The organism is Nocardiopsis kunsanensis DSM 44524, from assembly GCF_000340965.1.
In the GTDB taxonomy this organism is placed as follows: domain Bacteria; phylum Actinomycetota; class Actinomycetes; order Streptosporangiales; family Streptosporangiaceae; genus Nocardiopsis; species Nocardiopsis kunsanensis.
The window spans coordinates 1-57671 of sequence record NZ_ANAY01000001.1 but is presented as its reverse complement, the minus strand read 5'-3'; the positions used below and the strand labels follow the sequence as shown (position 1 = coordinate 57671).

Below are 57671 nucleotides of genomic sequence, written 5' to 3'. Positions count from 1 at the left end.
TCAGGCGTCGGGCCTGGAACATGGACAGCCCCACCGCGACGCCGATCGCCAGCAGCGACAGCGATGCGATGCCCAACCAGGCACGGACCACACTGGTGCGGTAGTGGCTGGAAGAGGCCCAGACCTCGACCCGGGTGTCGAGTTCCGTCGACGTGCTCCCGTGCAACGTCTCGGTGCTCTCGGGCGATTCGGGGCTCAGGGCGGGGTCGCCGGCCGTCACGGGTTCCGAGCCGTCCGACGGATTCACCCGGATGTACCGCTGCGGGTATTCCTGATCGAGTTTGGTCGTGTCGATGGTGCCTTCCGACCCGAGCATCGCGTCGCTCTCGGCACCGATCAATTCCGCCTCGCCCTGCAGCTGGCGAGCGGCCTCCTCATGGATCAGCTGATAAGTCAGCGCGCCCAGGGGCAGCCCGAGCAGCATGACGGCGATGACGGTCACCAACAGGGTGGAGAAAACCATCCGCCTGCGCATGTCACCTCATGTCCGTCCCACCCCGGAAACGGTCGACCGGCGCCGAGCGCGTCACATCCGGAGGTCGTGTCAGTCTCGCTCGAACCGGAAGCCGACCCCCCGCACGGTCGTGATGAACGACGGCTGGTTGGCGTCGTCACCGAGCTTGCGGCGCAGCCACGAGATGTGCATGTCCAGGGTCTTGGTCGACCCCCACCAGTTGGTGTCCCACACTTCCCGCATGATCTGCTCCCGGGTGACCACCTTTCCGGCATCGCGTACGAGCACGCGCAGCAGGTCGAACTCCTTCGTGGTCAGTTGGAGTTCGTCGTCTCCCAACCACACGCGGCGCGAGTCGTTGTCGATCCGCACACCGTGCACCACCGGTACCTCGGCACCTCCCCGGCGCAGCAGAGCCCTGACACGGGCCAGGAGCTCGGCGAGCCGGAACGGTTTGGTGACGTAGTCGTCGGCGCCGGCGTCCAGGCCGACCACGGTGTCGACCTCGTCGGCGCGGGCGGTCAGGATGAGGATCGGCGTTCCGTGACCTTCGGCGCGCAGCCGTCGTGCCACTTCGAGGCCGTCCATTTCCGGAAGCCCGAGGTCCAGCACCATGAGGTCGATGTCTCCCGCACGGGCACGGTCGAGTGTCTCAATGCCGTTGACGGTCACATCCACCGTATAGCCCTCGCGGCGAAGTGCGCGCGCGAGGGGTTCGGAGATCGAGACATCGTCTTCGGCCAGCAAAACGCAGGTCATGGTGCCGATCGTAGATCTGGGGTGACGCATTTCCCTATTATGCGCGCCGGATGCCCCAAGCTTGGCCGAAAATGCGCTAATCACATACCCAGCGAAAGGGATAATTGGTGGATATGTGTATTTTCTTTGCGCTTTATTGGTGAAACTGGGAAACTAGGGGGAGCGTTGGGGCGGAACCGCCCATCCGGAACGTCTCACCCCCACGTCGTCCCTGACTGAACGCACCACGAGGAGCCTGCCCAGTGAACCCCCACAACATGCCCGGACCGGACGGGGGCGAACACGCTCCCTCCGCCCACGGAACCCCGGAGGACCCGGGCGCCCCCTCCCCGTACACACCGCAGGGACACCCGCAGCAACCCGGTGGGGGAGCCCGGCAGCAGCCGCCCCAGGGCCCGCCGCCCGGGGGCGGAGGAGCTCTGCCCCCGCAAGGGCCGCCTCCGCACGGCCCCTACGGCCCCTACGGCCCCTACGGCCCCTACGGCCCCCAGGGCCCCTACGGTCCCCAGGGCCCGCCCCCGCAGGGGCCCGGCGGGCCGGGCGGCCCCGGCCGCTACGGCACGGGCATGATCGCGGTCCTCGCGGTGATCGCAGTCCTCGCCGGTGCGTCCGTGGTCGGCGGCACCCTGCTGGCCGGCAACGCGGTCACCACCGCCGTCTCCGGCGAGGACGGGACGGCCGAGCCCACAGAGGAGCTCTCCGCGACCCCTTCGGCCTCGCAGAGCCCCGCTCCGCCCCCCACGCCCACCGAGGAACCTTCCCCCACCGAGGAGCCTTTCCCGACCGAGGAACCCTCGATGCCGGACTTCACCCCTCCGGACGAACTGCTCACCGCCGAGGAGGTCGTCAACGAGCTGCGCAGCGACCACGACATCCAGCAGCGGATCGACACCACCGAGGAACAGTGCGAGGAACAGGAGGAGAACCCGCTGGGCGACTTCTTCAACTGCTCGAGCGCGGTGGACACCGACCTCGTCCGGGTCATCGCCTTCGACAACGCCGTCGTCGCCGACACCATCTCGGAGAGCATGCGCGAGAGCCTCGACGAGGGCGACGCGATCGACGTACAGGAAGCGTGCCACGTGGTGCTGGTGTGGTTCGAGGAGAACGGCACGGACCAGGACCAGCGCGACACCATGGCCGACGACGCCGTCGAGGCCATCGGCTGCACCTGAACCCGGGAGACGGAGAGCGCCGGGAGACCGCACGGCGACGGGCCCGCCCAACCGGAGCACCCGCCGGAAGGGCCGGGCCCGGCCGTACAGCTCCGACGAGCAGGCCCCGCGATCGACGCGTCCGTTCCCGGCCCCGTCCGATGCCGGTCGCGCTGTAGGACAGGGAACGGCACGCCTACCATGGAGGCGAAAGCTCGAGCCGAACACCCTCGGAGGAACCGTGTTTCCCTCTGGCCACGACCCGAACGACCACGACGGGGCCCGGGGCGGAGGCGAAGTGCCGCCGCAAGGAGGTTTCTCCGACTTCGAGGGGCATCTGAACGCCATGCGGCCCGACGCCCCCACCCCGAAGAAGGTCATGATCGTGCGCACGCTCATGATCATCGGTGGCACCTGCGGCCTCGGTCTGGCACTCATGCTGCTGCTGTCGGTGAGCGTGCCCGAGGACGCCATGCGGGAGGCACTCGCCGAGCAGGAACGGGCCATCGCCGAGCAGCAGGGCGTCGAGGTCGACATCGACGTCGACGTGATGCGCTCCCTCACGATCAACATGCTCGCCATCACCGGCGTCTACGGTGCGCTGTCGCTGTTCCTCGCGAGCCGGATCCGCAACCGCACCGTCGGTGTGTTCTGGGGCGTCGTCCTCTTCCAGGGGCTGGCCGCCGCGGTGCTCGCCTTCGCCCTGGTGTCAGGGGACTTCCTCATGCTCGTCCCGCTGGGCTTCACCGTGACGATGATCGCCTTCATGCTCTCCAAGGAGGGACGGGCCCACTACGGGCTGTTCTGACCACGGTGCCCCTCCCGGGAGGCGGCGCGGGCCCCTCCTCCTCCCACGGAGGACCTCCGCAGGTGGCGGTGTGTCGTACCGTCGGGGCAGGATCGGTCTCCTCGGCGGGTGAAGGGGTGAGCTGGGTGTCGGAGCAGGGGCCCCGCGGGTCCGTCGTCCAAGGGGTACTCGAACGGGTCACCTACGCCAACGAGGAGAACGGTTTCACCGTCGCCCGCGTCGACACCGGTCGCGGTGGCGACCTGCTCACCGTCGTCGGCTCCCTGCTGGGCGTGCAGCCGGGGGAGTCCCTGCGCATGCGCGGCCGTTGGGGGTCCCACCACCAGTACGGGCGCCAGTTCCACGTCGACGACTACACCACTGTGCTGCCCGCCACCGTCCAGGGCATCCGGCGCTACCTCGGGTCCGGCCTCATCAAGGGCATCGGCCCGAAGATGGCCGAACGCATCGTGGGGCACTTCGGCACCGACGCCCTGGAGGTCATCGAGGACGAGCCCGACCGACTGATCGAAGTGCCGGGCCTGGGCCCCAAACGCACCGCGGCGATCGCCGACGCCTGGGAGGAACAGAAGGCCATCAAGGAGGTCATGGTCTTCCTCCAGGGTGTGGAGGTCAGTACCTCACTGGCCGTGCGCATCTACAAGAAGTACGGGGATGCCTCGATCGAGGTGGTGCAGAAGGAGCCCTACCGGCTCGCCACCGACGTGTGGGGCATCGGGTTCAAGACCGCCGACACCATCGCCCGGGCGGTCGGCATCCCGCACGACAGCCCCCAGCGCGTCATGGCCGGGATCCAGTTCACCCTCTCGGAATCCACCGGGGACGGGCACTGCTACCTGCCCGAGGAAAAACTCATCGCGCAGGCCGTCAAGATCCTCTCGGTCGACTCCTCCCTGGTCATCGACTGTGTCGGCGAACTCGTGGAGACCGAGGGCATCGCGGCGGAGACGGTGCCCGGGCCCGACGGACTACCCGTACGCGCCCTTTACCTTCTCCCGTTCCACCGGGCGGAACTGGGGCTGGCCGTCGGGCTGCGCACGCTGCTGGACGAGCCGTCCGACCGCATGTCCTCCTTCGCCGGCGTCGACTGGGACGTGGCCCTGGACTGGCTGCGCGGGCGCACCGGAGCCGACCTGGCCGGGGAGCAGGAACGCGCGGTGCGCCTGGCCCTGACCGAACGCGTGTGCGTACTCACCGGCGGTCCCGGGGTCGGCAAGTCCTTCACCGTCTCCTCGATCGTCACCATGGCCCTGGCCAAACGGCACACGGTGATGCTCGCCGCCCCCACCGGCCGGGCCGCCAAACGCCTCACCGAACTCACCGGGTTGGAGGCCTCCACGGTCCACCGGCTCCTGGAACTGCGCCCCGGCGGGGAGGCCTCCCACGACCGCGACCACCCTCTCGACTGCGACCTGCTGGTCGTGGACGAGGCCTCCATGCTCGACCTGATCCTGGCCAACAAGCTGGTCAAGGCCGTTCCGCCGGGAGCGCACCTGGTCATGGTCGGCGACGTCGACCAGCTCCCCTCGGTCGGGGCCGGGCAGGTCCTGCGGGACCTCCTCGACGACGGGGTGCCCATCCCCAGCGTGCGCCTGACCCACGTCTTCCGACAAGCCCAGCAGTCCGGCGTCGTGACCAACGCCCACCGCATCAACGCCGGCGAACCGCCCTACGTGCGGGGCCTGGACGACTTCTTCCTGTTCCCGTGCGAGGACGCCGCCGAGGCCGCCGCGATGACCGTGGACGTGGTCGCGCACCGCATCCCCCGCCGGTTCGGGCTCGACCCGCGCCGCGACGTCCAGGTCCTGGCTCCGATGAAGGGCGGGCCGGCCGGGGCGGGCAACCTCAACGCCGCTCTGCAGGAGGTGCTCACACCCGCCGCCGACCACGTACCCGAACGCCGGGCCGGAGGGCGGATCCTCCGCGTGGGCGACAAGGTCACCCAGATCCGCAACAACTACGAGAAGGGCCGCAACGGTGTCTTCAACGGCACGCTCGGGGTGATCACCGGCGTCGACCAGGTGGCGCAGGAGATCACCGTGCGCACGGACGAGGACGAGGAGGTCGGCTACGACTACGCCGAACTCGACGAGCTCTCCCACGCCTACGCGGTCACCGTCCACCGCTCCCAGGGCAGCGAGTACCCGGCCGTGGTCGTGCCCGTGACCACCAGCGCGTGGATGATGTTGCAGCGAAACCTGCTCTACACAGCGGTCACCCGCGCCAAGGCACTCGTGGTCCTGGTGGGATCGCGCCGTGCGCTCGCCCAGGCGGTGCGCAACGCCTCCTCCGGGCGCCGCCACACCGCGCTGGCCCACCGGTTGCGCAGTACCGTACCGGGGGGCGGCTGAACCGGCCGGGGTCCCGAAGCTCTGCTTCCTTCCCCTACGCTGGAAGACTGTGCAAGAGACTCTCGTCGTGGTCGGCGCCGCCGTCCTCCGGAACGGCCGTGTGCTGGCGGCCCAACGTGCCCGGCCCGAGGCCCTGCGAGGCCTCTGGGAGTTCCCGGGTGGGAAGACGGATCCCGGGGAGATCCCGGAGGCAGCGCTGGTCAGGGAGTGCCGCGAGGAATTGGGCGCACACGTGCGGCCGCTGGAACGGGTGGGACCCGACGTCCCCCTGCCGGTGGAGGGTCGGCGGGCCGTCCTGCGTCTGTGGACGGCAGAGATCGTCGAGGGCGACCCCCGCCCTCTGGAGCATCTGGCACTGAGGTGGCTGTCGGCCGGAGAACTACGCACGGTCGACTGGCTGTCCGCCGATCTGCCCTTCCTCGAAGCGGTCGGGGCGCACTTGACGCACCGGCCGGCACGGTCGGAGTGATGACCAGCACACACGCCGACCAGATACCACATTGACCACTTAAACTGGCGAGTGGGCCGTGGCACCCTGCGGTCTCTTCCCAGTATCAGGAGATCGAGACTTACCCATGTCCAGCGCTACGCCCGTCGAGGGCTCCGCCCGCCGAACAGACATCCGCAACGTGGCCATCGTGGCCCACGTGGACCACGGCAAGACGACCCTCGTTGACGCCATGCTCTGGCAGTCCGGTGTGTTCCGCGAGAACGAGGACGTCGACGTACGAGTCATGGACTCCGACGACCTGGAACGCGAGAAGGGCATCACCATTCTCGCCAAGAACACCTCGGTGCACTACACCACGCCCGAGGGCGAGGACGTGAGCATCAACATCATCGACACCCCCGGCCACGCCGACTTCGGTGGTGAGGTCGAGCGCGGCCTGTCGATGGTCGACGGTGTCGTCCTGCTGGTCGACGCCAGTGAGGGCCCGCTGCCCCAGACCCGTTTCGTCCTGCGCAAGGCGCTCGAGGCCAAGCTCCCCGTCATCCTCGCGATCAACAAGGTCGACCGCCCCGACGCCCGTATCTCCGAGGTCGTGGACGAGGTCTACGAACTGTTCATGGACCTGGACGCCGACGAGTCGCAGATCGAGTTCCCGATCGTCTACGCCTGCGCCCGCGACGGCAAGGCCTCCCTGGAACGTCCCGCAGACGGCTCGGTGCCCGACAACGACAACCTCGTGCCCTTCTTCAGCACCCTGCTGGAGACCATCCCGGCCCCCGAGTACGTTCCGGACTCGCCGCTGCAGGCGCACGTGACCAACCTCGACGCCTCCCCGTTCCTGGGCCGCCTCGCGTTGTGCCGCATCCAGCAGGGCGAGATCCACAAGGGCCAGCAGGTGGCGTGGATCCGCACCGACAGGTCCGTGCAGCAGGTCAAGATCACCGAACTGCTCAAGACCGACGGTCTGGAGCGCAAGTCCGCCGAGAGCGCCGGCGCCGGTGACATCATCGCGATCGCCGGGATCAGCGACATCATGATCGGTGAGACCCTCGCCGACCTCAACGACCCGCGTCCGCTGCCGCTCATCCAGATCGACGAGCCGGCCATCTCGATGACCATCGGCACCAACACCTCGCCCCTGGTCGGCAGGGTCAAGGGCGCCAAGGTCACCGCGCGCCTGGTCAAGGACCGCCTCGACAAGGAACTCGTGGGCAACGTGTCGCTGCGTGTGCTGCCCACCGAGCGCCCCGACAGCTGGGAGGTGCAGGGCCGCGGCGAACTGGCCCTGGCGATCCTGGTCGAGCAGATGCGCCGCGAGGGTTACGAGATCACCGTCGGCAAGCCGCAGGTGGTTTCGCGCACCATCGACGGCAAGGTCCACGAGCCCGTCGAACGACTGACCGTCGACGCGCCGGAGGACTACCTCGGCGCCATCACCCAGCTGCTCAGTGTCCGCAAGGGCCGCATGGAGAACATGGTCAACCACGGCACCGGCTGGGTGCGCATGGACTGGCTGGTGCCCTCCCGCGGCCTCATCGGCTTCCGTACCGAGTTCCTCACCGAGACCCGCGGCACCGGCATCGCCCACCACGTCTTCGAGAAGTTCGAGCCGTGGTTCGGCGACCTGCGTACCCGCCCCAACGGTTCCCTGGTGGCCGACCGTTCCGGGCAGGCCATGACGTTCGCGATGTTCAACCTTCAGGAGCGCGGCACCCTCTTCGTCGACCCGGGCACCGAGGTCTACGAGGGCATGATCATCGGGGAGAACTCCCGCTCCGACGACATGGACGTCAACATCACCAAGGAGAAGAAGCTCACCAACATGCGCTCGGCCACCGGTGACGAGCTCGAGCGCCTGGTACCCCCGCGCCGGCTCTCCCTGGAGCAGGCCCTGGAGTACTGCAGCGAGGACGAGTGCGTGGAGGTCACCCCGGAGGCCGTACGCATCCGCAAGGTGGTCCTGGACCAGAAGGAGCGCGGCCGGATGAGCGCCGGCAGGAAGCGCCAGTCCTAGAAGAGGACTGACCGGCCCTGAGGGCCGACACACCGTGGGGGCGGACCGCACGCGCGGTCCGCCCCCACTGTTTCGTCGCAGGTCGGACGGGTAGGGCCCCTGTCAACATGAAGTCCGAACCCTCGTGCCCCAGATGCGGGCGCATGGTCCGGCCCCCGGGGTTGTGGACCAGCGCCTGGCAGTGTGACGCGCACGGCCCCGTCGCCCCGCTCCAGCCGGTGCGGGAACCCAGGACTGCCACCTTGGAGACGCTTCTTCCGCAGGCCCAGGTCCCGGTGTGGGTCCCTTGGCCGTTGCCGACCGGGTGGGTGGTCACCGGTTTCGCGGACGCCGGCGACGAGCGTTCGGGTGCCGTCGCGACCGCCGTGGCTCTGTCCGGTCCCGGCCCCCTGGGCGGGATCGGCGAGTGCGTGGTGGTCGCAGAGGACCCGGGGGTGGGCCTGGGGGCACGCCTGGCAGGGTTGGCCGGGACCGACCCCGGTGCAGGTTTCGACCGCGATGCCCCCGACGACAAACTCCGCTTCGACGGCCACGACATCGCTCTGTGGAACCTCGACCTGGGGCGCGGGCGCGCCGTCTACACCGGTGAGGCGCTCGCCCACTGGCTGTGGATCGTCTTTGCCGAAGCCGACACCGGCATGCTCATGGGTGAGGTCCACGCCCTCAGGGACCTGCGCGGCATCAACGACGGAGGCGTGGCACTGGAGCCCCCGTTCGGGGCCCTGAGCCCCTTCCTGGCCGAGGAGCTCGCGGCCCGCGAGGAGACCGACTGATCCCGCCTGCGGCGGTGGCAGACCCCCTTCTTGCGTACAATCGCCCGGTGACACGTATCGACCTGCACTCCCACAGCTCCGTCTCCGACGGGACCGACACGCCCGCAGAGGTCGTCGATCAGGCGGTCGCCGCCGGTCTGGACGTGCTCGCCCTGACCGACCACGACACCGTCGGCGGGATCGAGGAGGCCGCGGAGCACCTGCCCCCCGGACTCACCCTCGTTCCCGGCATGGAGCTGTCGTGCGCCCACGCCGGGTCGAGCGTGCACCTGGTCTCCTACCTGTTCGACCCCGAGGACCCCGAGCTGCTCGCCGAGCTGCGCAGGGTGCGTTCCGACCGTGCCTCCCGTGCACGGGAGATGGTCGGGAAGCTTCAGGCACACGGGGTCGATGTGGCTTGGGAGCGGGTCCTGGAGATCGCCGGCGCCGGCAAGGACGAGTACGCCGACGCCAACACCATCGGACGTCCCCACCTGGCGCGCGCCGTCGTCGAGGCCGGGGCCGCGCACGATGTGCAGGACGCCTTCGACCGTTGGATCGGGTCGGGCGGGCCCGCCTACGTCTCGCGTTACGCGATCGACCCTGTGCGGGCGGTCGAGCTCGTCCGCGGGGCCGGAGGGGTGTGCTCCCTGGCCCATCCCGGACGTGCGGAGGGCGCGCTCAACGGGGCGGTCCCCCTGGACCTGGTCGAGCGCATGGCCGAGGCCGGGCTCGGCGGGATCGAGGCCGATCACCCCTCGCACAAACCCCGGGAGGCCCGGTTCTGGCGGGGGATCGCCGGCGACCTGGGCGTGGTGGTCACCGGCTCCAGCGACGACCACGGCGCCCTGTCCGGGCGCCGCCTCGGCCGTTGCACGACCGCTCCCGAGGCCTTCGAACGCCTCGTCGCCCCCGCGACCGGGGCCTCCCTCCTCCAGCGGTGAGTGTCGCTCCCCGAGCGGTTCGGTACGGTACGGACCACTGCGCGGGGGCCGCCACAATGGGTCGCAGCGCGAAAACCCGTACCCGGACGATGCGAGAGGTCTGAGCCGTGTTCTGGAAGCGGAAGTCGAAGAAGAAGGACGGCCAGGAGGCCCCCGGTTCCGCTGCGGAGGCGGCGGGGACGGCCGAGGAGATCGAGGGGACCGGGGAATCCGGGGGATCCGAGGAAGCCGGCGACAAGGCCGACGGCACGGCCGGGGACGTGTCGGGGACGCCGGAGAAGGCCGCGGTCGCCGGTGACGGCGAGGACCCCGAGAAGGCGGACGGTACGTCCGAGGAAGAGCCCGGGACAGAGGACGGGCAAGAGCCCGCCTCCACCGATGTCTTCGCCGACGAGGGTGAGGAGACCGGTGTGACCGGCCCCGACGACGAGGGCATCACCCGCGTCCGTACCGCCGGGACCTTCGAGTTCGACGGTGAGAGGTACGAGGTCGTCAGCAACACCTGGATCGTCGACGCCGACAAGGACGGTGTCGTCGTCATCGACCCCGGACACGACTCCGAGGCGATCCTCGAGGCCATCGGCGAACGCGACATCTACCTCGTGGCCTGCACCAACGGCTACGCTCCGCACATCGAGTCGGCCATCGCCGTCGCAGAGGAGGCCGAGGCACCCATCGCTCTCCACCCCCGCGAGATGCGTGTCTGGCGGCGCTTCCACGGTGCCGAGCACCGCCCCGAGATCGAGGTCGAGGGAGAAGGTGTCCTGGACGTGGGGGACCTGCACATCGACGTCCTGGCCCTGCCCGGAACCTCCCCTGGGACCGTCGGTTACTACATCAGCCAGAAGGGTGTGGTCTTCAGCGGAGACACCGTCCGCGCCGGCGAGCCCGGCATGGTCGGTGACATCTACATCGACTACACCACGCAGCTCGCCTCCATCGGCGAGAAGCTGCTCTCCCTCCCCCCGGAGACCCGCCTGCTCCCCGACCGCGGGCCGGCGAGCACCTCGGCCGCCGAGAACAGCAACTTCGACGCCTGGGTCTGACCCTTCCGACCCGGACACGGACGCCGTGCCACTGCCCGGGCGACGGGCGGGACACGGCGTCCTCGTGTGTGGGCGGGGTCAGCGCTGCCCGACGGACTCGCAGTCGTTCCAGAACGAGGTCAGGGCGGTGGAGGTGGTCTCGGGGGCCTCGACGTTGGGGGAATGCCCCGCGGCCGGGACCACGACCCGCCTGGCACCGAGCCGGTCGGCCATCTCCGCCTGCTCCGCCGGGGACCAGGCATCGTCGTTCTCGCCGTACAGCACCATCGTGGGCACGTCCGCGTCGGCCAGCTCCCCGGTACGGTTCGTCGCGCTCAGCAGGTCCTCGGCGGTGCGCAGCAGCCCCTCGGGGCTGCTGGAGAGCAGGCGGTCGCGCAGGAAGGCGCGGACCTGTGCGTCCGGGACCCGCGTCTCGAGCCCGTCGGCCATGTGTTCCTCCCACAGTCCCCGCAACCGATCGGGGGTGGGGTCGGCTGCCGAGAGCGCCGCGACGAGCATCCGTACCCTGGCAGCGCCCTGCCCGCCGAGCGCGCCCGGCCCCGAGCAGAGCAGGGTCAGCGAGGCCAGTTCCGTGCTATGGGTCAGGACGGTCTCCCGTGCGATCAGACCGCCCATGGAGTGGCCGACCAGGTGGGTGGGGCGGCCCGCGCCGACGGTGTCACAGACCTCGGCGACCACCATGCCCAGGGACGGCAACCGGTAGTCGGGGAGCGGCGTCCCGGGGGTGGGTGCGAAGGTCTCGAAACCGGGGGAGCGGTAGGTGCCGGGCAGGTCGATCGTGACCACTTCCCGGCCGACCTGCGCCAGACTCTGCAGGAGCGCGATGAAGTCCTCCTTGCTCCCGGTGTAACCGTGCACCAGCACGGCTGGGCAGAGCTCGGGGTTGCTCCCCGAAGGAGGTGTCGCGCGCAGTGCCGCCACCGGTCCGTGGGACAGCGGCAGCTCCACGGGGAAGACGCCCGGCGGCAGGGTCAGGAACTGGGGTGTACTCACGTGGGGACACCCTAGACGATCAGGAGCACTGGCGGAGTGAGGCCGTGACCACGGGTGACCGAGGAGTTCCCGGCGTCTTCGGTGTCCTCGACCGGCAGAGCCGAGGACGTTCGTGGCGGGTGTGGTCCGCGGAACGGGGCCTCGCCCCTGGACATGGCCGCGGACGACACGTTCGTGTCAGCCGTGGCGCCCGCGGCGAGCGGGCGCGGCACGGCCCTGATCAGGTGTTCTCGGGATCCCGGCGGGCAGCGCGCACACCACCGCGGGTCCGACGGCGGCGGATGCGGCGCTCGCCGCCTTCGCCGGAGGAGCCCTTCTCGGCCTTGTCGTTCTTGGCGGTACGGCTCTCGCCCGAGCGCTCCGCGGAGGCCTCGGCGGACGCCCCGCTGCGGGTGCGCTTGCGCGAACGGTTGCGGCCACCGCGGCGGCGGTTGCCGTCACCGCGGTCGTTGCGCCGTTCCTTGCGCTCGGACCGCTGCCCGGTGTCACCGATGTCCTCGACCTTCTCGGCCTCCAGACCGGCGTGTTCACCACGTTTCTCGGCGGAGAGCCGTCCCTTGGTCCCCGCCGGGATCCGCAGGGCCTCGAAGAGGTGCTTCGAGGTGGAGTAGGTCTCCTCGGGTTCGGCCTGGTCCAGGTCGAGGGCCGCGTTGATGAGCTTCCACCGCGGCATCTCCTGCCAGTCCACGAACGTGACGGCGGTCCCGCTGCGGCCGGCCCGGCCCGTACGGCCGATGCGGTGGGTGTAGGTCTTCTCGTCCTCGGGTGTCTCGTAGTTGACCACGTGCGTGACGTCGTCCACGTCCAGACCCCGGGCGGCCACGTCGGTGGCGACCAGAATGTTGATCTTGCCGTTGCGGAAGGCGCGCAGGGCCCGCTCGCGCTGGCTCTGTCCCAGGTCGCCGTGGACGGCCGCAGCGGCGAAACCGCGCGATTTCAGATCGCCGGCGACCCTGTCGCAGGCGCGCTTGGTCTGGCAGAAGACCATGCTCTGGCCATGGTCCTCGGCCTGCACCAGACGGGCCAGCACCTCCGGCTTGTCCATCTGGTGCGTACGGAACGCGTGCTGGGTGATGCCCCCCGGCATGCTGTTGCCGTCGATCTCGTCGTCGTCGCCCACACGCACGTGCGTGGGGCGCGTGAGGTAGTTGCGGGAGAGCGTGACGATCTCGCTCGGCATCGTGGCCGAGAACAGCATCGTCTGGCGCTGCTCGGGGATCTTGGTGAGGATGCGCTCGATGTCGGGGAGGAAACCCAGGTCGAGCATCTTGTCGGCCTCGTCCAGGACCACGGCCGAGACCGCGTCCAGCCGCAGGTGTTTCTGGTTCTCCAGGTCCAGCAGGCGCCCCGGGGTACCGACGACGACGTCGGTGCCTTCCTTGAGGCCGTTGATCTGCGGCTCGTAGGAGCGGCCGCCGTAGACGGTGAGGATGCGGCTGCCACTGCGCTTACCGGCCGTGGTGAGGTCGGCGGCGACCTGGATGGCGAGTTCACGGGTGGGGACCACGATCAGCGCGCGCGGACGCTTGGCGGTACCCGGCTCCGCCTGTGCCGACTGGAGAAGGGGAAGCCCGAAGGCCAGGGTCTTGCCGGTGCCCGTACGCGCCTGCCCGATGATGTCGCTCCCGTTGAGCGCGATGGGCAGGGCCTGTTCCTGGATGGGGAAGGGCTCGACGATCCCCTCGGCCTCCAGGGCATCGGCGATCTCGGTGTGCACGCCCAGACCACGGAAAGTGGTCCTGGGTTTGTTGGTCTCGTCTGTACTGCTCAGGGTTCAAGCCTCCATCTTGGCGGGCCGCAACACGGCGTGGCCGCGGCGTGCGGTCGCGGGCGGCGTCTGCTGCCGCGGGGGCGCAGCTCACCGGTGTCACGACGTAGTGACGTCGCACGAGCACGGTGGCGCTGCCTCCTGGTCCCGGCCGGCTCGGGGGTGCCCGGCCGCGGATATCCGGAAACCATCCGCAGATCTGTCGTGTGTGGTCGGGGTCGACCGACCCCGCGTGGGCGGGACCGTCCCGGGCCGTCGTGGGCCGGTCGCGCGTGGCGCCGTGACCGGAGCCCGGATGCCGCCGTCCATCGGCGGAGCAGGTGGCCTCGTCCTCTGCACACGCTCGTCATCACGCAGAGTCTAGCCGCAGACCCCACCGGCCGACATGCCGGTCAACCGGACCGTGGACGGCAGGGACCGTACCCTCTTCCACGCCGTGCAACCGTGTCGGGCGCCCGTTTAGTCCCCGATACCGGTGTGAAGGGTGCGGACGATACTCTGACGGGCATGAATCCAGGCCCCTCCGACAACCCGGCCGTGACCGATCTGCTCGGCCTGCTCGCCTACGCCGAACTCGGCTCCTTCTTCCGGCTGGCCGACGACGCGGCGCTGGCGCCCACCTTGCGCGACAAGGGGCGGCTCGCCTCGCTCGCTGCCGAGGAGGAGAGCCGCTACGAACGCCTGCGCGAGCGGCTCCTCGAGCGCGGGACCGATCCGGAGGAGGCCATGGCGCCCTTCGTGGCACCGCTGGACGCCTGGCACGCGCGCACCGAGCCGCAGAGCTGGGTGGAGAGTCTGGTCAAGACCTACGTCGGCGACGGTATCGCTGGTGATTTCTATCGCAAGGTCGCCGAGCTCGCCGACGCCGGGACCAGTGAGCTGGTGGAAGCCGTGCTCGTGGAGGAGGGCCGTGGTGCACTCATCTCCGAAGTGGTGCGCGCGGCCGTGGAGGAGGACCCCGCACTGGCCGGGCGCCTGTCCCTGTGGGCCCGCCGCCTGGTCGGCGAGGCCCTGAGCCAGGCCCAGCAGGTGGCCATGGCCCGCCCGCGGCTGGCCGCGTTGCTGGCCGAGGGCCGTGCCGACGACGATGCGGGCGGGAGCGCCGAGGACGGTGCGGGGATCGGTGACCTCGCCTCGGTCACCCGTCTGTTCGGTTCCATCGCGGACCGGCACGCGGAGCGCCTGGAGGCCATGGGGCTGAGCGACTGACGGAGGCCGGTCCGCGGCCCGAACGGTGATGGCCCGGGGGTCGGAATTGACTCACCGTTGGGGAAAGCTTGGTCAAATACGGGTAATTTCCGACACTTTCGTGACGAGCGGTTGGTGACCAGACATACAGTAGAGGGCGCTCGTCCCCTCCCGACCAATCACTAGTAGGTACCTCCATGTCCATCGGCACCTCCGTGCGCCACCCGCTGGCCGGGCTCACCAGAGACTTCCACCGGATCGGTCCGTTGGACGCGCCGCTCGAACCCTGGATGGGCGCTGAGCTGGACCAGCACGCCGCCGAGGTGAGTGACGGCATCACCGGAGCCGGCAGTGAGATCAACGCCAGGACGCTCGGTACCTACCTCCACGGTTTCCTCGACGGGTGCCTCGAACGCGGCTGGGATTCCGAGACCGCCGACTACGATTGGGAGACCTTGCGCATCCTCGCGATCTGCCGACTGGCGAAGGAGCGCGGCTTCGTCCGCTAAGGTCGTGACTTCCGCAGGCCGGTGCGTTTCCCGATCCGCAACGCCCATCGGCGCTTTCGTGTCCCCCACGGCCCGGGCCTTTTCCCGTTCCCCGGCGAAATCCCGGTGTCGGGCGTAAGCTGAGAATCGGGCGGTCGCCCGGTCCACCCTGTTCGCTGAACGGGCTCTGCGGAATGCAACGTGTGACCCTCGGTGTTGTGCCGGTCCGGGAGGCGGGCCGAGCACCGCCGAACGGCGGAGCGGCTCGGAGGCCGCGAGAAAGGAATGCGAATGGGGAGCGGTCGGCACGGGGCGGCGCGCCCACCGGTCGGCGTCCTGATCCAACGGGACCGCATCGACTTCGCGCTTTTCGTACTCATTTTCGTCATCGCGCTGATCTCGATGGTCTTCAGCGGTCCCGGGAGCATCGTGTTCTGGCTGGGGCTGCTGACCATCGCTGCGAGCGTGGTGCTGACCTTCCGCAGGATGGAAAAGCTGTCCAAGACGGAGCTGGGCGACTCGGAGTTCCTGTAGGCAGAGCTCACCGGACCGGACGGGTGCGGAGACGACACGAGGGCGGAACCGGATGGTTCCGCCCTCGTCATGTGCGGCCGCCGTGCGTGCTCGGCCACGGTCGGAGACGGGTCACGGGGTGGACTCGTGGCCGGGGGCCGATGCCCCTTCCCGGTTCTCCGCCTCGGACCCGGAGCGCTCCGTGCCCGGACGGCTCATCGCGGCCTCCCGGCCGGCACGGTAACTGGACTCCTCGCCGAACCGTCCGGTCTCGCGCTCGGCGACGTCCAGCCATCGGGCCCAGCGCTCCTGCATGGGCCTGATGAGTCCGCCGCCGGCACCGACCACGAGGATGCCGCCGATCGTGGCGAGGACCGCCACCAGTACCGGAACGGTCACGGCCTGGGCCACACCGGCCTGGTTCAGCGCGGCGATGATGCCGAGGCCGAGGATGAAGACGGCCGCCGCGTTGGCGAGGAACCGGCCGTAGGAGAGCCCGCCGAGGGCACCGGAGACGACGTTCCGGACGGCCTTGGCGATCATCGCGGTCACCACCACGATGACCAGTGCGACGATGCCCTGCGGGATCCAGGCGATGACCTGGTTGAGCAGGGTGCTGACCGGGTTCGAGCCGAACACGTTGAACGCGAACGAGAACGTGAACAAGAGCCCGACGTAGTAGATGATCTTGCCGCACAGCTCACTGGCGCCCCAGCGGCTGCGTTCGAAGTATTCGCCCACACCACCGCGGTGCAGAGCACGGTCCAGACCGACCCCGTGCAGACCCTTGCCGACGGCCTTGCCGACGAGCCACGAGATCAGCCAGCCCAGTGCCAGGACGACCAGGAAGCCGATGAGCAACGGCACGAAGGAGGCGATCGCCTCCCAGGCCGACATCAGGCCCTGACCCATGTCCATACGTGTTCACCCCCGATTCGCTTGCTCCGCCGAGGCTCTGAAGCCGGAGCGGATACGTCGCGGAGAAGTCGGTACTTCTCATTCCGGCGATACCCGTCGAAAGAGAATTGAACCCAAGCACGGGGGAGCCTTACGGGTGATTCTCTTTCTTGATGCATTCTTGGCCGCCCGTTGACCGTTCTCAGGGGCGCGGGAGGGAAGGGTGAGAAGTGCGGATACGCGTCGTTTTCGGTGTGCCCTGGAAAAGCGGCGGCGGTGGCCCCGGCCGGTACCGGCCGGGGCCACCGCCGCCGAAGTCCGTTCAGGAGCTGGAGGGCTCGCCCCGGAGACCCTCCCCGGCCTCGCGCTGCAGGCCCCATCCGCTGATACCGCGCCAGGCCAGGCGTGCCACCAGCTCCTCGGCGGCCTCCTTCGGCACGGTGCCGTGGTTGTTGAGCCAGTACCGGGCGCTGGTCTCGGCCATGCCGACCAGCCCGATGCTCAACAGGTGCGCCTCCTCGTCGGAGATACTGGTGTCCTGGCGGATCACCTCGCCGATGAGCTCGGCGCAGCGCTGCATGGTCTGCTCGCTCTTCTCCCGGACCGCAGGCAGGTTGCGCAGGTCGGACTCGAAGACCAGACGGAAGGCCTCACCGTCGCCCGCGACGAAGTCGAAGTAGGCCTGGAAGCTCGCAGCGACGCGCTGGGCGTTGTCCTCGGTCCCTTCCAGGGCCTCGCGCTGCTTCTCGACCAGGGACTCGGAGTGTTCCTCCAACAGCGCCAGGTAGAGCTCCAGCTTCCCTGGGAAGTGCTGGTACAGCACTGGTTTGCTGACCCCGGCGCGGTCGGCGATCTCGTCCATGGCCGCGGCGTGGTATCCGCGGGCGACGAAGATCTCCTGAGCCGCGGCCAGGAGCTGGCGGCGGCGCCTGACCCGGGGCAAGCGGGTGCCCCGGGAACGGGCGTCTGAAGGAGCTGTCACACCCACACCCTCCGAACTCGGCATGGCAGATGCAGGACGTCACCGAACATCTGCTTGGCTGGTCCTGTACACCGCGCCGTGTCTCGGTGACGCGCCGCACAGTTTCCTCTCATCCTACTCCGGCGTAGGTTCCCCGCGTGTGGTCGCCCGGGTGCGGGCGGGCGGAGGAAGTGGCCGGGACCGGCCCCTACAGGAGCGATGCGCGCCGGAACGGGCGGTGTGCTCCGGTCCGCAGCTGAGGGCGAGTTCACACACGCACCCGTCTCAGCGGTACTCCTCCTCCCCCTCGTCGTCGCCGACCTCCATGGCCTGATCGACGACGTCGCCTTCCGAGCCCTCGGCGAAGGGGAGTTCGGCAGCGCGTTCCACCCAGTCCTCCCGATCGGCCTCCTCGGCGGCGTCTGCGTACTGCTCGGCGGAGTCGGCCTCGGGGACGGCTTCGGCGGGGTCCACCTCGTCCGGCTCCTGGCGCTGGTCGTCGGTCGCGTCGTGGGTGCTCACGAGTCCTCCCTACTGTCGCGGGCCTCGCGGACACTACTCTTCCCGTCCTCCGCAGGGGACAACACCCCGGAATGAAGCCGGGGGGACGATGGTTGTCGAGGAGCGGGACGGGCCGCAGCGCAGCTGTGTGATCCAGGCCTCCGCGGGCTGGGAATGGAATACCCCACCCGATAGGTTGGGTATAAGTGCAAGCACGCTTAGCGCCCCGCCCCTTCGCCCGGTGGTCCTCCCGGATGCGGGCGGTGTGAAGCAACCAACAGACTTTGAGGAGTCACCGTGTCGCTGCCGCCGCTGGTCGAACCAGCCGACGAGCTGACCGTGGACGAGGTGCGCCGCTACTCGCGCCACCTCATCATCCCCGAGGTGGGGATGGACGGGCAGAAGCGCCTCAAGAACGCCAAGGTCCTGGTCGTCGGTGCGGGCGGCCTGGGCTCCCCGGCGCTGCTCTACCTCGCGGCCGCGGGTGTGGGCACGCTCGGCATCATCGACTTCGACGTCGTGGACGAGTCCAACCTCCAGCGCCAGGTCATCCACGGCCAGAGCGACGTGGACCGTCCCAAGGCCGAGTCGGCGCGGGACAGCATCAAGGACGTCAACCCCAACGTCGAGGTCGTCCTCCACCAGGACCGTCTGGAGTCGGACAACGCCCTGGAGATCTTCCGCGGATACGACCTGGTGCTGGACGGGACCGACAACTTCGCGACCCGCTACCTGGTCAACGACGCGTGCGTCATCCTGAACATCCCCTACGTCTGGGGCTCGATCTTCCGCTTCGACGGCCAGGTCAGCGTGTTCTGGAACGAGCACGGTCCCCAGTACCGCGACCTCTACCCCGAGCCGCCGCCGCCCGGCATGGTCCCTTCCTGCGCCGAAGGCGGTGTCCTCGGTGTGCTCTGCGCCTCCGTCGGCTCGGTCATGGTCAACGAGGCCGTCAAGCTCATCACCGGCATCGGTGAGCCGCTGGTCGGCCGGCTGCTGATCTTCGACGCCCTGGAGATGACCTGGCGCGAGGTCAAGGTCCGCAAGGACCCCGACACCGAGCCGGTCACCGAGCTCATCGACTACGAGGCCTTCTGCGGTGTGGTCTCGGACGAGGCCACCGAGGCGGCGGCCGATTCCACCATCACGGCACCCGAGCTCAAGGAGCTCCTCGACAACAAGCCGGACGAGATCTACCTCGTGGACGTGCGCGAGCCCCACGAGTACGACATCGTCAACATTCCCGGCGCCACACTCATCCCCAAGGGCGACTTCCTCAGCGGGAAGGCACTCGAGCAGCTCCCGCAGGACAAGCGCCTGGTCCTGCACTGCAAGTCCGGTGGCCGTTCGGCAGAGGCCCTGGCGGCGGTCAAGTCCGCCGGCTTCGCCGACGCCGTGCACGTCGGCGGCGGTGTCCTGGCCTGGGCCAACCAGGTCGACACGAGCCTGCCGACCTACTGAGGGGCTGCTGAGGGGCCCGCGCGAGACCGTCTCCGGCGATGCGCGGGCCGTATCGGTACCCTCCGGCGCGGCAACCACGTGCAGCGGCGCCCGGACCCCGGTCCGGGCGCCGTCGTACGTCGTGTGAAATGCGGCGAATGGGTACGAACCCTTCCAAGGCCACCAGGCCGACCGGCGGTGGCCCGCTGCTGGGAGGTGGCGCGATGAGAAGAGGACGTTGGGACAACTGGGTGGCGATCGCAGCAGGGCTCGCCCTCGCACTGAGCTGGACCTGGCACTACGTGCTGGGATTTCCCGGCGGGCTCATGATGGTGCTGGGCCTCATCACGATCATGGCCTCCACCATCTCCATCACCCGCCCGGGGGCGGTCTCGAGCGAGGCCGCCGTGACCGGGGCGGGTGTTCTGGCCTTCCTTCTGCCGTGGCTGCTGTCCTTCACCGGATCGACGGCCGCGGCGGCGAGCGCTTGGGGGCTGGGTGCTTTCATCGCGGTCCTCGGGGTGATCGGGCTCATCGCGGCCCGCGCCAACCGCAAGCGCAACCCCGAACTGGCCTGGTCCAACCACATGCCCGAAACGGCCTGAGGGCCCCGGCAGCACGGGATGGCCGGGGACACCGCCCCGGCGGGGGTTCCGAGAGCCGCACACCAGGGGGCCGCTCCTTCCGGGGCGGCCCTTCTCCACGGCTCCGTGAGCTGGTCGGGCCGCCCCGGAACCGCCCCGAACGCTCAGCGCCCGTCTAAGGTGGGACCCGTGGTCGACCCCGAACCCGACGAATACAGCCAGGACGTTCTCGACCTGGTGGAACGTATCCCCTCCGGACGCGTGATGAGCTACGGAGACATCGCCGAGTACCTCGAACGCGGCGGTCCCCGCCAGGTCGGCGCAGTCATGGCCGGCTGGGGCGGCGCCGTGCCCTGGTGGCGAGTGGTGCGCGCCGACGGCCGGCCGCCCTCCTGCCACGAGGCACGTGCGCTCTCTCACTACGCGTCGGAGGCCACACCCATGCGCCCGCGCAGCGATCGCGTCGACATGCGCAGAGCGCGGTGGGAGGGGCCTCAGGGCCTCTGAGCGGGGACGGGGACACACCGTTCGGGCCGGGCGATGGCAAAGACGGTCTTTACCCTTTGATGAACTGGTGGAGTGAACACGTCCTCCTACCGTCTCGTCCGGCGCTCCCACCAGGTGCAGCCGCCACCTGTGCTGGACCAGAACCAGAGCCGGGTGGTCGAACACAAGGGCGGGCCCCTCCTGGTGCTGGCCGGCCCCGGAACCGGCAAGACGACCACCATCGTCGAGTCCGTCGTCGACCGCATCGACCAACGCGGTGTCGACCCCTCCCGTGTGCTGGTCCTGACCTTCGGGCGCAAGGCCGCCCAGGAACTGCGTGAGCGCATCACCGGCCGGTTGCGCCGGACCACACGCGAACCCTTGGCCATGACCTTCCACAGCTACGCTTACGCGCTCATCCGGCGCGAGTTCCAACGCATGGGCGACCTGCCGCCCCGGCTGCTGTCCGGACCGGAACAGCTCATGGAGGTACGCGAACTACTGCGCGGCGAACGCGAGGACGGCGCCGACGGCTGGCCCGAGCGCCTGCGACCGGCCCTCGACACCCGGGGCTTCGCCGAGGAACTGCGCGACTTCCTCATGCGCGCCCAGGAACGCGGGCTCCACCCGGAGTCCCTGGACCGGCTCGGCCGGGAACGCGACCGCGACGACTGGTGTTCGGCCGCCGGGTTCCTGGACCGCTACACGGGCCGCTTCGACATCGCTCCCGTGCCCACCCTCAACTATGCCGAGCTCGTTCGGGTGGCCGCCGACATGCTGTCCGACCCCGAGATCCGCGAACGCGAACGCAACGCCTACGAGGCCGTGTTCGTCGACGAGTACCAGGACACCGACCCGGCCCAGGAACAGATGCTGCGTGCCCTGGCCGGAAACGGACGCGACCTGGTGGCCGTGGGCGATCCCGACCAGTCCATCTACGGCTTCCGCGGCGCCGAGGTCCGCGGGATCCTCGAGTTCCCGCAGCGGTTCCCGACCGCACACGGGGAGGACGCCGGTGTCGTGGCCCTGCGCACCTGCCGCCGCAGCGGGGCCGGCATGCTCGCGGTGTCCCGGTCGGTGGCCCGCCGCCTGCCCGCCGTGTCCGGGGGCACACCCGGGCAGATCAACGAACACCGCGACCTCGTCCCCGGCGGCGACACCGGCGACGGTACCGTCAAGCTCCTGCAGGCCGACAACGCCGCCCAGGAAGCCGCCGTCATCGCCGACACCCTGCGCCGCGCCCACCTGGTGGACGGGGTGCCGTGGTCGCACATGGCGGTGCTCGTACGCTCGTCGGTCCGCCAGACCCCGGTACTACGTCGTGCTCTGACCGCTGCGTCCGTGCCCGTCGCCGTCGGTGCGGACGACCTCCCGGTGGCCGATGAACCGCTCGTGCGGCCCCTGCTGTCCTTGATCCGCTACGGGCTCGCGCCCGCCGAACTCGACGACACGGCCGCGCGCGAACTCCTCACCAGCCCCTTCGGGGAGGCCGACACCGTGGGGCTGCGGCGGCTCCTGCGCGCCCTGCGCCGCCTCGACCTGGACCGCTCCCGGGCAGAGGGGACGCAGGAGGGCCACCGTCCCACCGCACGCCTGCTCGTGGACGCCATGCTCGACCCCAGCGACCTCACCCCGATCGACCCGGAGGTGGCCGCGCCCGCCACACGGGTGGCCGGAGCCCTGGCCACGGTGCGTGAGCTCGCCGCCGAAGGGGCCGACGCCGAACAGGTGCTGTGGCGGCTCTGGCGCGACAGCGGCCTCGCCGACCGGCTCCTGCGCGCCAGCCTGGCCGGCGGGCGCCGGGGCGCTTCCGCCGACCGTGACCTGGACGCCGTCGTCGCGCTCTTCGAGAGCGCCGCCCGCTACTGCGACCGTCTTCCGCCCGGATCACCCGAGGGGTTCCTGGAGGACCTGGAGGCCCAGGAGATCCCCGGGGACAGCCTCGCCGAGCGCGCCCCCGAGGGCGAGGCGGTGCGTATCCTCACCGCCCACCGTTCCAAGGGCCTGGAGTGGGATCTGGTCGTGGTCGCCGGTGTCCAGGAAGGCGACTGGCCCGACCTGCGCCTGCGCGGATCCCTGCTGGGCGTGGAGGAGCTCGTCGACGCCGACGTGCACTCGGCCGACACCTCGGGAGCGGCTCTGGCCTCGAAACTCCTGGTCGAGGAACGCCGCCTGTTCTACGTCGCCCTGACCCGGGCCCGCCACACCCTGGTCGTCACCACGGTCGGAGGGGAGGACAGCGACCAGCGGCCTTCCAGGTTCCTCCACGAGATGGGCGTGGGCGATCCCGAACCGGTCAGCACCGGTATGCGCTGGCTCTCCCTGCCCGCGCTCGTGGCCGACCTGCGCTCGGTGGTCACCGACCCCGGCGCCCCCGGGCCCCTGCGCGAGGGCGCTGCCACCCACCTGGCCCGTCTCGCCGAGGAGGGGGTGCGCGGAGCCGACCCCTCCGAGTGGTACGCGCTGGTGCCCTTCAGCGACGACCGGCCCCTGGCAGGGGAGGAGGAGACCATCCGCGTCTCACCCTCCCAGGTGGAGAGCTTCACCAACTGCCAACTGCGCTGGCTGCTGGAACGGGCCGCCGGGGCCTCCTCCGGCGACTCCGCGTCCGCGTTGGGCACCGTCGTGCACGCCGTCGCCGTGCTCGTGGCCCAGGGCAGCACCGTGGACGAGGTCGGACGCCGCATGGACGAGATCTGGGCCGACCTCGACTTCGGCGGCCCCTGGCAGGCCGACAAGCAGCGTGAACGCGCCGACACCATGGTCCGCAAACTCCTCGACTGGGAGGCGGAGAACCCGCGCGAGCTCGTCGTCACCGAGCAGGGGTTCCGTGTCGAGGTCGGCGGCGTCGAGATCACCGGCCGTGTGGACCGGCTCGAACGCGACACCGAAGGCCGCGCCGTGGTCGTGGACCTCAAGACCGGTGGGGCCAAGGCCGACGAGCTGGGACGCCACCCCCAGCTCGGCGTCTACCAGATGGCCGTCCTGCGGGGCGCCTTCGAACGCCTCGGCCTGACCGAACCCGGCGGGGCCTCCCTCGTACAACTCGGTGAGAAGATCAAGAAGGCCAGGGAGCAGGCCCAACCACCCCTGTCGCAGGACCCCGATCCCCAGTGGGCCGAGACCCTCGTGCACGAGGTCGCTTCCGGTATGGGTGGGTCCCGCTTCACCGCCACCCTCAACCAGGGGTGCAGGTCGTGCGCCGTGCGCGCCTGCTGCCCGGTCCAGGACGAAGGACGCCATGTCTGAACCCGATCTCCCCCATCCCCCTCGTTTCACCCCCGCCGAACTCGCCCGCCTCCTGGGGCAGCCCGAGCCCACCGCGGAACAGTCCGAGGTCGTGGCGGCCCCGCTGGAACCGGGGGTGGTCGTGGCCGGCGCCGGCTCCGGCAAGAGCGAGACCATGGCCTCGCGCGTGGTCTGGCTGGTGGCCAACGGGTACGTGCGGCCCGAGCACGTCCTGGGCCTGACCTTCACCCGTAAGGCCACCGCGGAACTGGCCGAACGGGTGCGCAAACGCCTCGAGCAGCTCCGAGCCACCGAGCAGCTGCCCGAAGAACTCCTGGACGGCGAACCCAGCGTCTCGACCTACAACGCCTACGCCGGACGCATCGTCTCCGACCACGCCCTGCGCGAGGCCGTCGAACCCACCTCCCGGTTGCTCAGCGAGGGGCAGGCCTGGCAGTTGGCCTCCCGCATCGTCGGTGAGTACGACGGACCCATGGACCACATCACGGTCGGGGCCGACACCGTCACCCGCCGGATGCTGGAGCTCTCCGGCCAGATCTCCGACCACCTCACCGGAACCGAGCAGGTACGCGGGATCGGCCGGTGGCTGCGCGCCGAGACGGAGAACCTGTCGAAGAAACCCCCGGTGGCCACCCGCAACCTGCTCTCGGCCCAGCAGCGCCGAGAACAGCTCCTTCCCCTGGTGGAACGCTACGAGCACGCCAAACGCGCCCGCGAGGCCATGGACTTCGGCGACCAGATGGCCCTCGCCGCACGCATCGCCCAGAACCACCCCGAGGTCGGCCTCATCGAACGCGGCCGGTTCCGGGTCGTGCTCCTGGACGAGTACCAGGACACCAGCCACGCCCAGCTCGTACTGTTGCGTGCCCTGTTCGGGGAAGGCCATCCCGTCACCGCCGTCGGCGACCCCTGCCAGTCCATCTACGGATGGCGAGGCGCCGTGGCCGCCAACCTCACCAACTTCCCGCAGGACTTCCCCGCCGGCCCCGGACGGTCCGCACCCGTGCGCCGCCTGGCCACGAGTTTCCGCAACGGCGAACGGGTCCTCCGCGTCGCCGAACGCATCTCCGAACCCCTGCGTGCCCAGGCCACCGAGGTTCCCGTGCTCCATCCCGGACCCGCCCGGCGCGGACGCGGACACACCCGCACGGGCCTCTTCTCCGGCCAGGTCGAGGAAGCGAAGTGGATCGCCGACAGCCTCGACGCCTATCTGAGAGCCGGACCACGCCGAGCAGGCGGGGTGCACCTGGCCCCCGACGGTCTGCCCTGGCCCGAGGGGGAGACCGGGTCGGGACCGGACGGACGCATCGGCCCCGGCGACATCGCCGTGCTGTGCCGCAAGCGTTCCCAGTTCCCCGTCCTGCGCGAGGCCCTGGAGGAGCTCGGGATCCCCGTCGAGGTCGTGGGACTGGGCGGGCTCATGCTCGTGCCCGAGGTCCGCGACATCATCGCGACCCTGCGTGTGGTCCACGACGCCTCCGCCGGCAACGAACTCGCCCGCCTGCTCACCGGACCGCGCTGGCGCATCGGCCCCGGCGACCTGGCCGCGTTGGGACGGCGCGCCGCCGACCTGGCCCGGAGCACCCGCCGCGACCTCACCACCGACGGCCCCGAGGACGACGGCGGTGAGGAGGACCTGCTGCGCCGTACCGTCCTGGACCTGACCTCCGAGAGCGGCAGCCTCGTCGACGCCGTCGACGACCCCGGCCCGGCGGAGCACTACTCCGAGACCGCGTACACGCGCATCACCCGTCTGGCCGAGGAACTGCGCTATCTGCGCAAACAGCTCGGCCAGCCGCTGCCCGACCTGGTCACCGAGGTCGAGCGGGTCCTGGGACTGGACATCGAGGTCGGTGCCCGCAGCGGCCGCGATCCCCTCTCCGCCCGCGCCGACCTCGACGCCTTCGTCGACCACGCCGTGCGGTTCGTCGGTAACAGCGACACCCCCACCCTCGGGAGTTTCCTCAGCTACCTCAACGCCGCCGCCGAGAAGGAGAGCGGCCTGGCGCCCGGCGAGCGCGTCGGCGGCAGCGACACCGTCAAACTCATGACCATGCACGCCGCCAAGGGCCTGCAGTGGCCGGTCGTGGTCGTGCCCGGTATGAGCGAGGGCTCGGGCGCCCCGCTGTTCCCCACCAAACTCAAGACCGGCGACATGTGGATCCAGGGCGAACACCTGCTGCCCTACCGGCTGCGGGGCGACCGCCTGAACCTGCCCGAGCTGTTGGCGGTGGACAAGAAGGGCATCGACGACTTCAAGGAGGCCGAACAGGAACGCCACCGTCTGGAGGAACGCCGCCTGGCCTACGTGGCCGTCACCCGGGCCTCCTTCGCCCTGCTGTGCACCGGCCACTGGTGGGGGCGCGACGCAGCCAGCGAACGCGGCCCCTCGCAGTTCCTGGAAGAGGTCCGCGACGCCTGCGCGGCAGGGGCCGGAACGGTGGAGCAGTGGGAACCGCGCCCCGACCCCTCCGACAGGGCCCCGGACGGCGACGAGGAGGAGTCCGCCGTCTGGCCGCCCGAGGACGAGTTGCCCGGGGCTGCTACCGCCGTGCCCGAGGAAGGTCCGCGCACCAGGCGGGAGGAGATCCTGGAGGGGGCCGCCATGGTCGAGCACGCCCGGGCGCGCATGCTCGCCGGCGAAGAGGACCCCGATGACCGTCCCGCGCCGCCGGCCGGGCTGCGCAACCGCCTCGGCGGGTGGGAACGCGACACCGAGCTCCTGCTCGCCCACCGCCACCAGGAGAGGACCGGGGCCCGGACGGGCCCGGTCCAGGTCGAACTGCCCGACCACCTGTCGGTCTCGTCCATGGTGTGGCTGGCCCGCGACCCCGCCGCCCTGGCACGGCAGATCCGCCGCCCGCTGCCCCGCCCTCCCGCGCCGCACACCCGGCGCGGTACCGCCTTCCACACATGGCTGGAGGAGCGGTTCGGCCAAGGCGCGACCCTGCTCGACGAACTGCCCGGCGCAGCGGACGAGACCGCCGGGGAGGACGAGGACCTGGCCGAACTCAAGCGCGCCTTCGAGGAGAGCGAGTGGGGCCCGCGCGTGCCCGTGGAGGTCGAGGTGCCCTTCGAGACCGTCATCGGGGACCGCCTGATCAGGGGACGGATGGACGCCGTTTTCCACGACCCGGGGACCGGCCGGTGGGACGTGGTCGACTGGAAGACCGGAAGCCCGCCCTCGAACAAGGGCGAGCGCCGTGCGGTGAGTGTGCAGCTGGCCGCCTACCGGCTCGCCTGGGCCGACCTGCAGGGAGTGGACCCGGCCGAGGTACGGGCCGCGTTCCACTACGTGCGGGCCAACGAGACCGTGCGCCCGGCCGACCTGCTCGACCGGGAAGGGTTGGCCGCGCTCATCGGGACCGTGCCCGAGCCCCGGTAGCCACGTGGCCGGAGGGGATGCTCCTATGGTGGAGCGCGCATTCGTCCCCGAAGTCCCCCCGACCCCTGCTGGGTGAAGATTCAGAAGTTATGAAGGATCTGAAGAAGAATGTCCGGAGGTGGAGAACTTCCACCCTCGTGGTGGTCACGGCGGTGCTGTTGGTCGCCACTCTCACCCTGGGACGGTCGTTGCTTGTTTTCTCCGGTACGGGAGATACGTGGGCGACCCTCATGCCGGCGGCGGTCTGGTGGTGTCCCTGGCTGTCACGCTTCTTCTGAGCCACGAGGTCATCGTGCGATTCATGGGGCGGAGCAGGTGATTTCAGGGTTTCCGCGGAGCGCGGACCGGCCTCGCAGCCACTGATGATCCGCGTCGCCCATGCTCCCCGGGAACGCCCGGCCCCGCCGGAGCATCCGGCCGGTTCCGGCCCTGGGGCCGTGACCGGAGGGGAGACGCAGGTCTGCTGCGCTCCGGTGGCCCGCCCCTTGTGTGCACGGGTGGTGGATTCCGGGCCGAAGGTGCGGCCGGGTGCGAGGCGTCCTAGTGTCATACCGGACAACGACGTCGACAGAAGGACGGACGGATGGACGCGCGCGCCTACATCGAGGCACACCGGGAGGAATTCCTCTCCTCGCTGGACGAGTGGCTGAGGATCCCCTCGATCTCCGCCGAACCCGAACACCACGAGGACGTACGCGCCTCCGCGGACTGGCTCGCCGACCACCTGCGCGCCACCGGCTTCCCCACCGTCGAGGTGTGGCAGACCCCCGGCCTCCCCTCGGTCTTCGCCGAATGGCCCGCCGCCGACCCCGACGCACCGACCGTCCTGGTATACGGCCACCACGACGTCCAGCCCGTCGACCCCGTCGAGGCCTGGGAGACCGAACCCTTCACCCCGACCCTGCGCGGCACCTCCCTGTACGCCCGGGGCGCCTCCGACGACAAGGGCCAGGTGCTCTTCCACGCCCTGGGTGTGCGGGCCGCCCTGGTCGCCTCCGGGGCCGACGCCCCTCCGGTGACGATCAAGATGCTCATCGAGGGCGAGGAGGAGTCCGGGTCGGTGCACTTCCCCGACCTCATGCGCGAGCGCCGCGACCGCCTGGACTGCGACACCGCCGTCATCTCCGACACCACCATGTGGTCGGCCGACGTGCCGTCCATGTGCGTGGGCATGCGCGGGGTCACCGACGTGCAGATCGACCTGCACGGACCCGACCGCGACCTGCACAGCGGCTCCTTCGGCGGCGCCGTGCCCAACCCCCTCCAGGCCATGTCCGACCTCCTGTCGGCCCTGCACGACGACGACAACCACATCACCGTCCCCGGTTTCTACGACGGTGTCGTCGAGGCCACCGACGAGGAGCGCGAACTCATCGCCCGCCTGCCCTTCGACGAGAAGGAGTGGCTGAGCACCGCCGCCTCCGCCGCGACCTGGGGTGAGAAGGGCTACAGCACGCTGGAGCGCGTCTGGTTGCGCCCCACCGCCGAGATCAACGGCATGTGGGGAGGCCACATCGGTGAGGGCCGCAAGACCATCGTCCCCGCCTCCGCGCACGCCAAGGTCAGCTTCCGTCTCGTGCCCGGCCAGGACCCCGTGAAGGTCCAGCAGGGTGTGCAGGAGTTCGTGGAGGCGCACACCCCGGCCGGGCTGCGCGCCGGGACCGACTTCAGCGGACCCGGTACCCGCGCCTGCGCCTCCGACCTGTCCTCGCCCATCCTGAAGGCCGCACGCTCGGCCATGGAACAGGCCTTCGGCAAGGAGGTCCTGTTCACCCGCGAGGGCGGCAGCGGCCCAGAGGCCGACATCGCCGAGATCCTCGACGCACCGCTCGTCTTCGTCGCCGTCGGCCTCGACGAGGACCGGATCCACGCGCCCAACGAGAAGGTCGAGGTGCCGCTGCTGCTCAAGGGTGCCGAGAGCGCCGCCCACCTGTGGCGCGAGCTCGCCGAGCGCTCCTGACCCCGTGTGCCCCCGCACACCCTCCGGTCCGGGCATGCGCGGGGGCACGGCACTGTTGGCACCAGGAGGGTGCATCGTCCGCACCCCGAGACCGTCCAGGGAAAAGGAGCCATGGAAACCGACGCGACCCCATTGCTGGCCCGAGCCACCATCGACACCGCCACCCACCACAGGGTCGACCGCGAGTGGCTCGACAAGGCGTGGTTCGACCCCTCCACCCGCGTCCTGGTCCTGGACGGTGGTCCGCCCGGAAGCCGCGGCTGGAGCACACCCTCCCCGCGCCGTTCGCGCTCCCTCGTCACCACCGGAGCGCCCCGGCACCTGGTTCTGACCTCGCCCGAGCACGCCCCCGAGGGTGAGCGCTACTTCCTCGGTGTCGACGACGGCATCGCCCACTTCGCGGTGCGCAGCACCGGTCCCCTCACCGAACCCGAAGGCACCGCCGCCGCCACCCTCGGCGAGATCGGCGCGCTCCTCGGCGACCGCGACACCGGGCTCCTCACGCGGGCCGTCGCCCTGGCCAACTGGAACGCCACCCACCGTTTCTGTCCCCGCTGCGGTGGACCCACCCGGCTGGCGAACGCCGGACACATGCGCGTGTGCGAACGCGACGGCGACGAGCAGTACCCGCGTACCGATCCCGCCGTCATCATGCTCGTACACCGCGAGAAGGAGGGCCGCGAGGAGGTTCTGCTCGGTAACAATCCCCGGTGGGAGGCGGAACGCTACTCCGTCCTCGCCGGTTTCGTCGACGCGGGCGAGTCACTGGAGCAGGCCGTGGCGCGCGAGGTCGCCGAGGAAGCGGGCGTGGTCGTGGACACGCCCCGCTACCTGTCCTCCCAGCCCTGGCCGTTCCCACGCAGCCTCATGATGGGCTACACGGCCCTCGCCGTCGGGGAGACCGAACGTACCGACGACGAGATCGGTGACCTGCACTGGTTCACGCGCGGTGAGCTCACCGACGCCGTGCAGGAAGGACGGGTGCGCCTGCCCGGGCCGGTCTCCATCGCACACACCCTCATCGAGCACTGGTACGGCGGTGAGCTCCCCGGCGGTTGGTGAGGGGCGTTCTCTTTGGGCCTTCGGGCTTCTTTCGGGCTTCGGTCGGCTTCGGCCACCCGTCACCAGCCGCCAGCGCGTGACGGGCGCATGGGCCGCTGATGGATTCGGGCCCGGAGCTCGTTGATGTGCTTGGGGGAGTGGGGTTTCTTGTTGTGCCGGGGGTGGGTGTTCGTCGGGGTCGGGATTTTAGCCCGGCCGGGCTGAGCTCGATGCTCCGACGAACACCACCCACCCGTCACCAGTCCACGGCCCAACCCACAACCTCCGTGGTCGGTGCAGCTAGGGGGAGACGCCGAGTTCGTCGGGGAGTACGGTCAGGGGACTGTTGCTGCTCTCCACCACGTCCCGGGCCAGGTCGGCGACCTTGCGCCCGCGGGAGCGCGCCGACGAGCGCAGCCGCTCGAACGCCTCCCGGGTCGGCATCGTGTGCCGCTCGGCGAGCACACCGATGGCCTGCTCGACCACCACACGTGAGTGCAGCGCGTGCTCCAGCTGGGAGATCGTGTGTCGCAGGCGCTCCACCTCGGTCGCGTTCTCGGGGGCGCGTCCGGGGGCCTGCGCACGCGGCCGTGGGTTGCCCGCCTCGCTGTTGAGCAGGTCCGCCAGCACCATCGCACTGATCAGGTCCGGCACCTCCGGACCGCCCTCGACCCGCCATCCGGTCGGGGTGCGCCGCACCACGTCGGTGTCCACCGGGTGGGCGCCGCCTATGTCGTGAGGCCTCATCTCGTTGCCCAACTCCACAACTCCCCGTCTTCGTCGGAGCCGTCCGTGGACGGCTCTTGTCATCGCCGGCCGGGGGTGTCGTGGAATGGCACGACCCCGTGTTCCGGACGGCCGGCAGCACCCGGGGGAGGGTGCCGCCGGCCGTCCGGTCCCCGGCTACGACAGCTCGGCCAGTTTCTGCTTCACCTGAGCGAGAGACGGGTTGGTCATGGCCGTTTCGTCCGCGAAGACCACCGTGGGAACGGTCGCGTTCCCGCCGTTGACCTTCATCACGTACTCCGCGGCCCCCGGGTCCTGTTCGATGTCCACCTCGCGGCCCGTGATCCCCTCCCGGGACAGCTGGCTCTTGAGCCGCTTGCAGTATCCGCACCAGGGGGTGGTGTACATCGTGAACTGTCCGGTCTCCGTGTTCGTCATCTCGCTCACGTCTTTCCGTCTCGAGGTCGGGGATGTGAATCCGTCTCCCCGTCCCAACACCGGACGGGGGCGGCGGCTTCCCGCAGCCTCGCGACACCACGTGGGACGCATCACAAGCCGTTCTGGTTCGACCTGGGTGCAAATGCCCCCGTACGGATCTGCTCACCTGTTCCGTGCCGATCCGCTCACCGCCACCACCGATACTTGAGAGACTGTCTCCTCAGCACCCGCAGCCGTCCCCTGGAGAACGTGCTGCCGATGCCCGCAGCAGCCCCGACCACACGCAGGAGCACCATGGACCCCGACCGTGTCCTGGAGGGACTCGACCCGGAACAGACCCAGGTGGCGCGCGCTCTGCGCGGCCCCGTGTGTGTGCTCGCGGGTGCCGGGACCGGCAAGACCCGCGCCATCACACACCGCATCGCACACGCGGTCGCGAGCGGGGTCGTGGCCGAGCAGCAGGTCCTGGCGGTCACCTTCACGAACCGGGCGGCAGGGGAGATGCGTGGCCGATTGAGGTCGCTGGGTGCGCCCCGGGTCCAGGCACGTACCTTCCACGCCGCTGCACTGCGCCAGCTCTCCTACTTCTGGGGGGAGGCCGTCGGTGGTGAGAAACCCACCCTCATCGACAGCAAGATCAAGGCCGTCGCGCAGGCCGCACACATGGTGGGTCTCCAACCCGACCGCACCGGACTGCGTGACCTGGCCAGTGAGATCGAGTGGGCCAAGGTCACCCAGGTGCGCGCCACCGACTACGAGAAGGCCCTGGCCAAGGCCGGACGCCAGAGCCCGACCTCGTCGCCCCAGGAGGTCGCGCGGGTCTTCGAGGCCTACGAGGACCTGTGCCGGGAACGCAACCTCCTCGATTTCGAGTCCATGCTCGAACTGACCGCCGGGATGATCAACGCCGATCCCGGTATCGCCGAGAGGGTGCGCGGCCAGTACCGGTACTTCGTCGTCGACGAGTTCCAGGACGTCAACCCGTTGCAGAAACTCCTTCTCGACGCCTGGCTCGGCGATCGCGACGACCTGTGCGTGGTCGGCGACCCGAGCCAGACCATCTACTCCTTCGCAGGCGCCACCCCCGGCTACCTCACCGGCTTCGCCGCCGGACACCCGCACGCCACCGTCGTCGAACTGGTCCGCGACTACCGCTCGACCCCCCAAGTGGTGCGCGTGGCCAACCACGTCATCTCGCAGGCCCGCGGTTCAGCCGCGGGGAGCCACCTCACCCTGCGCGCCCAGCGTCCCGACGGGCCCGACCCCCTCTACCAGGAGTACGACGACGAACCCGCCGAGGCCACCGGTGTCGCCCGTAAGATCCGGGTGCTCATGGAGAGTGGGACCCCAGCGAGCGAGATCGCCGTGCTCGTACGCACCAACTCCCAGTCGGCCGCCTACGAACAGGCCCTCACCGACGAGGGTGTGCCCTTCACCGTCCGCGGTACCGCACGTTTCTTCGAACGCCCGGAGATCCGTGAGGCCGTGCATCTGCTGCGCGGGGCCCGCCACGGGGCTGCCGACGACACCGGCGAGGAGCTCGTCTCCGGCGTGCGCCACCTGCTCACCCAGCTCGGTCTGACCGAGACCGCCCCCGAGGGGCGCCAGGCCCGTGAACGCTGGGAGTCCTTGTCCGCGCTGGCCCAGCTCGCCGAGGACATGGTCGCCACCGCAGGCGGCGGGAACCGCGTCACCATGGCCCATTTCGTGGAGGAGCTCGAGGCCCGCATGGCCACCGAGCACGCGCCCGGGTTCGAGGGGGTGACCATCGCTTCCCTGCACTCGGCCAAGGGTCTGGAGTGGGACGCGGTCTTCCTGTGCGGCCTCCACGAGGGCATGATGCCGATCATCTACGCCGAGACCGACGAGCAGGTCGAGGAGGAACGCCGTCTCTTCTACGTGGGTGTGACCCGCGCCCGCGAGCACCTGTCCATGTCCTGGTCGCTCTCCCGTTCCCCGGGAGGGCGCCGCACCCGCAAGCCTTCCCGTTTCCTCGACGGTCTGCGCCCGGCATCGCCCTCCACCTCGCCGCGCCGCAAGGAGCACCGCAACAGGGTCGTGCGCTGCCGGGTGTGCGGGCTCGCCCTCACCGACGCGGCCGAACGCAAACTCGGACGCTGCGGCGACTGCCCCTCCACCTACGACGAGGCCCTGCTCGAACGCATGCGCCACTGGCGCCGTCTGGTCTCGAAGAGCCAGGCTGTGCCCGCCTACGTCGTCTTCACCGACGCGACCCTCCAGGCCATCGCCGAGCAGGAACCCGGTAGTTTGGAGCAGCTCTCCACCGTGTCCGGCGTGGGCGCCCGCAAGCGTGATCGTTACGGTGAAGCGGTGCTGGCCCTGGTCCGCGGGGCCGACCCCGAAGAGCTGGTCGAAACGCAGACTGCAGACATGGAGGACACATCAGATGACTGACCCCACCGGACGGACCGACTGGGGGCCGTCGCTGGACGAGTTGCTCGGTGTCCTCGACCTCGAGCAGATCGAGGTGAACATCTTCCGGGGCAACAGCCCTGCTGAAGGTCCCCAGCGCGTCTTCGGCGGGCTCGTGGCCGGCCAGGCGCTGCTGGCCGCCGGGCGCACGGTCCCCGAGGACCGCCACGTGCACTCCCTGCACGCCTACTTCATCCGCCCCGGGGACCCCGACGTTCCGATCGTCTACGACGTGGACCGGGTGCGGGACGGGCGCTCCTTCACCACTCGGAGGGTCTCGGCGATCCAGCACGGAAAGCCGATATTCACCCTCTCGGCCTCCTTCCACAAGGAGGAGCCCGGCCTGGACCACCAGCTCCCCATGCCGGACGTGCCCCAGCCCGAAGAGCTGCCCAGCACCCGTGACCGCCTGCGCGCCGAGTTCGGCAAGGTGCCCGGCTTCGTGCGCTGGCACCCCATCGAGATGCGTCCGGTCGGGCCGCTCTCCTACGAGGCCGAACGCGACCCGCAGCTGCGTACCGCCACCAACCCGGTCTGGCTCAAGGTCGACGGCAAGCTGCCCGACGACCGGCTCACGCAGGTCTGCATGATGACCTACGCCTCCGACCTGACCCTGCTCGACACCGTGCTGCTGCGGCACGGGCGTTCGTTCGAGGGAATCTCCATGGCCAGTCTCGACCACGCCATGTGGTTCCACCGGCCCTTCCGCGCCGACGAGTGGTTGCTCTACGCCCAGGAGACCCCGAGCGCCTCGGGCGCCAGGGGGCTGGCGCGGGGGCTCGTCTACACCCGGGACGGCGAGCTCGTGTGCTCCGTGGTGCAGGAAGGGCTCCTCCGGGTCGTCGACACCGATGACCAGGAAGAAACCCTGCAGTGACCGCAGCCGTGCCCCGGTGGACGGTGACCGATACCTGGAAACGCTCGTAAGTTTTGGCCGGATGCGGACGTTTTCCCAGGTCAAAAATGGGTTGCCGGGCTTATGGGGCCCCCGTAGTGTGTGAACCGTCGCCATGAACGCCATCCGGCGCAGGTGAAAGACCCCGACGCCCGACCGTGAAGGAGGTGCCCAGATCTGATGAACAGCACAACGATGAGCAACGACCTCGCTGTCGGTTTCGACCTGCCGTTCGTGCACACGTGTGACCTGGGTGCCACCTGGCGTGGCCTCGGCGGCGTGTCTGCCGGACACCGCGGTGGACCCTTCGCCGGGGTGCCGCAGTCGTTCCGCTCCACGAGCGCGCGCACCGGTCTCGTCCTCCAGGGACGAGCCCGTGTGAAGGGAAGCTCCGGACTGCCCATGGAGGCAGGCCAGGGCGCCCGTGTGCCCGAGTCCGGCGCAACCGCCCGAGAGCGTGGCGAGCGTTCCGTCGAACTCGCCGAAGCTACCCCGCGCTACGGCGCACCGGGGCAGTGTCCACGGAGGAATTCCGGCCTGACGTAGGAGGCCGAGAGTTTCGTCCTGTGGCCGCGGACCCCGAGAAGGGGCCGCGGCTTTCTTTGTGTCCCGTTCCATGATCCTCCCCCGGGGAGGGCTCGTGAGAACCGGCGGCCAACGCAAGTCGGGTCCCTGGACCGCCACCACCGGTGGCAAGCAACACCGACCGCGTTGAACGAAACGACACAGAGCTTGGAGGGCACCGATGCTTGCGTCGGTCCTGGAAACGCCCTGGTTGGGTGAGGTCTCCGTCCCCTGCCGTTACGAGCCCGATCTGTTCTTCGCCGAGGCCCCCACGGACGTCGAGGCCGCCAAGGCCGTGTGCGCCGAGTGCCCGGTCAAGGAACAGTGCCTGTCCGACGCGCTGGAACGCAGCGAGCCCTGGGGTGTCTGGGGAGGACAGCTGCTCGTGTCCGGCCAGGTCGTGGCACGGAAACGTCCCCGCGGCCGTCCGCGCAAGAACCCCGCGCCGGCCGCGGCCTGAACGTCCGATACCCGCTCCGCACGGATACGGAGGAACGAATGATGATGCTCGAACTCATGCGGCTCGTCCAGGAGAACGACGAAGAACGCCGACTGGAACTCCAGGCACAGAGGATGGGTGCCCGCCGGCTGCGTGCCCGTCGGCGCGAGCAGCGCCGGACGGAGGAAGCGCTCATGGAACTGGCGTGGTCACGCCTGTGTTGAACGGCTGAGAGCCGTGGGAGCGCACGCACCGTGCACCGCACGCGGCCGGGCCGGGGCCGGACGGAAGGCCCGGCCCGGCCGCGCAACGAACCGGCAAAACCGGAGATGGCACACCTGTTCGCGAGGGGGGTGCTCGACTACCGTGAGGGGCGTGTCCTCGAACCCCAAGATCGAGGTGCGACGCAGTTCCCGTCGTCGGCGTACCGTGTCCGCCTACAGGGACGGGGACACCACTGTCGTCCTCGTCCCCGCTTCGTTCTCCCACGCTGAGGAACAGCGGTGGGTGAGTCGGATGCTGCGGAAGCTGGAGGCCAAACAGGGGCGCCGCCACTCCGGGGACGGGCAACTCCGCGAACGCGCCGTCGAACTCGCCCGCCGCTATCTCGGCGGCACCGAGCTGCCCGAGACCGTGCGCTGGGTCGACAACCAGCACGCCCGCTGGGGCTCGTGCACCCCCGAGACCCGCACGATCCGTATCTCGCGCCGCCTGGTCGACATGCCCTCCTGGGTCGTGGACTACGTCCTCGTCCACGAGCTGGCCCACCTGCGCATCCCCACGCACGGGCGCGACTTCTGGGAACTCGTGTCCCGGTACCCCAAGGCCGAGCGCGCCCGCGGTTACTTGGAGGGCTTCAGCGCCGGCGCGCGTGTCGGGCCCGCAGAGGGCGGGGCCGTGGCCGACACGGCCGAGGAGGAACTGCCCGAGGGCACCGTCGAGGACTGAACGGACCGGTCGGCCGAGGAGCCCCGGGCATGCGTGTCCGGGAAGGGTTCAGGAACGCAGCCGGGCGGCGCGCTCGCGAGCGTCGGCCAACCGGGCCCCGACCTGGACCCGGCCCACGAGGACCACCAGGAACAGGGCACAGAAGAACAGCAGGTGGAACGGTGTCCATCCGCCCCAGTCACCGGAAGCGACCGCCTCCCACACCGTGGCCCCCAGGAGAGCGGCCATCACCGCGGCCGGCAACGGGCTGAACCGGCGGGCCCGTTCCAACAGTTCTTCCTCGGCCTGCGCGGCCTCGCGTTTGCTGAGGCGGCCGTCGAGCCCGTCCTCGACGATACGCCGGTCGGCGTTCTCCAGCCCGCGCGCCAGCATCACGGTGAGCACACCGGCGGCCACACCGGTCGCGGTGATGATCAGGGAGACGATGAGGGCCTCCGCGTGCCGGCGGCTTCGCCGGCCACCGCGTGCGCGGCCGCACGCACCAGCGCCCGCACGGACTCGTCACTGGACTCGGGCAGCTCACGGACCGGGAACCAAGCCAGGTCGGTGGACTCGGCCGGGTCGCGCACCAGGACCGCGTCCCGGGGAGCGACCGCCGCGAACTGCACGTCCAGGTGGTGGGTCCCGCCACCGCACGGAACCGCGTGCCGGTCCAGCCGTACGGGGGAGGGGAGCACACGCACACTGCGGATCCCCGACTCCTCGGTGGCCTCACGCTGGGCCGCGGCCACCAACGTGGTGTCCTCCGGCTCGCAGTGGCCGCCGGTCTGCAGCCACATCCGCAACGCCTTGTGCAGGGTCAGCACCACGTGCGTTCCGTCCGAGGAGATGATCGCGGCACTCGCGGTGAGGTGGCCGGGCAGGCACTCGCGACGCATGGCGTCCTCGTGCGCGTCCAGGTGGGCGAGGTAGGAACAGCGCAGTTCCTCCTGCCCCGCGTCGGGGGCGGCCCACCCGGACAGGACCGAACGGGCGTCGGAGTACAGGGACACGTGTCAGGAATCCTCTCCGCGCTTGCCGTCGGTCTCCTCGCCGTCCTCACCGGAGCCTTCGGCCCTCCCGGACGCGGTGGGACCCTCCCCGGTGATCTTGCTGATGTCGAAGTCGTCGAACTCGCCCCCGCTGACGAAGGAGTCGGGGTCGTCGAGGTCGTCGCTGGTGGGCATGAGGTCCGGGTGCTGCCAGACGGCGTCGCGGCCCTCGACCCCGCGGGCCTCCTCCAGCGCCGTCCACAGCGCAGAGGCCTCGCGTTGGCGGCGGGGGCGCAGCTCCAGCCCGACGAGGGCGGCGAAGGTGTGCTCGGCCGGGCCGCCTGTGGCGCGGCGGCGGCGGGTCGCCTCGGCCAGGGCGTCGGCCTGCGGCAGACGGCCGGCGACCGCCTTGGAGACCACGGTCGAGACCCACCCCTCGATGAGAGCCAGGGCCGTCTCCAGACGAGCCAGGGCCGCCTTCTGCTGCGGGGTGTCCTCGGGCTGGAGGAGGTTCTCCCCGCCCAGGCCCCCGGACAGCGCCTCCTGGAGGGCCTCGGGGTTGCTCATGTCGATCTCGCCGAGCTTGTCCTCCAGGCCGCTGACGTCGAAGGACATCCCGGCCGCGTACTCCTCGACCAGGCGGTACACGTGCTGGCGCAACCACGGTACGTGCGAGTACAGGCGCTGCACCGCGGCCTCGCGCGCGGCCAGGTACAGGCGGACCTCGTCCTCGGGGACACCGAGCCCCTCACCGAACTTGGCCACACCGCCCGGGAGCAGGGCCGCGTGTCCCTCACCGGCCATGGGCACACCGATGTCGGCGGTACCGATGACCTCGCGGGCCAGTTCACCGATGGCCTGGCCGGCCTGCTGGCCGACCATCATGCCGCCCATCTGCTGGACCATGCCCAGCAGTGGACCGGCCACCGACTGCATCTCCTCGGGCAGGTTCTGGCCCATGGCCTCCACGGACTTGGAGGTCAGCGGGTCGCACAGCTGTGCCCAGGACCCCATGGTCCGCTCGATCCACTCCGACCGGGTCCAGGCCTGGGCGGTCTGGATCCCGGAGGGCAGATCGGTGGCCTCGCCCAACCACAGGTCGGCCAGACGCAGGGCCTCCTCGATCTTGGCGTAGTCGGCCGGTGGCACACTGGGGTCGCCGTGCTCGGCGACGGCGTGCCGTGCGATGTTCTTGGCCATGTCCCAGTTGATCCCCGACTTCGAGGACTGCTCGCCGCCACCGGAACCGGGGGCGGGCTGGGACGACATCATGTCCGCGAACTGGCGGAGCATGTCGGCCATCTGTTGCGGGTCACCGAACGGGAAGCCGCCCGGAGTACCGGAGTCCCCCCCGCCCGGGCCGCCGCTGCCGGCACCCGAGCCGGAGCCGCCGGAACGGCGCCCGGACTCGTCATCGGGATCGTTCGGCATGCTGAAACCGAAAGGCAGGTCGCTCACAATCAGACCTCAGGCAGGATTAGGTTTGGTCTCCACTGTCACGTTAACTGGGAGTTGCCCGGAGTGAATACCGATAGCAGCCAGGTTCGCCCAGAGCACAGCTCACACGGCGGGGCGGCAACGGTGGCCGCAGTCACCGGCGCCGCTTCCGGCGTGGGCCGGCTCCTCGTGCAACGTCTGGCGGACGCCGAAGGTTCCTCCGCCGTGTCCGAGATCGTGGCCGTGGACAGTGAGTTCGCCGACCTGCGCGGGGTCACGTGGCGGATCGGCGACGTGTGCGACCCCGGCCTGGTCTCGCGCCTGGACGGTGTCGACGTGCTCGTGCACACCGCGGACGACCGCTCTCCGGAGAGTAAACCGGTCCGGCGCCGCCAGCACAACATCCGTGCGGCCCAGACCGTGCTCACCGCCGCCGCGGCCGCCGGCGTGCCCCGTGTGATCCTGCTCACCAGCACCATGGTCTACGGTGCCGACCCCGCCAACCCCGTGCCGCTGGCGGAGGACGCCCCGCGGGTCTCCGACAACAGCGAGGGCCTCATGGGTGACTTCGCGGAGGTAGAGGCCCTGGCCGAGCGTGCCCGCCGCGCCCACCCCAGCCTCTCCGTCACCGTGGTGCGGCCCGCGCCCCTGGTCGGCCCGGAACTCGACACGATCCTCAGCCGCCACTTCTCCGCGCCCCGCCTGCTCACCGTCAAGGGTGAGGAGCAGCACTGGCAGTTCTGCCACGTCGACGACCTGGTCAGCGCCCTGGCGTACTGCGTCACCGAGGACGTGCGCGGCCCCGGCGGCGTGGTCACCGTCGGCAGCGACGGGGCCCTGACCCAGGAGGAGGTCGAGCAGCTCGCCGGTATGAAACCCTTCGAGGTCGCCGGAAACCTCGCCTTCGGGGCCATCCGGCGCCTGCACCGTGCTCGGATCACCCCCGCCGCCGAGGTCGAGCTCAAGTTCCTCGTCCACCCCTGCGTCGTCGACTGCGCGGCTCTGCGCGAGGCCGGTTGGAAACCCGCCTACACCAACGAGGAGGCCCTGGCCGCGCTCCTGGAGGCCCGTGAGGGCAAGCACGCGATCGTGGGCCGCAGTGTGGGCCGCAAGGAGGTCACCATCACCGCTGCCGGGGCCGCCGGCGCTGCTGCCGCCGCCATCGGCACTGCCGCGGCCATCCGCCACCTGCGCCGGCGGAAGGGGAGCTGAGCAGGTGTTGCGCACCGAACGGGCGCCTGTGCGGAGAACGGGTTGATACGCTCGAGGGGTGGAAGAGATCACCCTCGCAGCCGTACGTGACACGCCCCTCTCGGTCGACGAGGTCCTCGACGCCGTCGCAGACCCGCGGGCCGGGGGCACCGCCGTCTTTCTGGGCACCGTCCGCGACCACGACCACGGACGTGGGGTCGCGGCGCTCGGTTACTCGGCGCATCCGACCGTCGAGGCCCAGTTGCGTTCGGTCATGGAGAAAATCCTGGGCGACACCTCGGGTGAAGGCCGCCCCGTGGTCAAGCTCGCGGCCGTGCATCGGGTCGGTGACCTGGAGATCGGGGACACCGCTGTCGTGGTCGCCGCCTCCGCCGGGCACCGCCAGGAGGCCTTCGAGGCGTGCCGCCGCCTCATCGACGACCTCAAGGCCCAGGTGCCCATCTGGAAACGCCAGTCCTTCGCCGACGGCGAGGACGAATGGGTCGGGGCTCCCTGAGGACCCCCCGGGAACCCGGGTGGTGCGCCCGTACCGCCCCGTGGCCGCAATAGTCTGTAGGGCATGCTTCGTCGCGTGATGACCCTTGCTGTCGCCCTCGTCCTGCTCATCGGACTGGGGGTCGGGAGCCTCTTCCTGCCCATGCCCTATCTGGTGGCCGCACCGGGCGCGATCGTCAACACCACCGGAGACCTGGAGGGCGAACCGGTCATCGAGGTCGCCGGGGCCGACAGCTACGAGCACGAGGAGGGCTCGCTGTCGATGGTGACGGTCCAGTACGCGGGCGGCCCCGAGCACCGCCTCAACTTCTTCACCGTCATCACCTCCTGGCTCTCCCCGCGCGACGCCGTCATGCCCGAGGAACTGCTCTTTCCCGCCGACCGCACCCCCGAGGAGGTCAGCGAGCGCCAGAGCGTCCAGATGAACGACTCCCAGACCGAGGCCACCGCCGCCGCCCTCAACCAGCTCGACAGGGACTTCGAGGCCGTGCCCGTGGTCGCCGAGGCCGTCGAGGGCATGCCGGCCGAGGGCCGGGTCGAACCCGAGGACACCGTTCTGGAGGTCGACGGAGAGGCCGTACCCGTCCAGTCCCAGCAGGGCGGGGACGCGGCCGTCGGCAGCAGCGCCGTGGTCGAGATGGTCGGCGACCGCGAACCCGGCGAGCCGGTCACGCTCCTGCTGGAACGCGACGGCGAGGAGGTCGAGGTCGAGATCGGGACCGAGGAGGGCGATGACGGCTCCGCCGCCGTCGGGGTCCTCATCGCCGACGACATGGACTTCCCCTTCGAGGTCGACATCACCGTCGGCCGGATCGGCGGCCCCAGCGCCGGCATGATGTTCGCCCTGGGGATCATGGACCGCCTCAGCGAGGACGGCATCACCGGCGGTGCCGAGATCGCCGGTTCCGGCACCATCACGGCCAAGGGCGAGGTCGGCGGTGTCAGCGGCATCCCCCAGAAAATGGTCAGTGCCGAGAACGCCGGCGCCGAGTACTTCTTCGTCGCCTCCGAAAGCTGCTCCCAGGTGGCCCGGTCCGCTGCTCAGGGCGAACTCGACGTGGTCGCCATCGACACCCTCGGCGATGCCGTGGGCGCACTGGAGACCATCCGCGAGGGCGGCGACGACCTGCCCCGCTGCGAGTAGACCGGGCCGAGGTACGCGGGCAGGCCGAGGAGCAGGAGCCACCGACGAAGGACGGCGCCGCACCCCGAACGGATCGGGGTGCGGCGCCGTCGTGTGCCCGAGGGCGGTTCAGCTCTCCGGGGTCTCCGGGGCGGTGGCCGGCAGCTCGATGTCCAGGGTCAGGGCCAGGGCCGAGGTGAGCGCGGGAACCAGGTCGTCCCCGTGCATCACGTCCTCGTCGGTGTCGTAGTTGCGCAGGCGCATCGCGCTGTAACGCGAACCGTCGCGCACGACACCGGCGACCATCCGGATCTCCTCGGTCTCCTTGCCGGAGGTACCGGGGTCCTCGTCCACGGCCAGGGTCTCGTCCGAGCCCTTCACCACCAGGCGTTCCATCACCAACGCACACCCGGCCACACCTTCGGGCCACATGATGCGTCCGAGAGCCTCCTCCAGGGGGACGTCGTCGGGCAGACGCTCCTGCTGTACCGGGGTCAGGTCGTCCGGGGACTCCGGTTCGGTGATCCCCAACATCTGCGCGGCGGCGGGCTCGGCCTCGAGCAGTTCGACCGTCGGCACGAGGGCATACAGCTCCAGCGGTTGGTCCCACCCCTGTTCTGCGACGTGGCGTTCCAGGTCCATCACGGCTTCACGAATGTTCGACACGTTTCCATGGTGGCCGATGTGGGGCCGTCGCCGTGCCCGGCACGTCCCAGTAGGGTCGGTCCCGGCCCCCGCCGGATGCAGTCCCGATGCCGCAATGATGCACGCTTGTCACTCGCGTGGCGGTGATTTCGGGAACCTGACGGCCACCGATTAAGTTTTCTGTAACAGGGCGCTACATGCGCACCGAAACGCACCTACCAAGTCAGAACGAGGGGGAGGCGTGAGCTTCCGATCGCCCGGCGCACCACCTGCGCGTATGCCTCGCCGATCAAGGTTGCTCGCGCCTGTCGCGGCGACCGTGGTCGTCATCATCGCGGCGCTGGTGTTCGCCGCGAATTTCTGGACCGACTTCCTGTGGTTCCGGTCCGTGGACTACAGCTCGGTCTTCCTGACCGAGCTGTGGACCCGTGTGCTGTTGTTCGCTGCGGCGGGTCTGGTGATGGCGGTCGTCGTCGGAGCCAGCATCTACTTCGCCTACCGTGCCCGGCCCGCCATGCGCCCGGCCAGCCTGGAGCAGCAGGGGTTGGACCGCTACCGGCAGTCCATCGACCCGCACCGCAAGCTCTTCTACTGGCTCACCGTCGCCGCCCTGGCCGTGCTGGCCGGCGCCGCCGCCAGCGGTGACTGGCAGTCCTTCCTGCAGTTCACGAACGCGACGGACTTCGGGGCGACCGACCCCGAGTTCAACATGGACATCGGCTTCTTCGCGTTCACACTGCCGTTCCTGGGGACCCTGCTCGGGTACGTGTACGCGGCCGTCATCCTGGCGTTCATCGCCGCGGTCGTCGTCCACTACCTGTACGGCGGTGTCCGCCTGCAGAACGACACCGGCCAGAGGGCCACTCCGTCCGCCCGTGTGCACCTGTCCGTGCTCCTGGGCATCTTCGTGCTGCTGCGCGCCGTCTCCTACTGGCTCGACCGTTACGGACTGCTCTTCTCCGAGCGCGGCTACACCTTCGGCGCGTCCTACACCGATGTGAACGCGGTCAAGACCGCACTGACGATCCTCACCGTCATCTCGGTGATCTGCGCGGTGCTGTTCTTCGCCAACATCTACTTCAAGAACACGATGGTCCCGATGGCCAGCCTCGGGCTCCTGCTGCTGTCGGCGGTGCTCGTGGGCGTGGCCTACCCCGAGATCGTCCAGCGCTTCCAGGTCGACCCGAACGAGCAGCGCCTGGAGAGCGAGTACATCCAGCGCAACATCAACAGCACCCGGGAGGCGTACGACATCGCCGACTCGGAGGTGCAGACCTACGACGCCACCACCGAACTCACCCCCCAGGAGCTGGCGGACGAGGCCGACACGATCCCGAGTGTGCGCCTGGCCGACCCGGCCGTGGTCTCGCAGACCTTCCAGCAGATGCAGCAGGTCCGCGGTTTCTACGAGTTCCCGGACGTGCTCGAGGTCGATCGCTACGAGGACTCGAACGGTGACCTCACCGACTCCATCGTCGCCGTCCGTGAGCTCGAGGGCCCGCCGGACGACCAGGACAACTGGCTGAACCGCCACCTGATCTACACCCACGGCTACGGCATGGTGGCCGCGGCGGGCAACGCCATCGACGAGGAGGGCCGCCCGGTCTTCACCGAGTACAACATCCCGCCCCGGGGTGAGCTCAGTGAGGTCACCGGCGAATACGAGCCGCGCATCTACTACGGCAACGAGGGCGCCGACTACGTCATCGTCGGCGCCGAGGAGGAGTACGACTACCCCCTCGACAACGAGGAGGAGGAGTCCGAGGACGTTCCCACGCCCGAGGACGCGGTCGTCGACGAGTCCCGCGCGCCCAACGAGTCCGACGCCGAAGGCGGCGGCGAAGGCAGCGGCGAGGGCGCCGACGAGGGTTCCGGCGCCGAGGAGCAGGGCGGCTCCCAGGCCTACACCTCCTACGACGGCCAGGGCGGTGTGCAGCTGGACAGCTTCTTCGACCGGATCCTGTACGCGATCAAGTACCAGGAGACGAGCGTCCTGCTCAACAGCGCGATCGACAGCAACTCGCGCATCCTCTACGAGAGGACCCCGGAGGAGCGTGTCCAGAAGGTCGCCCCGTTCCTGACCACCGACAGCCGTCCCTACCCGGCGGTCGTCGACGGCAGGGTCCAGTGGATCGTGGACGCCTACACCACGTCCAACAACTATCCGTACGCCAACCGGCTCGACTTCAACCAGGCGGTCACCGACACCTTCACCGACGGATCGGCGCAGCAGGTCGGCGCTCTGCCCGGCAACGAGGTCAACTACATCCGGAACTCGGTCAAGGCCACCGTCGACGCCTACGACGGCACGGTGAAGCTGTACCAGTGGGACGAGGAGGACCCGGTCCTCGAGACCTGGATGGGTGCGTTCCCGGAGGCCATCACACCGAGGGACGAGATGAGCGAGGAGCTCGTCAACCACCTCCGGTACCCGGACGACCTGTTCAAGGTCCAGCGCGAGATCATGCGTGAGTACCACGTGACCGAGCCGGACGCCTACTACGGCGGTCAGGACTTCTGGGAGGTCCCGGAGGACCCGACCAACGAGACCGACGAGGCCGAGCCGCCCTACCGGCAGACCATCAACTTCCCCGGTTCGGAGGAGGCCAGCTTCTCACTGACCTCCACGTTCGTTCCCAGGAACCGTGAGAACCTGTCGGCGTTCATGGCCGTGAACAGCGACCCGCGCTCGGACGACTACGGTCAGCTGCAGCTCCTGGAGCTGCCGCGGAGCACCGTGATCTTCGGTCCGGGACAGGTGCAGAACGCCTTCGACTCCGACGCCGACGTGCGTGAGGTCCTGCTCCCGTTGGAGCAGTCCAACGCCGAGGTGACGCGGGGCAACCTGCTCACCTTGCCGTTCGGCGGCGGCCTGCTCTACGTCGAGCCGCTCTACGTCCAGGCCGGCGGTGGCGGCGCGGCCTCCTTCCCGCTGTTGCAGCAGGTCATGGTCGGCTTCGGTGAGGAGGTCGCTATCGGCGGCACTCTCCAGGAGGCGTTGAACAACCTGTTCGAGGGCGGCGAGGGCCCGCTGCCCGAGCCCGACACCCCGGGTGAGGACACCCAGGAGGAGGCCCCCGAGGAGGCGGGCAACGAGGACCAGGGCGGTGACACCGACGGCAGCACCGACCAGGAGCTCGTCGACTCCCTGAACGAGGCCGTGGAGGCCTGGGAGGAGTCCCAGGAGGCCAACGACGAGGCCAACGAGCGCCTGCGTGAGGCCCTGGAGGACATCGAGGAGCAGATGGGCGAGTAGGAAGGCCCGCGTTCCGAGAACGTTCCGTGAGGCGTGTGGGGCGGTACCCGAAGGGGTGCCGCCCCACCGTCGTGTCGGGGGCCGGCGCGGTCAGCGGGCGGCTGCGGACGTGGGGCCCGGGGAGCGGCCGACACGCGGCCCCGGAGGGTGTGGCCGGGCGCACGGGTGCGGCCCGGTCCACCGATTTGGGGTCTGTTCCGATCCGCGCTACCGTGGAGACACACCGACGCGGGGTGGAGCAGTTCGGTAGCTCGTTGGGCTCATAACCCAAAGGTCGCAGGTTCAAATCCTGTCCCCGCTACCAGGTTCCCGGTTCCGAGTTCTTCTCGGGCCCGGGGGTTTCATCGGGTGGACCTCGCTCGGAGTTCCTTCGGGAAGGCCGATTTGCCACCCGGGTCGAGAGGCCCTAAAGTAGAGGTCAGCGCCGCGGGGTGGAGCAGTTCGGTAGCTCGTTGGGCTCATAACCCAAAGGTCGCAGGTTCAAATCCTGTCCCCGCTACCAGGTTCCCGGTTCCGAGTTCTTCTCGGGCCCGAGGGTTTCATCGGGTGGACCTCGCCCGGAGTTCCTTCGGGAAGGCCGATTTGCCACCCGGGCCGAGAGGCCCTAAAGTAGAGGTCAGCGCCGCGGGGTGGAGCAGTTCGGTAGCTCGTTGGGCTCATAACCCAAAGGTCGCAGGTTCAAATCCTGTCCCCGCTACCAAGGAAACACCGAGTGGAGAATCTCCACTCGGTGTTTTTCATGTTCGGGGCTTTTCCCGTACGGGACCGGTTCTGCGGTGCTGCCCCGGATACCCCCGTGGTTCCCGGACATACGGGTCCCGGAGCTTCCGGAGGGGTTCGCTCCCGTGGACAGGGGCGGGCAGGAACGGCGGACAGAGGCCCCTCGGGCCCGCTGCCGGCCGCCTGTGGCGGACGGCAGCGGGCCCCCTCGTCCCGGAATCTGCCCGATCGGGCGCTCACGCCCCTCCGGCGGACGCGGAGGGGACTCAGCCGACCTCGAAGCCGTCACACGCCAGCGGGGAGCCGCTCTCCTCGTCGGTCCACAGCACCGTGTAGACCCCGGAGGCGAGCTCGGCGCCCTCGAAGTCACCGGGGAACTCCACCGTGGCCCACTCGTCCCCCTCGACCGGGACCGTCGCTGTGAGGGGTTCGTCGTCCGGGCCCACGACAGTGAGCTCGGCACCGGTGACGTCGGTCTCTTCCGAGGCCATGGCCCCCAGCTCGACCGGTTCTTCCGCCACGGCGTTGCGCGGTGTCTCGGTGCGCCAGCCGCCGGGGGCGTCCACCGCCGGTTCGCACATGAGGGACTCGGGATCGAACCGGGACTCGGGCGTCCCGTCGCCCTCCGTCTCGTTCGCCTCGCGCGCTTCTTCGGCGATCATGGCGTCGAGCTGCTCAGGAGAACGGCCGTGGCTTTCGGAGCAGCCGGCGGCCAGTAGGAACAGGGGCAGGGCGGCGCATGCTGTCAGGCGCCGCACAGGGTTGTTCGTCAGCACGCGAGCACGGTACTACAAGCAACCGACCGGACCGGACCGGATGCTTGCGGTGGTTCAGGTGGGGCGCAGCGGGGTGGGACCGCCGTTGAGCCAGGTCAGGGTCCGGTCGTGCAAGGCGCCGTTGGTGCACACCAGCGGACCGCCGTCCTCGAAATCCCCGCCGCGCAGGTTGGTGGCGCGACCGCCCGCCTCCTCCAGGAGGATCGGCAACGGGGCGGCGTCCCACACCGACAACTCCGGCTCCGCTGCGATGTCGACCGTGCCCTCGGCGACCATCACGTGCGACCAGAAGTCCCCGTAGGCGCGTGTGCGCCACACCGAGCGGGTGAGTCCGAGGAAGGACTCCAGGCGGCCCTGTTCCTCCCAGCCGGTCAGCGACGAGAAACTCAACGAGGCGTCGGAGAGCTCGGTGACCTGTGAGACCTGGCAACGGGAGGCCTTGGACAGGCTCCGTCCCGTCCACGTCCCGCTGCCCTGGGAGGCCCACCAGCGCCGGTGCAGCGCCGGGGCCGAGACCACACCCACGACGGGGCGGTCGCCCTCGAGCAGGGCGATGAGCGTCGCCCACACCGGGACGCCGCGCACGTAGTTCTTGGTGCCGTCGATGGGATCGATGACCCACACCCGGTTGCTGTTGCCGCTCTGCCCGTACTCCTCGCCGATCACCGCGTCGCGCGGTCGGGCCCGGTCGAGGACACTGCGCAGGGTCTCCTCGACCCGGCGGTCGGCCTCGGTGACCGGGGTGAGGTCGGGTTTGGTGTCCACCACCAGGTCGAGTGCTCGGAAACGCTTGAGCGCGATGTCGTCGGCAGCGTCGGCGAGCACGTGGGCCAAACGCAGATCATCGTCGAAGGACGCCATGGGCGACAACGCTACCCGGCCCGGTACCGGCATGGCCAAAGGCGCCCTCGTGCGTGACCCAAGTGTGATCCAGGCCGGGAGCTGCTCACGCAGCCGTGGAGGCCGCCCGGCGGCGGATGAGATCATGGTGGGCATGGAACCGGTGAAAGAAAGGCGTACCGAACGGATGCCGGTACGCGAGCGGCTCGTGGACGCCGCGTACGCCGAGGTCGTTGCGGGCCGTTGGCCCCAGCAGCGCATGGCCGACATCGCCGCGGCCGCAGAGGTCTCCCGGCAGACGCTCTACAACGTCTTCGGCAGCAAGGAGAACCTCCTGCAGGCGGTCGTGGTGCGCGAGGCCGACAGCCTCCTCGACACGGTCGTCGCGCTGCTGGAGGAGAACAGCGCCGACCCCGTGCACAGCGTCAGTTGCGCAACCGGTTTCGTGCTGCGTTCGCTGCAGAACGACCCGCTGCTGCGCGCCCTCGTCACCGGCGACCGCGAACTGTTGCCCGTGGTCACCACCCGTTCCGCGCCCCTGCTGGACGTGCTCGGCGAACGGGTGGCCGCGATGCTGGCCGAGAGCTGCCCCGAGTTGGAGCGTTCGGTGACCGAGGCCGTGGCCGACGTCAACCTGCGCCTGACGGTCTCCTACGCCCTGCAACCCATCGACCCGGACGAGGCGGCGCGCCGCGTGGAGACCGTCGTCCACGGCATGTTGTGTACCGGCCTGCCGGAAGCCGGGTGCGTCCGCAGATGAGCGCGGCTCAATAGGGGGTGCGTCCCGTACTGGCCGGGTTCTACACCGAACAGCACCCTCGGGAGGTGCTGCGCTCCTGCACATCAGGCGGGCGGATCACCGCCATGCCGGTGCGGCGCCCCGACCGCCTGGTCCTCCTCGACCATGTGGCACGCGCTCTGGAACCGGGTGTGCGCTACCCGAGTCGGAGCTGACCGCGGTCCTGCTGGAGTTCGGCTCCGACCTGGCCGCGCTCCGCGGCGGCCTTCTCGACGAGGGTTTCCTCGAGTGCGACCGCCGCACCTACTGGCACTGCGGCGTCACCGTCGAGCTGCAGCCCGCTGACGGGGGACGAGCACCGCCCCAGGACAGCGGTGGGCCCGGCCCCGGTCCGTCGTTGGTTCAGTGCTCCGTGGCCTCTTCCTCGCCCTCACGGCTGTTGAGGAGGCGCACCAGGGAAGCGACGCGGTCGGCGTCCAGGGTCCCTGCGGCCGAAGCCGCCTGCACGGCGCAACCGGGGGAGTCGGGGCGGTGCCTGCACTCCTCGGGACAGTCGAGGGCGGCCTCCGCGATCTCCGGGAACCCTTCGACGATCTCCTCGGGGGCGATGTGGGCAAGCCCGAAGCTGCGCACACCCGGGGTGTCGATGAGCCAACCGTCCCCGAACTGCAGGGCGACCGCGGAGGTCGAGGTGTGCCGCCCGCGGCCGGTGACGGTGTTGACACCGCCCACGGCCCGTTCGGTGCCGGGGAGCAAGCGGTTGACCAGGGTCGATTTCCCGACGCCGGAGGAACCCACGAACACCGTCGTGTGCCCGGTCAGGTGCCCGGTCAGCTCGTTCAGCCCGCTCTCGGGGCCCAACACCACGTAGGGAAGGCCGAGCGGCTCGTACAGGCGCACCATCCCGTCGGGGGTGCCGAGGTCGGCCTTGGTCAGGCACAGCAACGGCTCCAGGCCCGCGTCGTAGGCGGCGACCAGGCAGCGGTCCACGAACCGGGGCTGCGGCTCGGGGTCGGCCAGGGCGCACACGATCGCGAGCTGGTCGGCGTTGGCGACGATGATGCGTTCGACGGGGTCGGTGTCGTCGGCGGTACGGCGCAGCACCGAACGGCGTTCCTTGACCCGTACGATCCGGGCGAGGGTGTCGGGTCGGCCGGACAGGTCGCCGACCGCGTCCACCCGGTCGCCCACCACGATGGAGCCGCGGCCCAACTCGCGGGCCTTCATCGCCACCACCGGCACACCGTCGATCAGGCACCGGTACCGGCCGCGGTCCACGGCGGTGACCAGTCCTTCGACGGCGTCGGCGTGTACGGGGCGCTTGCTGGTGCGTGGCTTGGAGCCGCCACGGGCGCGCACGCGGACGTCGCGCTCGTCCATGTGGCGGCCACCGCCCCGTGTACGGCTCATGACAGGACCTCCGACCACAGGCCCGGGAAGTCGGGCAGGGTCTTCCGGGTCGTGGCGATGTCCTCCACCTCGATCCCGGGGACCGCCAGTCCGAGTACGGCGCCGGAAGTGGCCATCCGGTGGTCGTCGTAGGAACGGAAGACGCCCCCGTGCAGTCGTCGCGGCTCGATCACCAGGCCGTCCTCGAGCTCCTCCACGTGCCCGCCGAGCCCGTTGATCTCCGCGGCCAGTGCCGCGATCCGGTCGGTCTCGTGGCGCCGCAGGTGGGCGATGCCGGTCAGGCGCGAAGGGGTGTCGGCCAGCGCGGCGAGCGCGGCGATGGTGGGGGTGAGCTCACCGACGTCGTGCAGGTCGGCCTCCAGCCCGCGGATCTTCCCGGTTCCGTAGACGGTCAGGTCGGTGCCTTCCCGGCCGACCTCGCCACCCATGCGTGCCAGCAGTGAACGCAGGGCGTCGCCGGCCTGCGTGGTGTGCTCGGGCCAGTCGGCGACGGTGACCGCCCCACCGGTGACCAGCGCCGCGGCCAGGAACGGGGCCGCGTTGGACAGGTCCGGTTCCACGGGGATCTCCGTGGCCCTGATCGGCCCCGGTCCGACCCGCCACTCGTCCTCGCCGGTCTCCACGTCCACGCCCGCGGCACGCAGCATCTCCACGGTCATGTCCACGTGCGGCCGGGAAGGCACCGGCGGGCCGTCGTGGCGCAGACGCAACCCGTTCTCGAAGCGGGCCGCGCTCAGCAACAACGCCGAGACGAACTGCGAGGAACCGGAGGCGTCCAGGATGACCCCGCCGCCCGGCAACGATCCCGTGCCGTGGACGGTCATGGGCAGCGCGCCCCGGCCACCGTCGTCGATGTCGGCGCCCAGGGCACGCAGAGCTCCCAGGAGTGCACCGACGGGACGCTCGTGCGAACGGGGGTCGCCGTCGAACCGCACGTCCCCGGCGGTCAGCGCCGCCATCGGAGGCACGAACCGCATCACCGTTCCGGCGTTGCCCACGTCCACCGTCGCCGGTCCGCGAAGGTCCGCCGGGGTGACGGCCAGGTCCTCGCCGTCCCGCTCCACACGTGCGCCCAGGGCACGCAGCGCCCCCACCATGAGGTCGCTGTCGCGGCTGGCGAGCGGACGGCGCACCATGCACGGGGTCTCCGACAAGGTGGCCAGCACCAGGGCGCGGTTGGTCACGGACTTGGACCCGGGAAGGGACAGGCGGGCACGTACCGGACGGTCGGCGCTGGGGGCGGGCCAGTTGGCGGTGGCAGGAGGCTGCGGGGACGCGGTATCAGGCATGGCCCCAGGTTATGGGAAACGGTACCGACGCGGTTCCGAGCGGCCCGCCGGTCCGACGTATCCTTGGTGTTGCCATGGTGTATCTGGATCACGCTGCCACGACCGGGGTACGTCCCGAGGTCATCGCCGATGTCACGGCCGAGCTCGGTTCTCTCGGCAACCCTTCCTCCCTGCACGAACACGGCCGTTCGGCGCGCCGCACCGTCGAGGAGTCACGCGAACGCATCGCGGCCGCCCTGGGGTGCACCCCGCACGAGGTGGTGTTCACCGGCGGCGGGACCGAGGCCGACAACCTCGCGATCAAGGGCCTGTACTGGGCCCGCCACGCTCAGGACCCGGCCCGGCGCCGGATCCTGCTCAGCGCGGTCGAACACCACGCCGCACTGGACCCCGCCCAGTGGACCGCCGACCACCAGGGCGCGGCCGTCGAGTACCTGCCCGTGGACCACCTCGGCCGCGTGAGTCCGCAGGCCCTGCGCGAGGCCGTGGAGGACGATCCCGGTTCGGTGGCGCTCGTCTCCGTGATGTGGGCCAACAACGAGGTCGGTACCGTCCAGCCGGTCCGGGAACTCGCGGAGGTCGCCGCCGAGTACGGCATCCCCATGCACACCGACGCGGTCCAAGCCGTGGGTGCCGAGGAGGTCGACTTCGACGGGAGCGGGGTCGGGGCGCTCAGCCTCAGCGGCCACAAGCTCGGCGGCCCCGTGGGCGCCGGCGCCCTGGTGCTCGCGCGCGGCCTGACACCGGTACCCGTCCTGCACGGGGGAGGACAGGAACGCGAGGTCCGTTCGGGGACCGTGCCCACCGCGCTCGTCCGGGGCCTGGCCACCGCCGTCGGCCTGGCCGTCGACGAACGCGAAGGCCACGCCGAACACCTGAGATCGCTGCGGGACTGGCTCGAGGAGCGGGTGCGGGAGGTAGTTCCGGACGTGGTCGTCAACGGCGACCCGAAGTGGCGTCTGCCGGGTATCGCGCACCTGTCCTTCCCCGACTGCGAGGGCGACACGCTGCTCATGCTCCTGGACGCCCAGGGCATCTCCTGCTCGACCGGGTCGGCCTGCTCGGCAGGGGTGGCCCAGCCCAGCCACGTGATGTCGGCCATGGGGGCCGACCCCGACACCGCGCTCAGCAGCCTGCGCCTGTCCTTGGGCCGCACATCCACGCCCGAGGACGTGGATGCGCTGGTCGGCGCCATCGGCCCTGCGGTGGAGCGTTCGCGCGCCGCGCGAGCCAAGCGCCGCCGCTGACGCTCCGGGGCGCGAACGGACCCCGGCTGCACCGGGGCGGGGCCCGCGAACACTGCCGGCCGGCTAGCCGACGCGTTCGACCTCGACCGACTCCAGGGCCACGTCGTCGACCGGACGGTCCTGCCCGTCGGTCTCCACTGTGGCGATGTCGTCCAGCACTGCCTGGGAGTCGTCGTCGGCGACCTGCCCGAAGATCGTGTGCTGCCCGTCCAGGTGGGCGGTCTCGGCGACCGTCAGGAAGAACTGTGAGCCGTTGGTGTCCGGGCCGGAGTTGGCCATGGCGAGCACTCCGGGCCGGTCGAAGCTGTGGTCGGACCCGAGCTCGTCCTCGAAGGTGTAACCGGGGCCTCCGCGTCCGGTGCCCTCGGGGTCACCGCCCTGGACCATGAAGTCCTCGATGACGCGGTGGAAGATCAGACCGTCGTAGAAACCGTCCTCGGCCAGCCCCACGAAGTTGGAGACGGTGACCGGGGCGTCCTCGGGGTACAGGTCCAGTTCGATCTCGCCCTCGCTGGTGTGCAGCACGGCGCCCTCGACGTCGGAGACGTCCACCTCCGGAGGGCCGCCGGCCTCCCCGGACTGCTGCTCCTGGCTCTGTTCCCCCCGGGGTTGTTCCTCGGGCTCCGAGGAGGAGGTCTGGCCGCACGCTGCGGTCAGGAGCAGGGCCGATGAGGCCAGGAGGGCCGGGGCGGACTGGATCAAGCGGTTCATCGGGATTCACTTCCGGGGCAGGTTCAGCGGCTGGGTGGTCCACAGGGTACTGCGGGGGAGGAACCTCCCTGTGATGGGACCTGCGGCCCTCAGTCAGCGCCGAGCTCGTCACCGTCCTGGTCCCGGGCCTGCCGGCCGCGGCGTTCCTGCTCCTGCCGTTCCTGCATCTCGCGGGCGCGGCGGCGCTGGGCCTCGGCGCGCTCACGGCACCGGCGGAGGAACTCCTCGTCCTCCTCCGGGGTGGAGGCACGGGCCCGGTTCGGATGCTCGTATTCGGGGAAAGGCGAGATTGGAGGTGCGGCGCCGAACGTGGTGAGGGCCTTTCCGGGAGGACGCCCCAAGGTGAACCACAGCAGCCCGCCGAACTTCGGCAGGAACAACACGATCACGGTCCACACGGGTTTGGGCAGGATCCGCGTCGTCCCGGCGTCGGCACGGATCACGTCGAACAGCGCGTACACCCAGACGGCCAGGGACATCACGGCGAGGAAGAGCGCGAGGTGGACCACGGGAACTTTCCAATCGGGGGATCAGGAGATCGGGACCGCGGCAGCGGTTCCTGTCATGACTTATCACGCCGGGGGCCGCACCAGTCGGACACCGGAACACCCGGAACGGTGAGAGCGGGAGGCGACGAGATGGACCAGTTGCAACCGGGAGGAACCTGCCCGGACCGGGCCGACCGGCCGACCATGGACTCGGGGGGGCGGGTGAACGCCGCGCTGCCTTCCGCGATGTGGTTGCCGTTCGCGGCACGGGTCCTGCGTGCACGCTCCGACCGAGGTCTGAGCCGGGCCGAGCTGGCCCGGTCGGTAGGGGTCAGCGACGACGAGCTCCGCGAGGTCGAACGTGCGCACCGCCGGCCGGCGCGTTCACTCGTGGCGCGTGTGGAGACCGCCCTGGGCAGTGAGCACCAGCTCATGGAGGCATGGGCGATCACGCTCCAGGCGGAGGCCTTCCCGAACGATTTCGCCGACCTGTGCGAGCTCGGGGTGCACGCCGCCCACCTGTGGGAACACCAGCCCGTGGCGATCCCGACGTTCTTGCGGGTGCCCGAGTACTCACGTGCGGTGATCAAACCGCGGTTGGGCCACCTCGGTGACGAGGAGGTCGAGCTGATGGTCGAGGACGAGATGGAACACCGGGCGGCGATGATCGCCCCGGGCGGGCCGACGCTGCGTGTGGTGCTCAACGAGTCGGTGCTGCGCCGTCCCCAGGGCGGGGTGGGTGTCCTCAACGCCCAGCGGTCCTTCCTCGCCGACCTCGTCGACGCCGAAATCGTCACGATCGCGATGATCCCGGAGGCCACCCCGGACCACCCGGGTCTGGGGGAGGCGTTCCGGCTCATGGAGTTCGCCGACCGGCCCAGCATGGTCTACGCGTTCGGTGCCCGTGGCGGCGAACTCACCTCCGAGCCCGAGCAGGTCGCGGGTTGCACGATGGTGCGCGACGCCATCGAGGAGGTCGGTGTGGAACTGACCTCCGACTCCGAACTGCTCACAGCGCGCAACTCGGACCGGTGACCGTGTTCCCCGGAGCCGTGCTCGGGGAGGGCTTTGGTGGGCCGGTCCGTGTGAGCTAGGTTTCGCGCCATGGATATTGCGATCACATCCGGATACGTAGTGCCCGTCGACGGCGACCCCATCGACGGCGGTACGGTCCTCATCTCCGACGGCAGGATCACTGCCGTCGGCCCGGACGCCGACGTCGCCGTGCCCGCGGGCGCCGAGGTCGTCGACGCCGCCGGAACGTGGGTCCTGCCCGGGTTCGTGGAGGCCCACGGTCACATCGGTGTGCACGAGGAGAGCGTCGGCTGGGCCGGCGACGACACCAACGAGATGACCGACCCCAACGGCGCACGCATGCGTGCTCTGGACGCGGTCAACCCTGCCGACCAGGGGTTCACCGACGCCCTCGCCGGTGGCGTGACCAGCTCGGTCATCAAGCCCGGCTCCGGAAACCCCATCGGCGGGCAGACGGTGGCCGTCAAGTGCTGGGGCCGCAGCATGGAGGACCGCCTCCTCAAGGAACCGGCCAGCGTCAAGAGCGCGCTGGGGGAGAACCCCAAGCGGGTCTACGGCAACAAGGACCGTCTCCCGTCCACACGCCAGGGTGTGGCCGCCGTCATCCGCGACGCCCTCACCAAGGCCCAGGACTACAAGGCCAAACGCGACCACGCCGAGTCCGAGGGCACACCCTTCGACCGGGACAACACCATGGAGATCCTGGCGAGGGTGCTCGACGGCGAGGTGCCCTGGTGCCAGCACACCCACCGGGCCGACGACATCCAGACGGCGATCCGGCTCGCCGACGAGTTCGGGTACCGCCTGGTCATCAACCACACCACCGAGGGCCACCTGATGGCCGACGAGATCGCCGAACGCGGGATCCCCGTCATCAGCGGGCCCCTCATGACGAGCCGTTCCAAGCTGGAGGTCTCCAACCGGACCCTGGCCGGCCCCGGGATCCTCGACCGGGCCGGGGTGAAGCTCGCGCTGACCACCGACCACCCGGTCATCCCGATCGACTTCCTCATCTACCAGGCGATCCTGTGCGTGAAGGAGGGCCTGGACCGCGACAGTGCGATCCGTGCCATCACCCTCAACCCCGCCGAGATGATGGGCCTGGACGACCGGGTCGGGGCCCTGCGCCCCGGAGCGGACGGCGACGTGGTCCTGTGGTCCGGCGACCCGCTGGACGTGATGAGCCGTGCCCTGCGGGTGTTCGTGGAAGGCCGCGAGGTCTACACCTGGGACGAACAGAAGCGCATCGGGACGGCCCGCGACCCCTACTACAGGGAGGCCTGAGGCCTTCCGCTCCGCACCGGGGGCTCTGAGGCCCCTCAGGACGGCCGTGTGCATGGTCTGAGGCACGGCCGCCCCGCCGATGTACGCCGTCCTTCCGATGGTGGGACCCGGTGCCTCAGCCGGAGTCTGGGAACAGGCCGGAACGCACCCGGCCGGGAACCGACCCAGCGGAGGAGCCCCCATGCATCCCGATCTCGCGGCCCGGGCCGCCGACCTCTACCGTGCCGAACGGGAGCGTGAGGCCCGGGAGGCCAGGACGGCCCGGGAGGCCCGCGCCGAGCACGGCCGGGACGGTGTCCCGGAACGCCGGGAACCCCGCCGGGGCAGCGCGCGGAAGCGACGCCGTACCCGTGCGGACGGGCCCGCCGAGCAGGATGTGCACACGGGAAAGAGGGCCCGCATCCGCTTCCGCGGCGCCTGAGGAGCCGCATGCGGATCCTCGTGGCGGAGCACGGCCGGACCCGGTGGGGAAACGGCCGCTCTCAGCTGCGGAACGGTCTCAGCTCAGCGTCCGCACGTGCTCGGGGACCTCGGCGCCCTCGGCCGCCACGGCCGCGGTCACCTGTTCCGTCGAGAGCCGGTGCGCCAACCCCTCGGTGCCGGTCGGGGTCAGCACCAACGGGGTGCCCGCGTGCACGGCGGCCCACAGCACCGACAGGTCCGTGCCGAGCACCGACAGCGGGGCGTGCCCGTCGGCGAGCACGGCGACACGGTCCTTCTCACCCAGCTCCCACGCCTCGGCACGCGCGCGACCCGCCTCCACCAGCTCGGCACCGGTGTACTCGCGGTCGGTACGCGCGGCGACCGCGTCGGCGTCCACGGGATAGGGGGCGAAGTGGTCACCGTGGCCCCGCACCTCCACGGTGTAGTCGGTCACCATCGCCGGGGTCTCGCTCAGCGGCAGGCCCAGGGGGTGCAGGGACGTGCCCACGACCTCCTCCGCGCCGCTGTCGAGGGCCGTCTCCAACCGGTCGGAGTCGGCGATCGCGAACTGGGCACCGGAGGGCACACGACCCGGCCCGGCCGGTTCGGCGACCGTGCCCACGGACCAGGCGGCCAGCAGCCACACCAGGGACTGCCAGTGCAGCGGCAGGGCGACCGCGAGCCGGTCGTCGGGCTGGGCACCCAACCCGTCCACCAGCATGTTCGAGGTCTTGGAGACCCAGTTGTCGACGGTGGCGCGGGAGAGTTCGACCCGGCCGCCGGAGGCGTCGTAGGCGGTCACGAAGGGCCGGGCGGGGTCGGCGGCCACGAGGGCGCGCCAGACGGGGCCCGGTGCGGCAGATGTGTCGGACATGCCCACAGCCTAGATGAGTAATTCCAAGGGGTCAGTGGTCATAGGCCGTCAGGGAGCGTAGGACGG

General features: G+C 70.2%; 54 protein-coding genes and 3 tRNA genes (1 of these 57 running past the window's edge). 37 read left to right on the top strand and 20 right to left on the bottom strand.

What is annotated here, in order from left to right:
* Together D456_RS0100290 and D456_RS0100285 are read right to left on the bottom strand one after the other, a co-directional pair.
* On the bottom strand, positions 1-475 hold the beginning of the coding sequence (locus tag D456_RS0100290) for a sensor histidine kinase (RefSeq protein WP_026115435.1). Its footprint begins 812 nt before the window's first position; the window shows 475 of its 1287 coding nt (coding positions 1-475); it begins with the start codon at positions 473-475; its stop codon lies beyond the left edge, outside the window.
* A 69-nt stretch (positions 476-544) separates the two neighbouring features.
* Positions 545-1213 carry a response regulator transcription factor gene (locus D456_RS0100285; protein WP_026115434.1) on the bottom strand — a complete coding sequence of 223 codons (669 nt, stop codon included), beginning with the start codon at positions 1211-1213 and terminating at the stop codon, positions 545-547.
* A 242-nt stretch (positions 1214-1455) separates the two neighbouring features.
* On the opposite strand from D456_RS0100285, the gene D456_RS0100280 reads away from it, so the two are divergent.
* The 8 genes from D456_RS0100280 (at position 1456) to D456_RS0100245 (ending at position 10733) form a co-directional block, all read left to right on the top strand.
* On the top strand, positions 1456-2388 hold the full coding sequence (locus D456_RS0100280) for a hypothetical protein (RefSeq protein WP_026115433.1): 933 nt from the start codon (positions 1456-1458) through the stop codon (positions 2386-2388).
* Positions 2389-2608: 220 nt separating this feature from the next.
* Positions 2609-3175: a hypothetical protein gene (locus tag D456_RS0100275; RefSeq protein ID WP_017574144.1), complete on the top strand. Its 567-nt coding sequence runs from the start codon at positions 2609-2611 to the stop codon at positions 3173-3175.
* 125 nt (positions 3176-3300) lie between these two features.
* Positions 3301-5526, top strand: a complete 2226-nt coding sequence (gene recD2 / locus D456_RS0100270; RefSeq protein WP_017574143.1) for an SF1B family DNA helicase RecD2 — start codon at positions 3301-3303, stop codon at positions 5524-5526.
* A 49-nt stretch (positions 5527-5575) separates the two neighbouring features.
* Positions 5576-5995, top strand: a complete 420-nt coding sequence (locus tag D456_RS0100265) for a (deoxy)nucleoside triphosphate pyrophosphohydrolase (protein ID WP_017574142.1) — start codon at positions 5576-5578, stop codon at positions 5993-5995.
* 106 nt (positions 5996-6101) lie between these two features.
* The gene (typA, locus tag D456_RS0100260; RefSeq protein ID WP_017574141.1) at positions 6102-7991 is read left to right on the top strand and encodes a translational GTPase TypA; all 1890 of its coding nucleotides are present in this window, start codon (positions 6102-6104) and stop codon (positions 7989-7991) included.
* Between the two features lie 107 nt (positions 7992-8098).
* On the top strand, positions 8099-8764 hold the full coding sequence (locus D456_RS0100255) for a DUF6758 family protein (protein ID WP_308433766.1): 666 nt from the start codon (positions 8099-8101) through the stop codon (positions 8762-8764).
* A gap of 47 nt (positions 8765-8811) precedes the next feature.
* A complete protein-coding gene (locus tag D456_RS0100250; protein ID WP_017574139.1) occupies positions 8812-9687 on the top strand; it encodes a PHP domain-containing protein in 876 nt (291 codons plus the stop codon).
* Between the two features lie 107 nt (positions 9688-9794).
* The gene (locus tag D456_RS0100245; protein ID WP_017574138.1) at positions 9795-10733 is read left to right on the top strand and encodes an MBL fold metallo-hydrolase; all 939 of its coding nucleotides are present in this window, start codon (positions 9795-9797) and stop codon (positions 10731-10733) included.
* A gap of 78 nt (positions 10734-10811) precedes the next feature.
* On the opposite strand, the gene D456_RS0100240 is transcribed toward D456_RS0100245, so the two are convergent.
* Together D456_RS0100240 and D456_RS0100235 are read right to left on the bottom strand one after the other, a co-directional pair.
* Positions 10812-11726, bottom strand: a complete 915-nt coding sequence (locus D456_RS0100240) for an alpha/beta fold hydrolase (RefSeq protein WP_017574137.1) — start codon at positions 11724-11726, stop codon at positions 10812-10814.
* Between the two features lie 220 nt (positions 11727-11946).
* The gene (locus D456_RS0100235; RefSeq protein WP_017574136.1) at positions 11947-13443 is read right to left on the bottom strand and encodes a DEAD/DEAH box helicase; all 1497 of its coding nucleotides are present in this window, start codon (positions 13441-13443) and stop codon (positions 11947-11949) included.
* Positions 13444-14001: 558 nt separating this feature from the next.
* On the opposite strand from D456_RS0100235, the gene D456_RS0100230 reads away from it, so the two are divergent.
* From D456_RS0100230 to D456_RS0100220, 3 genes are all read left to right on the top strand, one after another.
* Entirely contained in the window at positions 14002-14703 is a 702-nt protein-coding gene (locus D456_RS0100230; RefSeq protein ID WP_017574135.1) for a ferritin-like fold-containing protein, read from the top strand.
* A gap of 176 nt (positions 14704-14879) precedes the next feature.
* Positions 14880-15191, top strand: coding sequence for a DUF6401 family natural product biosynthesis protein (locus tag D456_RS0100225; protein WP_017574134.1), 312 nt, complete (start codon positions 14880-14882; stop codon positions 15189-15191).
* Between the two features lie 270 nt (positions 15192-15461).
* Positions 15462-15704, top strand: a complete 243-nt coding sequence (locus D456_RS0100220) for a hypothetical protein (protein WP_017574133.1) — start codon at positions 15462-15464, stop codon at positions 15702-15704.
* A 111-nt stretch (positions 15705-15815) separates the two neighbouring features.
* Here D456_RS0100220 and D456_RS0100215 read toward each other — a convergent pair whose 3' ends face one another.
* The 3 genes from D456_RS0100215 to D456_RS0100205 form a co-directional block, all read right to left on the bottom strand.
* Complete coding sequence (locus tag D456_RS0100215) at positions 15816-16601, bottom strand: mechanosensitive ion channel family protein (RefSeq protein WP_017574132.1); 786 nt, start codon at positions 16599-16601, stop codon at positions 15816-15818.
* Between the two features lie 301 nt (positions 16602-16902).
* Positions 16903-17562 carry a TetR/AcrR family transcriptional regulator gene (locus tag D456_RS0100210; RefSeq protein WP_026115432.1) on the bottom strand — a complete coding sequence of 220 codons (660 nt, stop codon included), beginning with the start codon at positions 17560-17562 and terminating at the stop codon, positions 16903-16905.
* A gap of 264 nt (positions 17563-17826) precedes the next feature.
* Positions 17827-18063: a hypothetical protein gene (locus D456_RS0100205; RefSeq protein WP_017574130.1), complete on the bottom strand. Its 237-nt coding sequence runs from the start codon at positions 18061-18063 to the stop codon at positions 17827-17829.
* A 276-nt stretch (positions 18064-18339) separates the two neighbouring features.
* Between D456_RS0100205 and moeZ the strand changes: the two genes are divergently transcribed.
* The 7 genes from moeZ (at position 18340) to nudC (ending at position 30208) form a co-directional block, all read left to right on the top strand.
* On the top strand, positions 18340-19503 hold the full coding sequence (gene moeZ, locus D456_RS0100200) for an adenylyltransferase/sulfurtransferase MoeZ (protein WP_017574129.1): 1164 nt from the start codon (positions 18340-18342) through the stop codon (positions 19501-19503).
* A gap of 203 nt (positions 19504-19706) precedes the next feature.
* Positions 19707-20087, top strand: coding sequence for a hypothetical protein (locus tag D456_RS0100195; RefSeq protein WP_026115431.1), 381 nt, complete (start codon positions 19707-19709; stop codon positions 20085-20087).
* 168 nt (positions 20088-20255) lie between these two features.
* Positions 20256-20573: an MGMT family protein gene (locus tag D456_RS0100190; protein WP_040698442.1), complete on the top strand. Its 318-nt coding sequence runs from the start codon at positions 20256-20258 to the stop codon at positions 20571-20573.
* Positions 20574-20645: 72 nt separating this feature from the next.
* A complete protein-coding gene (locus D456_RS0100185) occupies positions 20646-23801 on the top strand; it encodes an ATP-dependent helicase (RefSeq protein ID WP_017574126.1) in 3156 nt (1051 codons plus the stop codon).
* A complete protein-coding gene (locus D456_RS0100180) occupies positions 23794-27186 on the top strand; it encodes an ATP-dependent helicase (protein WP_017574125.1) in 3393 nt (1130 codons plus the stop codon). Before D456_RS0100185 ends, D456_RS0100180 begins: the two co-directional genes overlap by 8 nt.
* Before the next feature lie 583 nt (positions 27187-27769).
* Positions 27770-29146 carry a dipeptidase gene (locus D456_RS0100170; RefSeq protein ID WP_017574123.1) on the top strand — a complete coding sequence of 459 codons (1377 nt, stop codon included), beginning with the start codon at positions 27770-27772 and terminating at the stop codon, positions 29144-29146.
* Positions 29147-29257: 111 nt separating this feature from the next.
* A complete protein-coding gene (gene nudC / locus D456_RS0100165; RefSeq protein ID WP_017574122.1) occupies positions 29258-30208 on the top strand; it encodes an NAD(+) diphosphatase in 951 nt (316 codons plus the stop codon).
* 279 nt (positions 30209-30487) lie between these two features.
* Here nudC and D456_RS0100160 read toward each other — a convergent pair whose 3' ends face one another.
* Together D456_RS0100160 and D456_RS0100155 are read right to left on the bottom strand one after the other, a co-directional pair.
* Positions 30488-30934, bottom strand: coding sequence for an ANTAR domain-containing protein (locus tag D456_RS0100160; protein ID WP_026115430.1), 447 nt, complete (start codon positions 30932-30934; stop codon positions 30488-30490).
* Between the two features lie 156 nt (positions 30935-31090).
* Complete coding sequence (locus tag D456_RS0100155; RefSeq protein WP_026115429.1) at positions 31091-31351, bottom strand: mycoredoxin; 261 nt, start codon at positions 31349-31351, stop codon at positions 31091-31093.
* 294 nt (positions 31352-31645) lie between these two features.
* Here D456_RS0100155 and D456_RS0100150 point away from each other — a divergent pair, with 294 nt between their 5' ends.
* From D456_RS0100150 to D456_RS0100125, 6 genes are all read left to right on the top strand, one after another.
* On the top strand, positions 31646-33766 hold the full coding sequence (locus tag D456_RS0100150) for an ATP-dependent DNA helicase UvrD2 (protein ID WP_017574119.1): 2121 nt from the start codon (positions 31646-31648) through the stop codon (positions 33764-33766).
* Positions 33759-34661 carry an acyl-CoA thioesterase II gene (gene tesB, locus D456_RS0100145; protein WP_017574118.1) on the top strand — a complete coding sequence of 301 codons (903 nt, stop codon included), beginning with the start codon at positions 33759-33761 and terminating at the stop codon, positions 34659-34661. The genes D456_RS0100150 and tesB overlap by 8 nt, the downstream gene beginning before the upstream one ends.
* Before the next feature lie 198 nt (positions 34662-34859).
* Positions 34860-35225 (top strand): hypothetical protein, encoded by a 366-nt coding sequence (locus D456_RS0100140; RefSeq protein WP_026115428.1) that lies wholly within the window; start codon positions 34860-34862, stop codon positions 35223-35225.
* A 199-nt stretch (positions 35226-35424) separates the two neighbouring features.
* Positions 35425-35703: a WhiB family transcriptional regulator gene (locus D456_RS0100135; RefSeq protein ID WP_017574116.1), complete on the top strand. Its 279-nt coding sequence runs from the start codon at positions 35425-35427 to the stop codon at positions 35701-35703.
* Between the two features lie 38 nt (positions 35704-35741).
* On the top strand, positions 35742-35906 hold the full coding sequence (locus D456_RS26765) for a hypothetical protein (RefSeq protein ID WP_017574115.1): 165 nt from the start codon (positions 35742-35744) through the stop codon (positions 35904-35906).
* Positions 35907-36057: 151 nt separating this feature from the next.
* Positions 36058-36630 (top strand): M48 metallopeptidase family protein, encoded by a 573-nt coding sequence (locus D456_RS0100125; protein WP_017574114.1) that lies wholly within the window; start codon positions 36058-36060, stop codon positions 36628-36630.
* Positions 36631-36678: 48 nt separating this feature from the next.
* Here D456_RS0100125 and D456_RS0100120 read toward each other — a convergent pair whose 3' ends face one another.
* Genes D456_RS0100120 through D456_RS0100110 form a run of 3 tightly spaced genes read right to left on the bottom strand, consistent with a single transcriptional unit; the run spans position 36679 to position 39059 of the window.
* Positions 36679-37026, bottom strand: coding sequence for a hypothetical protein (locus D456_RS0100120; RefSeq protein ID WP_017574113.1), 348 nt, complete (start codon positions 37024-37026; stop codon positions 36679-36681).
* 17 nt (positions 37027-37043) lie between these two features.
* Positions 37044-37622, bottom strand: coding sequence for an NUDIX hydrolase (locus D456_RS0100115; protein ID WP_017574112.1), 579 nt, complete (start codon positions 37620-37622; stop codon positions 37044-37046).
* A 3-nt stretch (positions 37623-37625) separates the two neighbouring features.
* Positions 37626-39059: a zinc-dependent metalloprotease gene (locus D456_RS0100110; RefSeq protein ID WP_017574111.1), complete on the bottom strand. Its 1434-nt coding sequence runs from the start codon at positions 39057-39059 to the stop codon at positions 37626-37628.
* A gap of 123 nt (positions 39060-39182) precedes the next feature.
* Between D456_RS0100110 and D456_RS0100105 the strand changes: the two genes are divergently transcribed.
* From D456_RS0100105 to D456_RS0100095, 3 genes are all read left to right on the top strand, one after another.
* Positions 39183-40250, top strand: a complete 1068-nt coding sequence (locus D456_RS0100105; protein WP_017574110.1) for an NAD-dependent epimerase/dehydratase family protein — start codon at positions 39183-39185, stop codon at positions 40248-40250.
* A gap of 58 nt (positions 40251-40308) precedes the next feature.
* The gene (locus D456_RS0100100; protein ID WP_017574109.1) at positions 40309-40746 is read left to right on the top strand and encodes a molybdenum cofactor biosynthesis protein MoaE; all 438 of its coding nucleotides are present in this window, start codon (positions 40309-40311) and stop codon (positions 40744-40746) included.
* Positions 40747-40824: 78 nt separating this feature from the next.
* On the top strand, positions 40825-41889 hold the full coding sequence (locus tag D456_RS0100095; protein WP_017574108.1) for a YlbL family protein: 1065 nt from the start codon (positions 40825-40827) through the stop codon (positions 41887-41889).
* A gap of 108 nt (positions 41890-41997) precedes the next feature.
* Here the strand turns inward: D456_RS0100095 and D456_RS23395 are convergent, their stop codons facing one another.
* Entirely contained in the window at positions 41998-42534 is a 537-nt protein-coding gene (locus D456_RS23395; protein ID WP_237683305.1) for a PPA1309 family protein, read from the bottom strand.
* Positions 42535-42832: 298 nt separating this feature from the next.
* Between D456_RS23395 and D456_RS0100085 the strand changes: the two genes are divergently transcribed.
* The 4 genes from D456_RS0100085 (at position 42833) to D456_RS0100070 (ending at position 46469) form a co-directional block, all read left to right on the top strand.
* Entirely contained in the window at positions 42833-45769 is a 2937-nt protein-coding gene (locus tag D456_RS0100085; protein WP_026115427.1) for a UPF0182 family membrane protein, read from the top strand.
* A 227-nt stretch (positions 45770-45996) separates the two neighbouring features.
* Positions 45997-46073, top strand: a tRNA-Met gene (locus D456_RS0100080).
* Between the two features lie 121 nt (positions 46074-46194).
* Positions 46195-46271 (top strand) — tRNA-Met (locus D456_RS0100075).
* Between the two features lie 121 nt (positions 46272-46392).
* Positions 46393-46469: transfer RNA gene (locus tag D456_RS0100070), tRNA-Met, on the top strand.
* 286 nt (positions 46470-46755) lie between these two features.
* Here D456_RS0100070 and D456_RS0100065 read toward each other — a convergent pair.
* Together D456_RS0100065 and hisN are read right to left on the bottom strand one after the other, a co-directional pair.
* Positions 46756-47265 carry a hypothetical protein gene (locus tag D456_RS0100065; protein WP_040698395.1) on the bottom strand — a complete coding sequence of 170 codons (510 nt, stop codon included), beginning with the start codon at positions 47263-47265 and terminating at the stop codon, positions 46756-46758.
* Positions 47266-47319: 54 nt separating this feature from the next.
* Complete coding sequence (hisN, locus tag D456_RS0100060; protein ID WP_017574104.1) at positions 47320-48126, bottom strand: histidinol-phosphatase; 807 nt, start codon at positions 48124-48126, stop codon at positions 47320-47322.
* A 133-nt stretch (positions 48127-48259) separates the two neighbouring features.
* Here hisN and D456_RS0100055 point away from each other — a divergent pair, with 133 nt between their 5' ends.
* Entirely contained in the window at positions 48260-48865 is a 606-nt protein-coding gene (locus D456_RS0100055; RefSeq protein WP_040698439.1) for a TetR family transcriptional regulator, read from the top strand.
* A gap of 17 nt (positions 48866-48882) precedes the next feature.
* On the top strand, positions 48883-49059 hold the full coding sequence (locus D456_RS27860) for a hypothetical protein (RefSeq protein ID WP_017574102.1): 177 nt from the start codon (positions 48883-48885) through the stop codon (positions 49057-49059).
* Between the two features lie 187 nt (positions 49060-49246).
* Here D456_RS27860 and rsgA read toward each other — a convergent pair whose 3' ends face one another.
* Together rsgA and aroA are read right to left on the bottom strand one after the other, a co-directional pair.
* Positions 49247-50254, bottom strand: coding sequence for a ribosome small subunit-dependent GTPase A (rsgA, locus tag D456_RS0100045; RefSeq protein WP_026115425.1), 1008 nt, complete (start codon positions 50252-50254; stop codon positions 49247-49249).
* Positions 50251-51543 (bottom strand): 3-phosphoshikimate 1-carboxyvinyltransferase, encoded by a 1293-nt coding sequence (gene aroA / locus D456_RS0100040; protein WP_017574100.1) that lies wholly within the window; start codon positions 51541-51543, stop codon positions 50251-50253. Before aroA ends, rsgA begins: the two co-directional genes overlap by 4 nt.
* 74 nt (positions 51544-51617) lie before the next feature.
* Here aroA and D456_RS0100035 point away from each other — a divergent pair, with 74 nt between their 5' ends.
* Complete coding sequence (locus D456_RS0100035; RefSeq protein WP_017574099.1) at positions 51618-52790, top strand: cysteine desulfurase family protein; 1173 nt, start codon at positions 51618-51620, stop codon at positions 52788-52790.
* A 63-nt stretch (positions 52791-52853) separates the two neighbouring features.
* On the opposite strand, the gene D456_RS0100030 is transcribed toward D456_RS0100035, so the two are convergent.
* Together D456_RS0100030 and D456_RS0100025 are read right to left on the bottom strand one after the other, a co-directional pair.
* Positions 52854-53501, bottom strand: coding sequence for a peptidylprolyl isomerase (locus D456_RS0100030; RefSeq protein WP_017574098.1), 648 nt, complete (start codon positions 53499-53501; stop codon positions 52854-52856).
* Between the two features lie 89 nt (positions 53502-53590).
* Positions 53591-54010 carry a PLD nuclease N-terminal domain-containing protein gene (locus tag D456_RS0100025; RefSeq protein WP_017574097.1) on the bottom strand — a complete coding sequence of 140 codons (420 nt, stop codon included), beginning with the start codon at positions 54008-54010 and terminating at the stop codon, positions 53591-53593.
* Positions 54011-54211: 201 nt separating this feature from the next.
* On the opposite strand from D456_RS0100025, the gene D456_RS0100020 reads away from it, so the two are divergent.
* The 3 genes from D456_RS0100020 to D456_RS23385 all read left to right on the top strand — a co-directional run bounded on the left by D456_RS0100020 (position 54212) and on the right by D456_RS23385 (position 56729).
* Positions 54212-55024: a helix-turn-helix domain-containing protein gene (locus tag D456_RS0100020; RefSeq protein ID WP_026115424.1), complete on the top strand. Its 813-nt coding sequence runs from the start codon at positions 54212-54214 to the stop codon at positions 55022-55024.
* A 69-nt stretch (positions 55025-55093) separates the two neighbouring features.
* A complete protein-coding gene (locus D456_RS0100015; protein ID WP_026115423.1) occupies positions 55094-56308 on the top strand; it encodes an amidohydrolase in 1215 nt (404 codons plus the stop codon).
* Between the two features lie 181 nt (positions 56309-56489).
* Positions 56490-56729 carry a hypothetical protein gene (locus tag D456_RS23385; protein ID WP_017574094.1) on the top strand — a complete coding sequence of 80 codons (240 nt, stop codon included), beginning with the start codon at positions 56490-56492 and terminating at the stop codon, positions 56727-56729.
* Between the two features lie 78 nt (positions 56730-56807).
* Here D456_RS23385 and D456_RS0100005 read toward each other — a convergent pair whose 3' ends face one another.
* Complete coding sequence (locus D456_RS0100005; protein WP_017574093.1) at positions 56808-57605, bottom strand: TIGR03089 family protein; 798 nt, start codon at positions 57603-57605, stop codon at positions 56808-56810.
* Between the last annotated feature and the right edge of the window lie 66 nt (positions 57606-57671).

Excerpts from the sequence above, each read along its gene's own strand:
- D456_RS0100055 (WP_040698439.1), top strand. The coding sequence starts at position 48,260 with ATGGAACCGGTGAAAGAAAGGCGTACCGAACGGATGCCGGTACGCGAG.
- D456_RS0100195 (WP_026115431.1), top strand. The coding sequence starts at position 19,707 with ATGAGAAGAGGACGTTGGGACAACTGGGTGGCGATCGCAGCAGGGCTC.
- rsgA (WP_026115425.1), bottom strand. The coding sequence starts at position 50,254 with ATGAGCCGTACACGGGGCGGTGGCCGCCACATGGACGAGCGCGACGTC.
- D456_RS0100255 (WP_308433766.1), top strand. The coding sequence starts at position 8,099 with ATGAAGTCCGAACCCTCGTGCCCCAGATGCGGGCGCATGGTCCGGCCC.
- D456_RS0100140 (WP_026115428.1), top strand. The coding sequence starts at position 34,860 with ATGAACAGCACAACGATGAGCAACGACCTCGCTGTCGGTTTCGACCTG.
- D456_RS0100135 (WP_017574116.1), top strand. The coding sequence starts at position 35,425 with ATGCTTGCGTCGGTCCTGGAAACGCCCTGGTTGGGTGAGGTCTCCGTC.
- D456_RS0100230 (WP_017574135.1), top strand. The coding sequence starts at position 14,002 with ATGAATCCAGGCCCCTCCGACAACCCGGCCGTGACCGATCTGCTCGGC.
- D456_RS0100285 (WP_026115434.1), bottom strand. The coding sequence starts at position 1,213 with ATGACCTGCGTTTTGCTGGCCGAAGACGATGTCTCGATCTCCGAACCC.
- D456_RS0100225 (WP_017574134.1), top strand. The coding sequence starts at position 14,880 with ATGTCCATCGGCACCTCCGTGCGCCACCCGCTGGCCGGGCTCACCAGA.
- D456_RS0100030 (WP_017574098.1), bottom strand. The coding sequence starts at position 53,501 with ATGAACCGCTTGATCCAGTCCGCCCCGGCCCTCCTGGCCTCATCGGCC.
- D456_RS0100015 (WP_026115423.1), top strand. The coding sequence starts at position 55,094 with ATGGATATTGCGATCACATCCGGATACGTAGTGCCCGTCGACGGCGAC.
- D456_RS0100220 (WP_017574133.1), top strand. The coding sequence starts at position 15,462 with ATGGGGAGCGGTCGGCACGGGGCGGCGCGCCCACCGGTCGGCGTCCTG.
- D456_RS23385 (WP_017574094.1), top strand. The coding sequence starts at position 56,490 with ATGCATCCCGATCTCGCGGCCCGGGCCGCCGACCTCTACCGTGCCGAA.
- D456_RS0100160 (WP_026115430.1), bottom strand. The coding sequence starts at position 30,934 with ATGAGGCCTCACGACATAGGCGGCGCCCACCCGGTGGACACCGACGTG.
- D456_RS0100005 (WP_017574093.1), bottom strand. The coding sequence starts at position 57,605 with ATGTCCGACACATCTGCCGCACCGGGCCCCGTCTGGCGCGCCCTCGTG.
- D456_RS26765 (WP_017574115.1), top strand. The coding sequence starts at position 35,742 with ATGATGATGCTCGAACTCATGCGGCTCGTCCAGGAGAACGACGAAGAA.
- D456_RS0100095 (WP_017574108.1), top strand. The coding sequence starts at position 40,825 with ATGACCCTTGCTGTCGCCCTCGTCCTGCTCATCGGACTGGGGGTCGGG.
- D456_RS0100215 (WP_017574132.1), bottom strand. The coding sequence starts at position 16,601 with ATGGACATGGGTCAGGGCCTGATGTCGGCCTGGGAGGCGATCGCCTCC.
- D456_RS0100170 (WP_017574123.1), top strand. The coding sequence starts at position 27,770 with ATGGACGCGCGCGCCTACATCGAGGCACACCGGGAGGAATTCCTCTCC.
- D456_RS0100035 (WP_017574099.1), top strand. The coding sequence starts at position 51,618 with ATGGTGTATCTGGATCACGCTGCCACGACCGGGGTACGTCCCGAGGTC.
- D456_RS0100155 (WP_026115429.1), bottom strand. The coding sequence starts at position 31,351 with ATGACGAACACGGAGACCGGACAGTTCACGATGTACACCACCCCCTGG.
- typA (WP_017574141.1), top strand. The coding sequence starts at position 6,102 with ATGTCCAGCGCTACGCCCGTCGAGGGCTCCGCCCGCCGAACAGACATC.
- hisN (WP_017574104.1), bottom strand. The coding sequence starts at position 48,126 with ATGGCGTCCTTCGACGATGATCTGCGTTTGGCCCACGTGCTCGCCGAC.
- D456_RS0100150 (WP_017574119.1), top strand. The coding sequence starts at position 31,646 with ATGGACCCCGACCGTGTCCTGGAGGGACTCGACCCGGAACAGACCCAG.
- nudC (WP_017574122.1), top strand. The coding sequence starts at position 29,258 with ATGGAAACCGACGCGACCCCATTGCTGGCCCGAGCCACCATCGACACC.
- D456_RS0100180 (WP_017574125.1), top strand. The coding sequence starts at position 23,794 with ATGTCTGAACCCGATCTCCCCCATCCCCCTCGTTTCACCCCCGCCGAA.
- aroA (WP_017574100.1), bottom strand. The coding sequence starts at position 51,543 with ATGCCTGATACCGCGTCCCCGCAGCCTCCTGCCACCGCCAACTGGCCC.
- tesB (WP_017574118.1), top strand. The coding sequence starts at position 33,759 with ATGACTGACCCCACCGGACGGACCGACTGGGGGCCGTCGCTGGACGAG.